Annotated in this window: 53 protein-coding genes (2 of these 53 cut by a window edge); 31 read left to right on the top strand and 22 right to left on the bottom strand. The window is 64.2% G+C overall.

The window, feature by feature from the left end:
• A protein-coding gene (locus AC2A1N_RS10040) for an efflux RND transporter permease subunit (protein WP_484372183.1) crosses the window boundary here: on the top strand, nt 1-2,857 show its 3' portion. 230 nt of this gene lie to the left of the window's left edge; 2,857 of the gene's 3,087 nt are visible here — the last part of the coding sequence; its start codon lies beyond the left edge, outside the window; its stop codon occupies nt 2,855-2,857.
• 254 nt (nt 2,858-3,111) lie between these two features.
• Here AC2A1N_RS10040 and AC2A1N_RS10035 read toward each other — a convergent pair whose 3' ends face one another.
• The 6 genes from AC2A1N_RS10035 to ykgO form a co-directional block, all read right to left on the bottom strand.
• A complete protein-coding gene (locus tag AC2A1N_RS10035) occupies nt 3,112-4,332 on the bottom strand; it encodes a TraB/GumN family protein (RefSeq protein WP_088496762.1) in 1,221 nt (406 codons plus the stop codon).
• A 4-nt stretch (nt 4,333-4,336) separates the two neighbouring features.
• Nucleotides 4,337-4,867, bottom strand: coding sequence for a GNAT family N-acetyltransferase (locus AC2A1N_RS10030; protein ID WP_242893777.1), 531 nt, complete (start codon nt 4,865-4,867; stop codon nt 4,337-4,339).
• 13 nt (nt 4,868-4,880) lie between these two features.
• On the bottom strand, nt 4,881-5,768 hold the full coding sequence (locus AC2A1N_RS10025; RefSeq protein ID WP_053499677.1) for a carbon-nitrogen hydrolase: 888 nt from the start codon (nt 5,766-5,768) through the stop codon (nt 4,881-4,883).
• A gap of 164 nt (nt 5,769-5,932) precedes the next feature.
• A complete protein-coding gene (locus tag AC2A1N_RS10020) occupies nt 5,933-6,970 on the bottom strand; it encodes an agmatine deiminase family protein (protein ID WP_019661297.1) in 1,038 nt (345 codons plus the stop codon).
• Between the two features lie 39 nt (nt 6,971-7,009).
• Complete coding sequence (locus tag AC2A1N_RS10015; protein ID WP_227837998.1) at nt 7,010-7,309, bottom strand: hypothetical protein; 300 nt, start codon at nt 7,307-7,309, stop codon at nt 7,010-7,012.
• Nucleotides 7,310-7,484: 175 nt separating this feature from the next.
• Nucleotides 7,485-7,610, bottom strand: a complete 126-nt coding sequence (gene ykgO / locus AC2A1N_RS10010) for a type B 50S ribosomal protein L36 (RefSeq protein ID WP_005409283.1) — start codon at nt 7,608-7,610, stop codon at nt 7,485-7,487.
• Between the two features lie 197 nt (nt 7,611-7,807).
• Between ykgO and cmk the strand changes: the two genes are divergently transcribed.
• The 8 genes from cmk (at nt 7,808) to galU (ending at nt 16,094) form a co-directional block, all read left to right on the top strand.
• On the top strand, nt 7,808-8,485 hold the full coding sequence (gene cmk / locus AC2A1N_RS10005; RefSeq protein WP_242893773.1) for a (d)CMP kinase: 678 nt from the start codon (nt 7,808-7,810) through the stop codon (nt 8,483-8,485).
• A gap of 198 nt (nt 8,486-8,683) precedes the next feature.
• Entirely contained in the window at nt 8,684-10,369 is a 1,686-nt protein-coding gene (gene rpsA, locus AC2A1N_RS10000; protein WP_005416230.1) for a 30S ribosomal protein S1, read from the top strand.
• A gap of 87 nt (nt 10,370-10,456) precedes the next feature.
• Entirely contained in the window at nt 10,457-10,762 is a 306-nt protein-coding gene (locus AC2A1N_RS09995; RefSeq protein WP_005409286.1) for an integration host factor subunit beta, read from the top strand.
• A 77-nt stretch (nt 10,763-10,839) separates the two neighbouring features.
• The gene (locus tag AC2A1N_RS09990) at nt 10,840-11,124 is read left to right on the top strand and encodes a LapA family protein (RefSeq protein WP_061477908.1); all 285 of its coding nucleotides are present in this window, start codon (nt 10,840-10,842) and stop codon (nt 11,122-11,124) included.
• A 6-nt stretch (nt 11,125-11,130) separates the two neighbouring features.
• Complete coding sequence (lapB, locus tag AC2A1N_RS09985; RefSeq protein WP_005416232.1) at nt 11,131-12,309, top strand: lipopolysaccharide assembly protein LapB; 1,179 nt, start codon at nt 11,131-11,133, stop codon at nt 12,307-12,309.
• Between the two features lie 3 nt (nt 12,310-12,312).
• Entirely contained in the window at nt 12,313-13,302 is a 990-nt protein-coding gene (locus AC2A1N_RS09980) for an MraY family glycosyltransferase (protein ID WP_154350580.1), read from the top strand.
• A gap of 3 nt (nt 13,303-13,305) precedes the next feature.
• Nucleotides 13,306-15,219: a polysaccharide biosynthesis protein gene (locus AC2A1N_RS09975; protein ID WP_242893770.1), complete on the top strand. Its 1,914-nt coding sequence runs from the start codon at nt 13,306-13,308 to the stop codon at nt 15,217-15,219.
• Entirely contained in the window at nt 15,216-16,094 is an 879-nt protein-coding gene (galU, locus tag AC2A1N_RS09970) for a UTP--glucose-1-phosphate uridylyltransferase GalU (protein WP_032954121.1), read from the top strand. The genes AC2A1N_RS09975 and galU overlap by 4 nt, the downstream gene beginning before the upstream one ends.
• A gap of 553 nt (nt 16,095-16,647) precedes the next feature.
• Here the strand turns inward: galU and AC2A1N_RS09965 are convergent.
• The 3 genes from AC2A1N_RS09965 to AC2A1N_RS09955 form a co-directional block, all read right to left on the bottom strand.
• Nucleotides 16,648-17,856 carry an acetyl-CoA C-acyltransferase gene (locus AC2A1N_RS09965; RefSeq protein WP_005409292.1) on the bottom strand — a complete coding sequence of 403 codons (1,209 nt, stop codon included), beginning with the start codon at nt 17,854-17,856 and terminating at the stop codon, nt 16,648-16,650.
• Nucleotides 17,857-17,955: 99 nt separating this feature from the next.
• Nucleotides 17,956-20,328: a 3-hydroxyacyl-CoA dehydrogenase/enoyl-CoA hydratase family protein gene (locus AC2A1N_RS09960; protein ID WP_061477904.1), complete on the bottom strand. Its 2,373-nt coding sequence runs from the start codon at nt 20,326-20,328 to the stop codon at nt 17,956-17,958.
• A gap of 39 nt (nt 20,329-20,367) precedes the next feature.
• Entirely contained in the window at nt 20,368-21,021 is a 654-nt protein-coding gene (locus tag AC2A1N_RS09955; RefSeq protein WP_061477903.1) for a TetR/AcrR family transcriptional regulator, read from the bottom strand.
• Nucleotides 21,022-21,366: 345 nt separating this feature from the next.
• Here AC2A1N_RS09955 and ndk point away from each other — a divergent pair, with 345 nt between their 5' ends.
• The 7 genes from ndk to der all read left to right on the top strand — a co-directional run bounded on the left by ndk (nt 21,367) and on the right by der (nt 27,996).
• Complete coding sequence (ndk, locus tag AC2A1N_RS09950) at nt 21,367-21,792, top strand: nucleoside-diphosphate kinase (RefSeq protein ID WP_005409295.1); 426 nt, start codon at nt 21,367-21,369, stop codon at nt 21,790-21,792.
• Nucleotides 21,793-21,802: 10 nt separating this feature from the next.
• Entirely contained in the window at nt 21,803-23,008 is a 1,206-nt protein-coding gene (gene rlmN / locus AC2A1N_RS09945) for a dual-specificity RNA methyltransferase RlmN (protein ID WP_005409296.1), read from the top strand.
• The gene (pilW, locus tag AC2A1N_RS09940; protein WP_242891387.1) at nt 22,995-23,780 is read left to right on the top strand and encodes a type IV pilus biogenesis/stability protein PilW; all 786 of its coding nucleotides are present in this window, start codon (nt 22,995-22,997) and stop codon (nt 23,778-23,780) included. Before rlmN ends, pilW begins: the two co-directional genes overlap by 14 nt.
• 18 nt (nt 23,781-23,798) lie before the next feature.
• Nucleotides 23,799-24,668, top strand: a complete 870-nt coding sequence (locus AC2A1N_RS09935) for a RodZ domain-containing protein (RefSeq protein ID WP_061477901.1) — start codon at nt 23,799-23,801, stop codon at nt 24,666-24,668.
• A gap of 65 nt (nt 24,669-24,733) precedes the next feature.
• Nucleotides 24,734-25,372, top strand: a complete 639-nt coding sequence (locus AC2A1N_RS09930) for a YfgM family protein (protein ID WP_061477900.1) — start codon at nt 24,734-24,736, stop codon at nt 25,370-25,372.
• A complete protein-coding gene (gene bamB / locus AC2A1N_RS09925) occupies nt 25,372-26,580 on the top strand; it encodes an outer membrane protein assembly factor BamB (RefSeq protein WP_242891389.1) in 1,209 nt (402 codons plus the stop codon). The genes AC2A1N_RS09930 and bamB overlap by 1 nt, the downstream gene beginning before the upstream one ends.
• Nucleotides 26,581-26,598: 18 nt before the next feature.
• Entirely contained in the window at nt 26,599-27,996 is a 1,398-nt protein-coding gene (der, locus tag AC2A1N_RS09920) for a ribosome biogenesis GTPase Der (RefSeq protein ID WP_242891391.1), read from the top strand.
• A gap of 132 nt (nt 27,997-28,128) precedes the next feature.
• On the opposite strand, the gene AC2A1N_RS09915 is transcribed toward der, so the two are convergent.
• From AC2A1N_RS09915 to AC2A1N_RS09905, 3 genes are all read right to left on the bottom strand, one after another.
• Nucleotides 28,129-28,890, bottom strand: a complete 762-nt coding sequence (locus AC2A1N_RS09915; RefSeq protein WP_134958375.1) for a lysine transporter LysE — start codon at nt 28,888-28,890, stop codon at nt 28,129-28,131.
• A 94-nt stretch (nt 28,891-28,984) separates the two neighbouring features.
• Nucleotides 28,985-29,620: a LysE family translocator gene (locus AC2A1N_RS09910; RefSeq protein WP_242891394.1), complete on the bottom strand. Its 636-nt coding sequence runs from the start codon at nt 29,618-29,620 to the stop codon at nt 28,985-28,987.
• A 74-nt stretch (nt 29,621-29,694) separates the two neighbouring features.
• Entirely contained in the window at nt 29,695-30,510 is an 816-nt protein-coding gene (locus AC2A1N_RS09905) for a helix-turn-helix domain-containing protein (protein ID WP_484372175.1), read from the bottom strand.
• 88 nt (nt 30,511-30,598) lie between these two features.
• Here AC2A1N_RS09905 and moeB point away from each other — a divergent pair, with 88 nt between their 5' ends.
• From moeB to AC2A1N_RS09860, 9 genes are all read left to right on the top strand, one after another.
• Nucleotides 30,599-31,735, top strand: a complete 1,137-nt coding sequence (gene moeB, locus AC2A1N_RS09900; protein WP_484372173.1) for a molybdopterin-synthase adenylyltransferase MoeB — start codon at nt 30,599-30,601, stop codon at nt 31,733-31,735.
• A 278-nt stretch (nt 31,736-32,013) separates the two neighbouring features.
• On the top strand, nt 32,014-33,846 hold the full coding sequence (locus AC2A1N_RS09895) for a monovalent cation:proton antiporter-2 (CPA2) family protein (protein ID WP_484372171.1): 1,833 nt from the start codon (nt 32,014-32,016) through the stop codon (nt 33,844-33,846).
• A 390-nt stretch (nt 33,847-34,236) separates the two neighbouring features.
• Nucleotides 34,237-35,115, top strand: coding sequence for a bifunctional methylenetetrahydrofolate dehydrogenase/methenyltetrahydrofolate cyclohydrolase FolD (gene folD / locus AC2A1N_RS09890; protein WP_061477893.1), 879 nt, complete (start codon nt 34,237-34,239; stop codon nt 35,113-35,115).
• Nucleotides 35,116-35,348: 233 nt separating this feature from the next.
• A complete protein-coding gene (gene guaB / locus AC2A1N_RS09885; protein WP_005416248.1) occupies nt 35,349-36,806 on the top strand; it encodes an IMP dehydrogenase in 1,458 nt (485 codons plus the stop codon).
• Between the two features lie 107 nt (nt 36,807-36,913).
• Nucleotides 36,914-37,390: a hypothetical protein gene (locus AC2A1N_RS09880; RefSeq protein ID WP_484372548.1), complete on the top strand. Its 477-nt coding sequence runs from the start codon at nt 36,914-36,916 to the stop codon at nt 37,388-37,390.
• Nucleotides 37,387-38,952 carry a glutamine-hydrolyzing GMP synthase gene (gene guaA / locus AC2A1N_RS09875; protein ID WP_099474709.1) on the top strand — a complete coding sequence of 522 codons (1,566 nt, stop codon included), beginning with the start codon at nt 37,387-37,389 and terminating at the stop codon, nt 38,950-38,952. The genes AC2A1N_RS09880 and guaA overlap by 4 nt, the downstream gene beginning before the upstream one ends.
• Nucleotides 38,953-39,144: 192 nt before the next feature.
• Nucleotides 39,145-40,863: an Eco57I restriction-modification methylase domain-containing protein gene (locus AC2A1N_RS09870; protein WP_484372168.1), complete on the top strand. Its 1,719-nt coding sequence runs from the start codon at nt 39,145-39,147 to the stop codon at nt 40,861-40,863.
• Entirely contained in the window at nt 40,864-41,604 is a 741-nt protein-coding gene (locus tag AC2A1N_RS09865) for a PaeR7I family type II restriction endonuclease (RefSeq protein ID WP_262087364.1), read from the top strand.
• Nucleotides 41,605-41,824: 220 nt separating this feature from the next.
• A complete protein-coding gene (locus tag AC2A1N_RS09860; RefSeq protein WP_484372166.1) occupies nt 41,825-42,832 on the top strand; it encodes a DUF4917 family protein in 1,008 nt (335 codons plus the stop codon).
• 74 nt (nt 42,833-42,906) lie between these two features.
• Here AC2A1N_RS09860 and AC2A1N_RS09855 read toward each other — a convergent pair whose 3' ends face one another.
• From AC2A1N_RS09855 to AC2A1N_RS09840, 4 genes are all read right to left on the bottom strand, one after another.
• Complete coding sequence (locus AC2A1N_RS09855) at nt 42,907-43,596, bottom strand: ATP-binding protein (protein ID WP_262087368.1); 690 nt, start codon at nt 43,594-43,596, stop codon at nt 42,907-42,909.
• Between the two features lie 323 nt (nt 43,597-43,919).
• Nucleotides 43,920-44,552: a hypothetical protein gene (locus AC2A1N_RS09850; protein ID WP_262087370.1), complete on the bottom strand. Its 633-nt coding sequence runs from the start codon at nt 44,550-44,552 to the stop codon at nt 43,920-43,922.
• Between the two features lie 310 nt (nt 44,553-44,862).
• On the bottom strand, nt 44,863-45,219 hold the full coding sequence (locus AC2A1N_RS09845; RefSeq protein ID WP_484372163.1) for a hypothetical protein: 357 nt from the start codon (nt 45,217-45,219) through the stop codon (nt 44,863-44,865).
• A 551-nt stretch (nt 45,220-45,770) separates the two neighbouring features.
• Nucleotides 45,771-46,688, bottom strand: a complete 918-nt coding sequence (locus AC2A1N_RS09840; protein WP_484372161.1) for a LysR family transcriptional regulator — start codon at nt 46,686-46,688, stop codon at nt 45,771-45,773.
• A 96-nt stretch (nt 46,689-46,784) separates the two neighbouring features.
• On the opposite strand from AC2A1N_RS09840, the gene AC2A1N_RS09835 reads away from it, so the two are divergent.
• The 3 genes from AC2A1N_RS09835 to AC2A1N_RS09825 all read left to right on the top strand — a co-directional run bounded on the left by AC2A1N_RS09835 (nt 46,785) and on the right by AC2A1N_RS09825 (nt 49,338).
• Complete coding sequence (locus AC2A1N_RS09835; RefSeq protein WP_484372159.1) at nt 46,785-47,624, top strand: type 1 glutamine amidotransferase domain-containing protein; 840 nt, start codon at nt 46,785-46,787, stop codon at nt 47,622-47,624.
• A gap of 80 nt (nt 47,625-47,704) precedes the next feature.
• Nucleotides 47,705-48,499, top strand: coding sequence for an SDR family NAD(P)-dependent oxidoreductase (locus tag AC2A1N_RS09830; RefSeq protein WP_061477886.1), 795 nt, complete (start codon nt 47,705-47,707; stop codon nt 48,497-48,499).
• A 107-nt stretch (nt 48,500-48,606) separates the two neighbouring features.
• Nucleotides 48,607-49,338 (top strand): hypothetical protein, encoded by a 732-nt coding sequence (locus AC2A1N_RS09825; protein ID WP_484372157.1) that lies wholly within the window; start codon nt 48,607-48,609, stop codon nt 49,336-49,338.
• A gap of 89 nt (nt 49,339-49,427) precedes the next feature.
• Here the strand turns inward: AC2A1N_RS09825 and AC2A1N_RS09820 are convergent, their stop codons facing one another.
• The gene (locus tag AC2A1N_RS09820) at nt 49,428-51,230 is read right to left on the bottom strand and encodes a hypothetical protein (protein ID WP_484372155.1); all 1,803 of its coding nucleotides are present in this window, start codon (nt 51,228-51,230) and stop codon (nt 49,428-49,430) included.
• A gap of 566 nt (nt 51,231-51,796) precedes the next feature.
• On the opposite strand from AC2A1N_RS09820, the gene AC2A1N_RS09815 reads away from it, so the two are divergent.
• Nucleotides 51,797-52,579, top strand: coding sequence for a 3-hydroxybutyrate dehydrogenase (locus tag AC2A1N_RS09815; protein ID WP_484372153.1), 783 nt, complete (start codon nt 51,797-51,799; stop codon nt 52,577-52,579).
• A gap of 38 nt (nt 52,580-52,617) precedes the next feature.
• Here AC2A1N_RS09815 and AC2A1N_RS09810 read toward each other — a convergent pair whose 3' ends face one another.
• From AC2A1N_RS09810 to AC2A1N_RS09800, 3 genes are read right to left on the bottom strand one after another with little or no spacing between them, the layout of a single operon-like run.
• Complete coding sequence (locus tag AC2A1N_RS09810) at nt 52,618-53,076, bottom strand: SRPBCC family protein (RefSeq protein ID WP_484372151.1); 459 nt, start codon at nt 53,074-53,076, stop codon at nt 52,618-52,620.
• A gap of 2 nt (nt 53,077-53,078) precedes the next feature.
• A complete protein-coding gene (locus tag AC2A1N_RS09805; protein ID WP_005416268.1) occupies nt 53,079-53,393 on the bottom strand; it encodes an ArsR/SmtB family transcription factor in 315 nt (104 codons plus the stop codon).
• Between the two features lie 11 nt (nt 53,394-53,404).
• The gene (locus AC2A1N_RS09800) at nt 53,405-53,860 is read right to left on the bottom strand and encodes an SRPBCC family protein (protein WP_484372149.1); all 456 of its coding nucleotides are present in this window, start codon (nt 53,858-53,860) and stop codon (nt 53,405-53,407) included.
• Nucleotides 53,861-54,094: 234 nt separating this feature from the next.
• Here AC2A1N_RS09800 and AC2A1N_RS09795 point away from each other — a divergent pair, with 234 nt between their 5' ends.
• Both AC2A1N_RS09795 and AC2A1N_RS09790 read left to right on the top strand, forming a co-directional pair.
• Nucleotides 54,095-54,682, top strand: coding sequence for a TetR/AcrR family transcriptional regulator (locus tag AC2A1N_RS09795; RefSeq protein ID WP_484372147.1), 588 nt, complete (start codon nt 54,095-54,097; stop codon nt 54,680-54,682).
• A gap of 92 nt (nt 54,683-54,774) precedes the next feature.
• Nucleotides 54,775-55,275, top strand: coding sequence for a hypothetical protein (locus AC2A1N_RS09790; protein ID WP_484372145.1), 501 nt, complete (start codon nt 54,775-54,777; stop codon nt 55,273-55,275).
• Nucleotides 55,276-55,286: 11 nt separating this feature from the next.
• On the opposite strand, the gene AC2A1N_RS09785 is transcribed toward AC2A1N_RS09790, so the two are convergent.
• The gene (locus AC2A1N_RS09785) at nt 55,287-55,754 is read right to left on the bottom strand and encodes a chemotaxis protein CheW (protein ID WP_484372143.1); all 468 of its coding nucleotides are present in this window, start codon (nt 55,752-55,754) and stop codon (nt 55,287-55,289) included.
• A 97-nt stretch (nt 55,755-55,851) separates the two neighbouring features.
• Nucleotides 55,852-56,247, bottom strand: partial view of a BLUF domain-containing protein gene (locus AC2A1N_RS09780; protein ID WP_242891441.1) — the 3' portion only. It continues 48 nt past the right edge of the window; the window shows 396 of its 444 coding nt (coding positions 49-444); the start codon falls outside the window, past its right edge — the gene reads right to left on this strand; it ends in the stop codon at nt 55,852-55,854.

Below are 56,247 nucleotides of genomic sequence, written 5' to 3'. Positions count from 1 at the left end.
CAAGCGCATGCGCTCATCGGCCACCTCCGAGGCGGCACTGATCTACATCGAGTTCAGCGACTGGGACCGCGACATCGCCATTGCCGCGTCCGACGCGCGCGAGCGTATCGATGCGATCCGCAGCGACCTGCCCGACGACCTGCAGCGCTACAACGTGTTCAAGTGGTCCAGCAGTGACCAGCCGGTACTGAAGGTGCGGCTGGCCAGCACCACCGACCTGACCACTGCCTATGACATGCTCGACCGTGAGTTCAAGCGGCGCATCGAGCGTATTCCCGGTGTGGCCCGCGTCGATATCACCGGTGCACCGCCGAACGAGGTGGAGATCGCCATCGATCCGAACCGGCTCAACGCGCATGGGTTGAGCATCAACGAGCTGAGCGAGCGCCTGCGCACGCTGAACTTCTCGATCTCGGCCGGTCAGATCGACGACAACGGCCAGCGCGTGCGCGTGCAGCCGGTGGGCGAGATCACCGACCTGCAGGAAATGCGCGACCTGGTGATCAACGCCAAGGGTCTGCGCCTGGGCGATATCGCCGACGTGCGCCTGAAGCCGGCGCGGATGAACTACGGGCGCCGTCTGGACGGCAACCCGGCGGTGGGCCTGGATATCTTCAAGGAGCGCAGTGCCAACCTGGTGGACGTCTCGCGTGCGGCGCTGGCCGAAGTCGAGGCGATCCGCGCGCAGCCGTCGATGCGCGACGTGCAGATCAAGGTGATCGACAACCAGGGCAAGGCGGTGACCTCGTCGCTGCTGGAACTGGCCGAAGCCGGTGCGGTCGGCCTGATCCTGTCGGTGACGGTGCTGTTCTTCTTCCTGCGCCATTGGCCGTCGACGCTGATGGTGACCCTGGCCATTCCGATCTGCTTCACCATCACCCTGGGCTTCATGTACTTCGTCGGGGTGACGCTGAACATCCTGACCATGATGGGCCTGCTGCTCGCGGTGGGCATGCTGGTCGACAACGCCGTGGTGGTGGTGGAGAGCATCTACCAGGAGCGCGAGCGCATGCCGGGACAGCCACGGCTGGCCTCGATCATCGGCACCCGCAACGTGGCCATCGCGCTCAGGGCCGGTACGCTGTGCCACTGCATCGTGTTCGTGCCGAACCTGTTCGGCGAGACCAACAACATCAGCATCTTCATGGCGCAGATCGCGATCACCATCTCGGTCTCGCTGCTGGCCTCGTGGCTGGTCGCGGTCAGCCTGATTCCGATGCTGTCCGCACGCATGGCCACACCCAAGCTGGTGCACTCGCAGACCGGCCTGATCGCGCGCCTGCAACGGCGGTATGCACAGCTGCTGGACTGGTCACTGCATCACCGCGGCTGGAGCCTGCTCGGCATCCTGCTCGTGGTGCTGGTCAGCCTGGTGCCGATGAAACTGACCAAGGTCGACATGTTCGGTGGCGAGGGCGGCAAGGACATCTTCATCGGCTACATGTGGAAGGGCGCCTACACCTACCGGCAGATGTCCGAGGAAGTGGCGCGCGTGGAGAGCTGGATCGACCAGAACCGCGAGCGCCTGCACGTCAAGCAGGTGTACTCCTGGTACAGCGAGCAGGAAGGCAGCTCCACGGTGGTCACCCTGGACGAGAAGTACGCCAAGGACATCAAGGCGCTGCAGGAAGAGTTGCGCAAGGGCCTGCCGAAGTCCGCCCGCACCGACTATTTCGTCGGCAACCAGGGCGGCGATGGCGGGGGGGGCGGCAACCAGGGCGTGCAGGTGCAGCTGGTCGGCGATTCCAGCTCGATGCTGCAGGAGATCGGCCAGGAAGTGGTGCCGTTGCTGGCGCAGCGTGCCGAACTGCGGGACGTGCGCATCGACAATGGCGAGAAGGGCGGCGAGCTGAAGGTGCGCGTCGACCGTGAGCGTGCCGCAGCGTTCGGCTTCAACGCCGAACAGGTGGCCAGCTTCGTCGGCCTGGCGCTGCGCGGCGCACCGATGCGCGAGTTCCGCCGCGGTGACAATGAAGTGCCGGTGTGGGTGCGCTTTGCCGGCGCCGAGCAGAGCAGCCCGGAAGACCTGGCCGGTTTCAGCGTGCGTACCGGCGATGGCCGCAGCGTGCCGCTGCTGAGTCTGGTCACCGTGGACGTTGGTTCGTCGGCCACCCAGATCGGCCGTACCAACCGTCAGACGACATTGACCATCAAGGCCAACCTGGCCGGGAAGGTCACCGCACCGGACGGGCGCAAGGCGATAGAGGCCGTGCTCAAGCCGATGAACTTCCCGGCGGGCTACGGCTTCACCTTCGATGGCGGCGACTACGGCAACGATGACGAAGCGATGCAGCAGATGGTGTTCAACCTGCTGATCGCGCTGGTGATGATCTACGTGGTGATGGCGGCGGTGTTCGAGTCGCTGCTGTTCCCGGCGGCAATCATGAGTGGCGTGCTGTTCTCGATCTTCGGCGTGTTCTGGCTGTTCTGGATCACCGGCACCTCGTTCGGAATCATGTCCTTCATCGGCATCCTGGTGCTGATGGGCGTGGTGGTGAACAACGGCATCGTGATGATCGAGCACATCAACAACCTGCGGCGCAGCGGCATGGGCCGTACCCAGGCGCTGGTGGAAGGCTCACGCGAACGCCTGCGCCCGATCATGATGACCATGGGCACGGCGATCCTGGCGATGGTGCCGATCTCGCTGACCGACACGCAGATGTTCGGCAATGGCCCGGAGTACTCGCCGATGGCGCGCGCGATTGCCGGCGGCCTGGCGTTCTCGACCGTGGTCAGCCTGCTGTTCCTGCCGACGATCTACGCGGTGCTCGATGACCTGCGTAATGCCGTGACGCGCCTGATCCGCCGTGCGCGTGGAGTGGAAATGGTAGAGCCGGGCGCTGCCCGGCTGTAACGCACGCCAACGTGTTGTGGTGTGGGGGAGGCCGGTCGTAGTGGGGCGGCCTCCCCCTTTTTTTGCTCGCCGCGTCTGCTTGCCTCTATAGAGCCGAAGGCAGCGGCAGGAGCCGCTGCCAACGTCGCTTGCGACGGCCCGGAGGGTGTCGGCCAGGACGGCCGGCATAGCCATGCTCGGCTGCTGTTCGCCGCGTCGCGGCGTCGCCCGAGCATGGGCTCGGGCGCTACAGATTCCGTGGCCGGTTGAAAGGCTTACCCGGCGACCTTGCCCCACACCTTGAACGTGGTCAGCCACAGGCCGAGCATGCTGCCGATGTTGGTCAGCATGAAGGTCAGCACCACGCGGGTAACGCGATTGCGGTACCAGCCCTTCAGGCTCTGCGCATCGTCGCGCAGCTTCAGGAAGTCCTCGTAGGCTGGCTTGCGCACACGCGCTTCCACCAGTGCCGAGAAGGCGCCGGTCGGGATGCTCAGGCGGAACGGCTTGAACGGGGCCACCGCGATCGCGGTGAGGATGCTCAGCGGGTGACCGCCGGCCAGAAGGCAACCCAGGCCGGCCAGGCCGCCGGTATACATCGCCCAGGTTGCCAGCAGCTCGGTGCCGACGCCCAGGCCGCCGCGGTAGAAGCCTACGCCGATGCCGGTCGCCACGATCGCCAGGATGCCCAGCGTGAACCACGGGATGTTGCGCTTCTTCGGCACCGCCTCCAGCTCGGCGCGCAGCGGCGCCGGTGCCTCGGTGTCGGTTTCCAGGTGGCGTGCCAGACCCGCCAGGTGGCCGGCTCCGACCACTGCCAGCACTTCGCGCTGGTGCGGGTCGTGTTCTTCGCGCAGGCGGGTGGCCATGTAGCGGTCGCGCTCGCCTATGATGGTTTCGTACAGCGCCGGGCTCTCGCTGGCGAACTCACCAAAGCTCGACTCCAGCATGTCGCCCTGCTTGAGCTTCTCGATCTCGTTCTCGCCCACTTCTTCCGACGAGAACAGGCCCGCGCCAAGCCCGGCAACCAGCTTCAGCTTGCCGAAGAAGCCCAGCCGTTGCGACGCGCGGCGGAAGGTCAGGCCGACCTCGCGGTCGATCAGGTGCACCGGCAGGTTGCGTTCGCGGGCGAGTTCCACCGCACGTTTCAGCTCGGCACCGGGCTCGATGTCGAGCTGTTCGGCCAGGCGGCGCTGGTAGGCGGACAGGGCCAGGTTGGCGGCGAACAGGGCGACGCGGCCCTTGCGGATCACCTCGACCAGGTCGAGCTTGGCCAGCGTATCCGGGTCGCTCAGCGCCTGCAGGCGCTGCGGGTCCAGTTCAACGGCAACGGCATCGAAGCGGCCGCTGTCGATGGCTTTCTCCACTGCTTCGACGCTGGCGCGCGAAACGTGGGCGGTGCCCAGCAGGGTGTAGCGCACGCCGTCGCGTTCGACGACGCGCACCGGCTGGCCGGCGAACAGATCGTCGCCGGTCTCGGGAAGGGTTTCGGTCATGGGTTCATTCATTGGAGGGTGCGGTGTCGGCGCCATCGCCGAGCGCGCGCTGCATCTGCACGGTGTCCAGCCAGCGGCCATGCTTGCGGCCGAGGCCACGGAACACGCCCACCAGCTCGAAGCCGAAGCGTTCGTGCAGCTTGATCGAAGCGGTATTGGTCGGTTCGCCGATCACGGCCACCATCTGCCGGTAGCCACGCGCCACGCAGGCATCGATCAGGGCCTGCAGCAGGCTGGTGCCGACGCCCTTGCCCTGGAACGCGGCATCGACGTAGACCGAGTTCTCCACGGTCCACTGGTAGGCAATGCGGGTGCGGTAGGTGTTGGCGTAGGCGTAGCCGGCCACCTGGCCGTCGATTTCGGCGACCAGGTAGGGAAAGCCGCGATCAACAATGTCGCGCATGCGGCGCAGCATCTCGGTCGCGTCCGGAATGTCGTACTCGTAGGTGTTGACGAAGTCGGTCACTTCCACCGCATAGATCGCGGTGATCGCGTCGATGTCGGCCGGGCCGGCATCACGGATGAGGGCGGCCATGCGCGGCTCCGGCTCAGTCGATGTAGCGCTTGAGCAGGTCACCGTACGCGTCGATGCGACGGTCGCGCAGGAACGGCCAGATGCGGCGCACGTGCTCGCTGCGCTGCAGGTCGACATCGCACAGCAGCACGGTGGCCTCGGTGCCGGCCTCGGCCAGGAATTCGCCCTGCGGGCCCAGCACGTGGCTGTTGCCCCAGAACTGGATGCCCGACGCGCCCAGCGGCGACGCCTCGTGGCCGACGCGGTTGCAGCTCAGCACCGGCAGGCCGTTGGCCACGGCGTGGCCACGGTGGCTCAGCACCCAGGCGTCGCGCTGGCGGGTCTTCTCGTCCTGCACGTCGTCCGGGTCCCAGCCGATCGCGGTCGGGTACAGCAGCAGTTCTGCACCGGCCAGCGCCATCAGGCGCGCCGCTTCCGGGTACCACTGGTCCCAGCACACCAGCACACCCAGGCGGCCCACCGAGGTATCGATGGGCTTGAAGCCGATGTCGCCCGGGGTGAAGTAGAACTTCTCGTAGAAGCCCGGGTCGTCCGGGATATGCATCTTGCGGTACTTGCCGAGCAGCGTACCGTCCTTCTCGAACACCACGGCGGTGTTGTGGTACAGGCCGGCAGCGCGGCGCTCGAACAGCGAGCCGACCAGCACTACGCCATGCTTCTTCGCCAGTGCGCCCAGGCGCTCGGTGCTCGGGCCCGGAATGGATTCGGCCAGGTCGAATTCGTCCACCGATTCGTGCTGGCAGAAATACGGGCCGTTGTGCAGTTCCTGCAGCAGTACCAGCTTGGCACCCTGCGCAGCCGCCTCGGCCACGCGTGCTTCGATCACCGCCAGGTTGGCGGCGGCGTCACCGTGGTTGCGCTCCTGGATCAGGGCGACGGTAAGGGGGCTGCGCGAGTTCATGCGGGGCGTTCCTGCGGGAGAAAACCTGCATGTTAGCGCGGATGGGCGGCCGCAGCGTGTTGCGCGCTGAATGGCGTCCGCACACGGTAGCGCCGGGCCATGCCCGGCGGATTTTCAGGTCGTCGCTGTGCTCGCCGGGCTTGGCCCGGCGCTACCGGTCCGGCTTATGCCTTCAACAGCCCTTCCGGCAGCTGCATGGTGATGCAGTGCAGGCTGCCGTTCTGCCAGATCAGCGAGCGGCAGGGCACCTGCACGATCTCGCGGCCCGGATGGGCCTGGGCCAGCACGTCGCGGGCCAGGTCATCAGCCGGATCGCCGTAGGCCGGCATCAGCACCGCGCCGTTGATGATCAGGTAATTGGCGTACGACGCCGCCAGGCGGCGGCCTTCGTCGATCACCGGCTGTGCCCACGGCAGCGGGAACAGGCGGTACGGCTTCCCATCCTTGGTACGCAGCGCGGCCAGTTCGTTGCCCATCGCCTGCAGTTCGGCGTAGTGCGAGTCGCTCGCGTCGTCGCAGGCCTGGTAGACGATGCTGTCAGGCGAGGCGAAACGGGCCAGGGTGTCGATGTGGGCGTCGGTGTCGTCGCCTTCCAGGTAGCCGTGGTCCAGCCACAGCACGCGGTCCTGCTGCAGCCAGTTGGCCAGGTCGGCGCTCAGGCTTGCACGGTCGCGGTCCGGGTGGCGCTCGTGCAGGCACTTCCAGGTGGTCAGCAGGGTGCCTTCGCCATCGGTCTCGATGCCGCCGCCTTCCAGCGCGAACGGGATGCTGCGCACCGGGGCGTCGTTGAACACGCCAGCCTGGTCGAGCACGCCCACCAGCTGGTCATCCAGGGTGGCGTCGAACTTGCCGCCCCAGCCAGTGAAGCGGAAGTCCAGCAGCTGGAAACCGCCGTCGGCGCGGCGCAGGGTGATCGGGCCGGAGTCGCGCAGCCAGGTATCGTCGTAGGCGGCCGTGGTGAAGTGGACCTTGTCCATGTCGATGCGGTTGGAGCGCAACCGCATTTCGGCATAGGTCTCCACATCGTCGTCGGCCACGCAGATCAGCACCGGCTGGAAGCGGGTGATGGCCGCGACCAGGGCGATGTAGGTCTCTTCCACCTGGCCCAGGCGGTCGGCCCAGTCGGTGTCGGCGGTAGGCCAGGCAATCAGGACGCCGCTCTGGGCTTCCCACTCGGCAGGAAAACGAAGGGTCTGGTTCATGGTCTCGCTACACAGGCCCGCCCAGGGCGGGTAAAGGGATCAACGGATCGGTGGTTTCGGGCCGATTTCGTTCGGGTCCGCCTGGTTGGCCACCACGTCGATCACCTTCTGCTTCTCGAAGTAGACGGTGAACTGCGGGTACACCCAGCGGTTGATGGTCGGCCACTGCCGCTTCTGCCCGCCACGCGGCTGCAGTTGTTCGCTGGGCGCGCCGAACTGCGCCTGCACCTGCTGCATGCTCTGGCCGCGCACGGGCAGGGCACCGGCCGGCTTCTCGCGGGCACGGTCGACAAGCAGGGTATCGGCCAGTGCCGGTGTGGCGGCGGCCAGGGTGGCCATTACGGCCAGGGCGGACAGGTAACGCTTCATCTCGATCTACTCCCCAGTGGTCAAGAAAGGCGATTACAGCAAAAACGGCAGGAAAAAGCCGCATAAACAAAAAACCGCCCGAAGGCGGTTTCTTGCATCGGGTCGGCCCCGCGTAGGGCCAGCCGCAGCCGGAAGGCTGTGAGGCTTAGCGCTGACGCGCCTTGAAACGCGGGTTCGACTTGCAGATGACGAAGATCTTGCCACGACGACGCACGACCTTGCAGTCACGGTGACGGGCCTTCGCCGACTTCAGGGAGGACAGGACTTTCATGGCATACCTCGGCGTAAACAGTAGTTGTTCGGGTGGAGCGTGGCCGCGATATGCGAAAGACAATCGGCAGTTGACGCTCGTTCAAGCCCGCCATTCTACCGGGCTTTTCCTCATGGTTTCAAGTGGTTGCACAAAAGATCCCGCTGGGGGCGTCTGGCAGGGGCTAGAATGGCCTCTTCACACGCTCTGGGACCCCCATGAATCCACTCGCTCCCGTCCTGACCATCGACGGCCCATCCGGGGCTGGCAAGGGTACCATCAGCCGCATCATCGCGCGCAGGCTGGGCTGGCATTACCTGGATTCGGGCGCGCTGTACCGGTCGGTGGGCGTGGCCGCAAGCTGGGCCGACATCGACACCTCCGACGCCTCCGCGCTGGTCCGCTGCACCTTTGACACCCACGTTCAGTTTGTCGAGCAGGGCGATGCCATGCGGGTCATGGTCAACGGCACCGACGCCACCGACGAGCTGCGCCTGGAGACCACCGGGGCGCTGGCCTCGGCGATTGCCGCCATCCCGGAGGTCCGTGCCGCCCTGAAGGAGCGGCAGCGCGCATTCAGGGAACTGCCAGGCCTGGTCGCCGACGGCCGCGACATGGGCACGGTGATCTTTCCGGACGCCCCCTACAAGGTCTTCCTGACCGCCAGTGCCGAGGAGCGCGCCGAGCGCCGGCATAAGCAGTTGAAAGACAAGGGGGTTTCTGTTAGCTTTGATGACCTCCTGCGCGAGATCATGGCCCGCGACGCCCGTGATGCTCAGCGTACCGTGGCGCCCCTGAAGCCGGCAGACGATGCTGTCCTCATCGACACCACAGGCATCGGCATCGATGATGTCGTTGCCCGAGTGATGGATCTGCTTCCGGTTCCGGCTGCCTGATCCGTTCGCGCGGGAGCACTGCCAGCCGCATCGGCAGTGGTCGCGCATAGCAGTGCTGTACCAGCCCCGTCGCGCAATGATGCGTGGCGGTTTTCCTACTACACACGACCTGCGTTTCCGGGGTCGACCAACAGGCGGGCGGTCGCCATTCCCCTGAAGGGGACGCCACCGACCCATGTGTCCAACAGAGTAAATCTAATGACCGAATCATTTGCCGAACTGTTTGAAGCCAGCCAGGCCAACCTGGCCAAGCTGAAGCCGGGCGCCATCGTCAGCGGTACCGTTGTTGAAGTCCGCGGCGACGTCGTGGTGATCAACGCTGGCCTGAAGTCCGAAGGCATCGTGCCGATCGAACAGTTCCGTAACGACGCTGGCGAAATCGACGTCGCCGAAGGCGACATCGTCAAGGTCGCCCTCGACTCGATCGAGAACGGCTTCGGCGAAACCGTCCTGTCGCGCGAGAAGGCCAAGCGCGCGATGGTGTGGGACGAGCTGGAAGAAGCGTTGGAAAAGAACGAAACCATCACCGGCCGCATCAGCGGCAAGGTCAAGGGTGGTTTCACCGTGGACATCAAGGATGTCCGCGCCTTCCTGCCGGGTTCCCTGGTCGATGTGCGCCCGGTGCGCGATCCGGCCTACCTGGAAGGCAAGGAACTCGAGTTCAAGCTCATCAAGCTGGACCGCAAGCGTAACAACGTCGTGGTCTCGCGCCGCGCTGTCGTCGAAAGCGAGCACTCGGAAGAGCGCGAGCAGCTGATGGACAAGCTGCAGGAAGGCGCGATCCTGAAGGGTGTCGTCAAGAACCTGACCGATTACGGCGCGTTCGTGGATCTGGGCGGTATCGACGGCCTGCTGCACATCACCGACATGGCGTGGAAGCGCGTGCGTCACCCGTCGGAAGTCGTGAACGTCGGCGACGAGCTGGACGTCCGCGTGCTGAAGTTCGACCGCGAGCGCAACCGCGTTTCGCTGGGCCTGAAGCAGCTGGGCGAGGATCCGTGGGACAACATCGGCCGTCGTTACCCGGCCAACAGCCGCGTCTTCGGCAAGGTCTCCAACGTCACCGATTACGGTGCGTTCGTTGAGATCGAGCCGGGCGTCGAAGGCCTGGTGCACGTCTCCGAGATGGATTGGACCAACAAGAACGTCAACCCGTCCAAGGTTGTCCAGGTGGGTGATGAAGTCGAAGTGATGGTGCTGGACGTCGATGAAGAGCGTCGCCGCATCTCGCTGGGCATGAAGCAGGTTGCCGCCAATCCGTGGGAAACCTTCGCTGCCACCCACAAGAAGGGTGACAAGGTGTCGGGCCAGATCAAGTCGATCACCGACTTCGGCATCTTCATCGGCCTGGACGGCGGCATCGACGGCCTGGTCCACCTGTCCGACATCAGCTGGAACACCACCGGCGAAGACGTCGTTCGCAACTTCAAGAAGGGCGATACCCTGGACGCCGTCGTCCTGGCCGTCGATCCGGAGCGCGAGCGCATCTCCCTGGGCGTGAAGCAGCTGGAGCAGGATCCGTTCGGCCAGTACATGGCTGCCAATCCGAAGGGCTCCAAGGTCGAAGGCGTGGTGAAGGAAGTCGACGCCAAGGGCGCGATCATCGAGCTGGCTGACGGCATCGAAGGTTACGTCTCGGCCCGCGACATCGCCAACGAGCGCGTTGACGACGCCACCCAGCACCTGAAGGTCGGCGACAAGGTCGAAGCCAAGTTCGTGGGCATGGACCGCAAGGGCCGTACCCTGCAGCTGTCGATCAAGGCCAAGGACGACGCTGAAATGCGCGAAGTGCTGGAGGAATACCAGTCCTCTTCGGCTTCCAGCGGCACCACCCAGCTGGGCGCGCTGCTGCGTGCACAGCTGAACGGCAACAAGTCCGAGTAATCGGCCTTAGGCTGTTCGTTGTTTCCTGGACGGCCCGGGCATTGCCCGGGCCGTTTCAGGCTGAGATGCCCCTGATGTGAGCCGGTAATGACCAAATCCGAACTGATCGAAATCCTTGCGCGCCGCCAGGCGCACCTGAAGGCCGATGATGTCGATCTGGCGGTGAAGTCGTTGCTGGAAATGATGGGCGGATCGCTGTCCGCCGGGGATCGCATCGAAATCCGTGGATTTGGCAGCTTCTCGCTGCACTATCGTCCGCCGCGTCTGGGTCGCAACCCGAAGACCGGCGAATCGGTTGCCCTGCCGGGCAAGCATGTCCCCCATTTCAAGCCGGGCAAGGAATTGCGCGAGCGGGTCAGCAGTGTGCTGCCGCTGGACGCCGATCCGGCCTGAGCCTGCCGTCGCGCCACCGCGTGCGAATCCAGCCGCGAGTCGGATAAGCTACGGACTCCTGCCACTGGAGCTGTCGCATGAAGGTTTTTCGTCTGCTGGTCCTGCTGGCGGTACTCATTCTTGGGTTGATCATCGGTGCCATGAACATGGACGAGATGACCATCAACCTTGTTTTCACCCAACTGAAGACCTCGGTCGGCGTGGCAATCATTGCCGCATTGCTGATCGGCGTCATCGTCGGTGCTGGCCTGGTGCTGGTGAGCGTGGTCATTCCGCTCTACGGCCAACTGCGTCGCGCCAACAAGTCCGCTGCCGCTTCGCCGGCACCGGTTGCTTCCCCCCAATCTTTTGATGGACGTTGATCGAAGATGGATTTCGTCACCGAGTGGTTCTGGTTCTTCCTGTTCGTACCGCTGGCCGCACTGGCCGGGTGGGTGATCGGGCGGCGTGGTGGCCAACGCCACGGTGACAGCCAGGTCAGCCGCCTGTCGAGCACCTATTTCCGTGGCCTGAACTACCTGCTCAACGAGCAGCCGGACAAGGCCATCGAGCTGTTCCTGCACATCGCCGAGCTGGACAAGGAAACCTTCGAGACCCAGGTCGCGCTGGGCCATCTGTTCCGCCGTCGTGGCGAGGTCGACCGCGCCATCCGCCTGCACCAGGGCCTGGTCAATCGCCATGACCTGAGTGACGCACAACGCGTGCAGGCCCTGCTGGCCCTGGGTGAGGACTACATGAAGTCCGGCCTGCTGGATCGTGCCGAGACCGTGTTCACCGAGCTTGCCCAGCTCGATCAGCGCGCACCGCAGGCGCTCAAGCACCTGATCGGCATCTACCAGGCCGAGCGCGATTGGGAAAAGGCCATCGACAACGCCACCCGGTTCGAGGATGTCACCGGCGAGCCGATGGGCAAGCTGATCGGGCAGTTCGAGTGCGAACTGGCCGAGCGATTCCGTGGCGCCGGCAAGCTGGAAGAGGCGAGGGCAGCGATCGCCCGCGCCTACCAGGCCGATGCGATGTCGGTGCGCGCCGGCATCATCGAGGGCCGGTTGGAAACCGACGCAGGCAATCCTGAGGCCGCCGTGCGCGCCTTCGAGCGCGCCGCGCGCAACGATCCCGAATACCTGCCGGAACTGCTGCCGGCGTTGATGCAGAACTACCGCAAGGTGGGCGATCTGGCCGGCGCGCGCGCCTTCCTGTCGGAGATGACCGAGCATTACCGTGGCATTGCCCCGGTGCTGGCGCTGACCCGTCTGATGGAAGAGCAGGAGGGCGTGGCCCCGGCGCGTGCCTACCTCGGCCGCCAGCTGAAGGATCGTCCGTCGGTGCGTGGCGAGTCCGCGCTGATCGACCTCACCCTCGCCGAGGGCGCCGATTCCACCGCCACCCTGCATGACCTCAAGCACATCACTGACCAGCTGCTGGTGCGCAACCCGGCCTATCGCTGCACCCGCTGCGGCTTCGGGGCACGTACCCACCACTGGCAGTGCCCGAGCTGCAAGGAGTGGGGAACGGTCAAGCCGCTGCTGAACTACGCGGTGCTCTGATCCATGCCCTGGCTTGTGATGGGCGCGCTGCTGGCGCTCGCCCTGCTGAGTGCGGTGCTGACCTGGGCTGCACGCGGCTATGCGCTGCGCCAGCAGTTGATGGACCAGCCCGGCGAACGCCGCAGCCATAGTGTCGCTACCCCGCGCGGTGGCGGCATCGCCATCGTCATCAGCCTGCTGGTGACTGCAGCCGTGGCCATCTGGGCCTGGCCCGAAAGCACGCCGACAGTGCTGGTGGCCAGCCTTGGGCTGGTGCTGGTGGCCGGCATCGGCTGGTGGGACGACCACAGGCCCCTGCCGGCGATGCGTCGCCTGCTGGTGCATTTCATCGCCGCGGCGCTGCTGGCCGGCCTGGTCAAGGTGAATGGCGGCAGCTGGCTGTTGGCGGCGCTGGTGCTGCTGTTCACCGCCTCACTGATCAACATCTGGAATTTCATGGACGGCATCAACGGCATTGCCGCCAGCCAGGCCGTCGTGGCGATGCTGGGGCTGGCGCCGGTGCTGCCGTGGCCGTACTCGCTGGCTGCCGTGGCCCTGGGCCTGGCCTGCCTTGGATTCCTGCCGTTCAACTTCCCTCGGGCCCGGATCTTCATGGGCGATGTCGGAAGCGGCGCGTTGGGGTACGCGGTCGCAGCGGTGCTGGCGCTCGCCAGCGTGCGTACCGATATCAACTGGATCCTGCTGCTGGTCCCGGTTTCGCCGTTCCTCGTGGACGCGGGCTTCACACTGCTGGCGCGCATCATTTCGGGACAACGCTGGATGGAACCCCATACCCAGCACGTCTACCAGCGCGCGGTGCAGGCAGGAGCCAGTCACCCCCAGGTGACAGGGATGTACTTTGCTTTGGGCCTGTTCAGTATTACAGTGTTCAATGTCTGCTCCAATTTGCAGCCGAGGTGGGAGGCTGCCGTGGCGATCGCGTGGTTCACCGCGCTGAGCGTCCTCTGGCTCCTCCTGCGCAATGGAATGCGCTACCGACAAGGAAATACCTGACTTATGGCTTCACCCTGGCGGGACAGAATCCTCGGCCTGATGCCGCGTTCGGCCATCGTCTGCCACGACCTCTTCATGGTCTGGGCATGCTGGCAGTTGCTCCATGCAGGGCGTTACTCGATCCTGCCCAACGCTCCGGCGCTGCCCCTGTGGAACGTCGATACCACCCTGGTCCTGCTGCTGCAGGGCCTGGTGTTCTGGCGCGTGGGCCTGTATCGCGGGCTGTGGCGGTTCGCCAGCGTCAGCGACCTGCTGAACATCTTCAAGGCCAGCTTCATCGGCATGGTCGCCATTGTTCTGGTGCTGATGTGGAAGCGCTTCGACGGCGTGCCGATGTCGGTGCTGGTGATCTACCCGTTCGCGCTGTCGGCCCTGCTGGGCGCACCGCGCCTGCTGTACCGGGCCTGGAAGGATTACCAGGCACTGCAGTCCGATTCCAGCGCCCGCCGCGTGCTGATCCTCGGTGCCGGCCAGGCGGCGGAAACACTGGTGCGCGACCTGCGTCGTTCCGGCAACTTCGAGCCGGTCGGCCTGCTCGACGATGCACCGCACCTGCGGGGTGCCAAGCTGCAGGGCCTGCCGATCCTCGGCACCCTGGATGACGCCCCGACGGTGGTCCGCGAGACCGCTGCCAGGCTGCTGGTCATTGCCATGCCGTCACTGGACGCCGCAGGCATGCAGCGCGTTGTCGCGATCTGCGAAAGCACCGGCGTTCCGTTCCGTACCGTGCCCAAGCTCAGCGACATCCTGCAGGGCCAGTCGCTGCCAGGCCAGCTGAAGGAAGTGGCGATCGAAGACCTGCTGGGCCGCAAGCCGATCATGCCGGACTGGAACCTGATCCGCGGCTGGTTGGGTGGGCGCACTGTGATGGTCACCGGCGCCGGTGGTTCGATCGGCTCGGAGCTTTGTCGCCAGTGCGCGCGGCACGGTGCAGGTCGCATCATCCTGCTGGAGATCAGCGAGCTGCTGCTGCTGACCATCGAAGGCGAGCTGCGGCGCAGCTTCCCCGATGTCGAGATCGAGGCGGTGCTGGGCGACTGCGGTGACCCGGCGGTGATCCGCCACGCGCTGTCGCTGCACCCGGTCGATACCGCCTTCCATGCCGCCGCCTACAAGCACGTGCCCGTGCTGGAGCGGCAGCTGCGCGAAGCGGTGCGCAACAACATCCTGGCGACCGAGAACGTCGCCCGCGCGTGCCTGGAAGCCCGCGTGGAGCATTTCGTGTTCATTTCCACGGACAAGGCGGTCGATCCGGTCAATGCGCTGGGTGCGAGCAAGCGCTACGCGGAAATGATCTGCCAGAGCCTGGACCAGAAGTCCACGCACACCCGTTTCGTCACGGTGCGCTTCGGCAACGTGCTGGCGTCGGCCGGCAGCGTGGTGCCGCTGTTCCGCGAGCAGATCCTGCGCGGTGGTCCGGTCACGGTCACCGACCCGGAAGTCAGCCGTTACTTCATGACCATCCCCGAGGCCTGCCAGCTGATCCTGCAGGCGGCCGCGTCGGCGTCGCATGGTGCGATCTACACTCTGGACATGGGCGAGCCGGTGCCGATCCGCGTGCTGGCCGAACAGATGATCCGCCTGACCGGCAAGCAGCCGTACAAGGACATCCAGATCATCTATACCGGTCTGCGCCCGGGCGAGAAGCTGCACGAGACCCTGTTCTATTCGGACGAAGACTACCGTTCGACCGCGCACCCGAAGATTCTCGAGGCCGGCGTGCGTACGTTCTCGCGCGACCTGGTGCTGGGCAATGTTCCGCGCCTGCGTGAGGCGATTGCCAGCTACGACACTGCCAGCATCCAGGAAATCCTGTTTGCGACGATGCCGGAATTCTCGCCAATCGAACAGGATGCTTACATTTCATCCGCTAAAGTCGTGCCCTTTCCGGCACGTGAGGCGAACAGGCACCAATGAGCAAGCGAATTCGCAAGGCAGTTTTCCCGGTGGCAGGGCTGGGAACGCGTTTTTTGCCAGCAACCAAGACTGTGCCGAAGGAGATGCTGCCGATCATTGATCGGCCGCTGATCCAGTACGCCGTTGATGAAGCCATCGAAGCCGGCTGCGACACGCTGGTGTTCATCACCAACCGCTACAAGCACGCGGTCGCCGATTATTTCGACAAGGCCTACGAACTGGAGCAGAAGCTCGAGCGCGCCGGCAAGCAGGAGCAGCTGGAGCTGATCCGGCATGTGCTGCCCAATGGCGTGCGCGCGATCTTCGTGACCCAGGCCGAGGCGCTGGGCCTCGGGCACGCAGTACTGTGTGCCAAGGCTGTGATCGGTGACGAGCCGTTCGCGGTGCTGCTGCCCGACGATCTGATCTGGAACCGCGGTGCCGGTGCGCTGAAGCAGATGGCCGACCTCAATGAAGCCAGCGGTGCCAGCGTGATCGCGGTCGAAGACGTCCCGCACGAAAAGACCGCCAGCTACGGCATCGTCGCCACTGAGGCGTTCGATGGCCGCAAGGGCCGCATTTCGCAGATCGTCGAGAAGCCGAAGCCGGAGGACGCGCCGAGTGACCTGGCGGTGGTCGGCCGCTACGTGCTGAGCCCGAAGATCTTCGAACTACTGGAACAGACCCAGACTGGTGCCGGTGGCGAGATCCAGCTGACCGATGCGATTGCCGAGCTGCTGAAGACCGAAGAAGTCGATGCCTATCGTTTCGAGGGCACCCGCTTCGACTGCGGCACGCACTTGGGGCTGGTGGAGGCGACGATCCGCTTCGCGCTGGACAACCCGAAGCTGGCCGGCCCCGCGCGGGAGAAGCTGGCGGCGATGCTGGCGGAATAAGGTGTTTTCAGGCGCTCCGTGCAGCGCCTTGATTGATACGTAGGGGAGGGGGCGGATGGCCCTCTCCAAAACACGCCAAAGCCCTTCCATGGTGCTCGGTGGCGCCTTGCTCGTGTGCGCTGTCCTGCGCACACGGCAAGACCGGGGTTGGGCGTCCTGCCCAACCCGCCCGAGGCATGCCTCGGGCCCATGGCGCCAACGGTTTTGGAGAGGGCCATCCGCCCCCTCTCGACAGTTTCCGTGCGGCGCGGACGGGAAGGGCGGAATCAAAGGCAAAGGCAAAAGCAAAAAAGGCAGCCACTGGCTGCCTTTTTTGCTTGTTGGGGTCAGATCCCTTTGCGCAGCAAAGGGATCTGACCCCGGCCTTTGACCCTGCCTTTGCTCATCCCTCCGCCGCGGGGAGGCTGGAAGGGCCGGGTTGGCAGGGCTGCCCGGGACCGTTGGCGCCATGGATGGCGCCATCGAGCCCCCATGGAAGGGTTCACGGCGTGTCCCGGGCAGCCCTGCCAACCCGACCCACGCCATGAAGCCCAACGAGGCAACGCTTTGAACCTTACAGCGCCTCGAAAATACCCGCCGCGCCCATGCCGGTGCCGATGCACATCGTCACCATGCCGTACTTCTGCTGGCGACGACGCAGGCCGTGCAGCAGGGTGGCGGTACGGATCGCGCCGGTCGCGCCCAGCGGATGGCCCAAGGCGATCGCGCCGCCCAGCGGGTTGACCTTGCTCGGGTCCAGGCCGCAATCGCGGATCACTGCCAGCGACTGCGCGGCGAAGGCTTCGTTCAGTTCAATCCAGTCCAGCTGGTCCTGGGTCAGGCCGGCCTGCTTCAGGGCCTTCGGGATCGCGGCGATCGGGCCGATGCCCATCACTTCCGGGCGCACGCCGGCCACCGAGAAGCTGACGAAACGGGCCAGCGGGGTCAGGCCGTAGTCCTTGATCGCCTGCTCCGAGGCCAGCAGCACGGCACCGGCGCCATCGCTCATCTGCGACGAATTGCCGGCGGTGACGGTGCCGCCGAACTGGCCGTTGCGGAACACCGGGCGCAGCTTGGCCAGGCCTTCAGCGGAGGAATCCGGGCGCGGGCCTTCGTCGGTGTCGGCGATCTTGTTGCGGGTGATGATGCGCTGGCCATCGGCCAGGTCCGGCAGGTGCGAGACGATCTCGTACGGGCTGATTTCGTCCTTGAACTCGCCGTTCTGGATCGCGGCCATGGCCTTCTGGTGCGAGGCCAGGGCGAACGCGTCCTGGTCTTCGCGCGAGACCTTCCACTCTTCGGCCACCTTCTCGGCGGTGATGCCCATGCCGTAGGCGATGGCGACGTGGTCGTTGTCGAACACGCTCGGTGCCATGGCGATCTTGTTGCCCATCATCGGCACCATCGACATCGACTCGGTGCCGCCGGCCAGCATCAGGTCGGCGTTGCCCAGGCGGATCGCGTCGGCGGCCTGCGCCACGGCCTGCAGGCCAGAGGAGCAGAAGCGGTTCACGGTCTGTGCGGCGATGGTGTTCGGCAGTCCGGCCAGCAGCACGCCAATGCGTGCCACGTTCATGCCCTGCTCGGCTTCCGGCATGGCGCAGCCGATGATGGCGTCATCGATGCGGTTGACGTCCACGCCCGGGGCCTGGGCGACGACGCTGCGCAGCACGTGCGCAAGCATGTCGTCGGGGCGGGTGTTGCGGAACATGCCCTTGGGCGCCTTGCCAACCGGGGTACGGGTGGCGGCGACGATGTAGGCGTCCTGGATTTGCTTGGTCATTGCAGTGATCTCTTGAATTTTTTAGCCGGAGTACCGACCAACGGTCGGCACCCACCAGAGGCAGAGGGATGCCGACCCGTGGCCGGCACCCGCCATCAATCAGTTCCGCAGCGGCTTGCCGGTCTTGAGCATGTGCGCGATGCGGGCCTGGGTCTTTTCCTGCTGGGCCAGTTCGACGAAGTGCTTGCGCTCCAGGGTCAGCAGCCACTCTTCGTCGACCAGGGTGCCGCGGTCGACCTTGCCGCCGCACAGCACGGTGGCGATGCGCTCGGCGATCTCGTAGTCGTACGGGCTGATGAAACGGCCTTCCAGCATGTTGACCAGCATCATCTTGAAGGTGGCGATACCCACGTCACCGGCCACCTGGATGCGGCGTGCCGGCAGCGGCGGACGGTAGCCGGCTTCGGCCAGGGCGCGTGCTTCGGCCTTGGCGATGTGCAGGGCCTCGTAGCTGTTGAACACCACCTTGTCGGTGCTGCGCAGCAGGCCCAGTTCCTTGGCGTTGACCGCCGAGTTGGACACCTTGGCCATCGCCACGGTCTCGAAGGTCTTCTTCAGTTCGGCGAACACGTCACCGCCCGGGCCTGCGGCCTGCGAGGCGCGCACGGCCAGTTCCTTCAGGCCACCACCCGCCGGCAGCAGGCCGACGCCGGCCTCGACCAGGCCGATGTAGCTTTCCAGGAAGGCCACGGTCTTGGCGCTGTGCATCTGGAACTCGCAGCCGCCACCCAGGGCCAGGCCACGCACCGCTGCCACCACCGGCACCAGCGAGTACTTGATGCGCTGGCTGGTGCGCTGGAAGTTGGCGACCATCTCTTCGAACTGGTCGACCTTGCCGGCCTGCAGCAGGCCCAGTGCACCGGCCAGGTCGGCACCGGCGGAGAAGGGTTCCTTCTGCTGCCAGATCACCAGGCCCTGGAAGTCCTTCTCGGCGCGGCTGACGCATTCCTGCAGGCCATCCAGCACCTGGTCGGACACGGTGTTCATCTTGGTCTTGAAGCTGACCACGGCGATGCCGTCACCGTCGTGCCACATGCGCAGGCCGTCGTTCTCGAACACGGTTTCGCCCGGCGCGAACTTCTCGCCCAGCAGCGGATCCGGGAAGCGCTGGCGCTGGTACACCGGCAGCGACGAACGCGGCAGCTTGGCGTTGCGCGACGGGCTGTAGCTGCCCTCGGCAGCGTGCACGCCGTCGCGGCCATCGAACACCCAGTCCGGCAGCGGTGCGTTGCTCATGCTCTTGCCGGCCACGATGTCATCGGCGATCCACTGCGCGACCTGCTTCCAGCCGGCGGCCTGCCAGGTCTCGAACGGGCCCAGCGACCAGCCGTAGCCCCAGCGGATGGCCAGGTCGACGTCGCGCGCGGTCTCGGCGATGTCGGCCAGGTGGTAGGCGCTGTAGTGGAACAGGTCGCGGAAGGTCGCCCACAGGAACTGCGCCTGTGGGTGCTGGCTCTCGCGCAGCTTGGCGAACTTCTCGGCCGGGTTCTTGATCTTCAGGATCTCGACCACTTCCGGAGCGGCGGTACGGTCGGCCGGGCGGTAGTCCTGCTTCTCCAGGTCCAGCACGACGATGTCCTTGCCGACCTTGCGGAAGATGCCGGCGCCGGTCTTCTGGCCCAGCGCGCCCTTGGCAATCAGCGCGTCCAGCCACTTCGGCGACTTGAAGAATTCATGCCACGGGTCATTCGGCAGGGTGTCGCCCATGGTCTTGATGACGTGCGCCATGGTGTCCAGGCCGACCACGTCGGAGGTGCGGTAGGTGGCCGACTTCGGGCGGCCGACCAGCGGGCCGGTCAGGCCGTCCACTTCGTCGAAGCCCAGGCCGAACTGCTGGGTATGGTGGATGGTCGACAGGATCGAGAACACGCCGATGCGGTTGCCGATGAAGTTCGGGGTGTCCTTGGCATACACCACGCCCTTGCCCAGGGTGGTGACCAGAAATTCTTCCAGGCCTTCCAGCACGGCGGCATCGGTGGTGGTGGCCGGAATCAGCTCGGCCAGGTGCATGTAGCGCGGCGGGTTGAAGAAGTGCACGCCGCAGAAGCGGTGACGCAGCTGCTCGGGCAGCACGTCGGCGAGCTTGTTGATGCCCAGGCCTGAGGTGTTGGAGGCCAGCACCGCGTGGTCGGCCACGAACGGGGCGATCTTCTTGTACAGGTCCTGCTTCCAGTCCATGCGCTCGGCGATGGCCTCGATGATCAGGTCGCAGTCCTTCAGCTGCTCCAGGCCGGACTCGTAGTTGGCCGGAGTGATGGCTTCGGCCAGCGACTTGCTGGCCAGCGGCGCGGGACTCAGCTTGCCCAGGTTGGCGATCGCCTTCAGCACGATGCCATCGGCCGGACCTTCCTTGGCGGGCAGGTCGAACAGCACGGTGTCGACGCCAGCGTTGGTGAGGTGGGCGGCGATCTGGGCACCCATGACGCCGGCACCCAGCACGGCGGCGCGGCGGACTAGCAGGGAATTGGACATGGTGTAGGGCCTTTGTTGGTCAGCAGTTACTGGGTGGAATCAAACGGAAGCGGGCAGGGCGCTGGCGCGTGCGGCGGCGCGGAACCCGGCTTCGGCGAAATGGATCAGTTCATGGGCGGCATGGGCACGATGCGCCGCTTCGGTGACACCGGCGGGACGCTTGATCAGCCCGAAGTCGGCCATGGCATAGGTGAGCGAGCCGGCCAGGAAGTCGAGGCGCCAGTACAGCTCCTCCTTGCTCAGGCCGGGCACGCATTCGCCGATGGCCTTGCCGAATGCACGCAGCACGTGGCCGTAGTGGTCGGACAGGAACTTGCGCAGGTTGTCGTTCTTCTCAGCGTAGGCGCGGGCAATCACGCGCACGAAGGCGCCGCCGTTCTGGCGGTCCTGGGCCAGCGCCAGGGCCGGCTCGACGAAGGCGGCCAGCACCGGGCGCAGTTCGCCAGGGTGCTCAGCGCGGGCGCGTTCGAGCTGCGACAGGCGGGCGCCGGTCATCTCGTCCATGCGGCGGCGGAACACCTCGTTGACCAGGTTTTCCTTGGAACCGAAGTGGTAGTTGACCGCCGCGATGTTGACGTCGGCCTGGCTGGTCACCTGGCGCAGCGAGGTGCCGGCGAAGCCGTGCTGTGCGAACAGCTCCTCCGCCGCGCCGAGGATCCGGTCCTTGGTCGAGAAGTGTGCGGGCTTGGCCATCGGTGGGCGGACCTTAATCAAACGATTGTTTGATACTAGAACCAGACGGCAGCGTATGGCATTTTGCAGTGCAGCAAAAATGGCTCGGACGGTCAGAGTCCGCTCAGCTGGGTGAATGGGTGGATCTGAACCTGTAGAGCCGAGCCCATGCTCGGCTGCTCTTCGGCCCAAAGGTCAGCCGAGCATGGGCTCGGCTCTACAGGAGGGCCGCAGGCCCTCTACCACCCAGCCGCTTTATCTTTTACAATTCGCCTACGTTTATCAGGCTAAGCCCGCGTTCCGACGCGGGTTTTTTTCATGTTACCCTTCGGGCCATCAGCGGCCCGATTCCATTGGAGACATCCCATGGCGCTGGAGCGCACCCTTTCGATCATCAAGCCGGACGCCGTTGCCAAGAACGTCATCGGCGAAATCTACGCCCGCTTCGAGAAGGCCGGCCTGAAGGTCGTGGCCGCCAAGTACAAGCAGCTGTCCCGCCGTGAAGCCGAAGGCTTCTACGCCGTGCACCGCGAGCGTCCGTTCTTCAACGCGCTGGTCGAATTCATGATCTCCGGCCCGGTGATGATCCAGGCCCTGGAAGGCGAGAACGCCGTCCTGGCCCACCGCGATCTGCTGGGCGCCACCAACCCGAAGGAAGCCGCGCCGGGCACCATCCGCGCCGACTTCGCCGAATCCATCGATGCCAATGCCGCCCACGGCTCGGACTCGGTCGAGAATGCCGCGATTGAAATCGCCTACTTCTTCGCCGCCACCGAAGTCGTCTCGCGCTGAGAGTAATGCCGTGAACGAGGTCGTACAGTCCCCCGCCATCCAGCCGCTGCCGAAGTCGGCGCCCACGGCTGGCAAGCAGAACCTGCTCGACCTCGATCGCGCGGGCCTGGAGAAGTTCTTCGTCGAGGTTCTCGGCGAGAAGAAGTTCCGCGCCCACCAGGTGATGAAGTGGATCCACCATCGCTACGTCACCGATTTCGATGAAATGACCGACCTCGGCAAGGTCCTGCGCGCCAAGCTGCAGGCCCATGCCGAGGTGCTGGTTCCCAACATCGTGTTCGACAAGCCCTCCGCCGACGGCACCCACAAGTGGCTGCTGGCGATGGGCGTGGATGGCAAGAACGCCATCGAGACCGTGTACATCCCGGACAAGACCCGCGGCACGCTGTGCGTGTCCTCGCAGGTCGGTTGCGGCCTGAACTGCACGTTCTGCTCCACCGCCACCCAGGGCTTCAACCGCAACCTGACCACCGCCGAGATCATCGGCCAGGTGTGGGTTGCCGCACGCCACCTGGGCAACGTGCCGCACCAGATGCGCCGCCTCACCAACGTGGTGATGATGGGCATGGGCGAGCCGCTGATGAATTTCGACAACGTCGTGCGCGCCATGAGCGTGATGCGCGACGACCTGGGCTACGGCCTGGCCAACAAGCGCGTGACCCTGTCGACCTCTGGCCTGGTGCCGCAGATCGACCGCCTGTCTGCCGAAAGCGACGTGTCGCTGGCGGTGTCGCTGCATGCGCCGAACGACGCGCTGCGCGAGACACTGGTGCCGCTCAACAAGAAGTACCCGATCGCCGAGCTGATGGCCTCGTGCGCACGCTACCTGCGCGCCAACAAGCGCCGCGAGTCGGTCACCTTCGAATACACCCTGATGAAGGGCATCAACGACAAGCCCGAGCATGCCCGCGAGCTGGCCCGCCTGATGCGCCAGTTCGACAACGCGGTGCAGGCCAAGGATTCGGGCAAGGTCAACCTGATTCCGTTCAACCCGTTCCCGGGTACCCGCTACGAGCGTTCGGAAGAAGCGCACATTCGCGCCTTCCAGAAGATCCTGCTCGACAGCAACGTGCTGACCATGGTCCGCCGCACCCGTGGCGACGACATCGACGCCGCCTGTGGCCAGCTCAAGGGCCAGGTGATGGACCGCACCCGCCGCCAGGCGGAATTCAACAAGACGCTGCAGGCGGGGAAGGGGAGCGATGCCGCGGCCTGACCGCCTCTGGCTGGTTCTGTTCGCAGGCGTGCTGGCCGTTGCGGTCGGCGGCTGTAAATCCCATCCCAAGGCCAAGCTCGGGCCGAGCCAGGCGCCGGTCTATTCGGTGGCTGACCCGGAAAGCGTGCGGCGCGAAGTGCGCTGGCGCGACCTGTTGACCCTGGCGACCCGTGACATGCAGGTCGGCAATCTCGACGCCGCCGAGCGCAAGGTGCGCGAAGCGCTGAAGCTGGCGCCCGAGGCGCCCGACGCGCTGGTGCTGCAGGCCGGCATCGATGACCGTCGTGGCCGCACCCGCCAGGCGGGCGAGAATTTCCGCAAGGCCGCCGAGCTGGCGCCGCAGCGCGGAGACGTGCTCAACAACTACGGTGCCTGGTTGTGCCAGCAGGGCCAGCCGGCCGAATCGCTGGTCTGGTTCGACCGCGCGCTGCAGGCGCCGGGCTATGCCACCCCGGGCGAAGCGCAGGCCAATGCCGGCAGCTGCGCACTGGACGCTGGGCAGCTCGAACGTGCCGAGCGCGACCTGCGCGCGGCACTCGTCGCGGCGCCGGCCAACCCGGTTGCGCTGGAGTCGATGGCCCAGCTGAGCTTCCGCCAGGGCCGCTACATGGAGGCCCGGGCCTTCGCCGAACGTAGGATTGCGGCTGCACCCGCAACGCGTTCCGTGTTACAACTTGCGTCTCAAATCGAAGCGAGGCTGGGCGATCGGGCGGCATCTGATCGCTATCTGCAGCGGATTCGACAGGAATTTCCGCAGGAAGCGGGCTCCTAACTCCAGGGTTGATGCATTGTGATTGATGACCAGACTGTGAGCGCTCTCGAGACTGCGGCCGGCTGCGGCACCCGCCTGCGCCAGGCCCGTGAAGCGGCCGGACTGACCCTCGAAGATGTCGGCTCGCGCCTGCGCATGCCGGTCCAGGTGGTCAAGTCCCTGGAAGAGGAACAATGGCAGAAGCTGGGGGCGCCGGTGTTCGTGCGCGGCCAGCTGCGCAGCTATGCGCGCCTGCTCGACGTGGACGTGGGCGAGCTGCTGGAGCAGGCCCAGGTCGGCCCGGTGGTTCCGCCCACCCTGGTCAGCCATACCCATACCCCGCGTGCGCGCCGCATTGCCGAGAACCTCGGCCGGCGCGTGCTGTATGTCGGCATCACCGCCGTGCTGGCGGTGCCGGTGTGGTTCGCCACCCGTGGCCACTTCGACGGCAGCGCGACCCCGTCGCCGAGCACCGCCTCGCTGGACGTGATCCCGGCCGCCGTGCCGGTCACGCCGTCCGCAGCCGGTAGCGAGACGGCCGCCCCGGCCGAAGCGACCCCGGCCCCGGCCAGCAAGCCGGCGGCCACCCCTTACGTCGCCTCGCTGGCCCCGGTGCCGCGCCCGGCGCCGGCACCGGCTGCCGGCAATGCGCTGGAAATGCAGTTCAGCGGCGACAGCTGGGTCGACATCGGCGGCCCGGACGGCAGCACCGTCGAGAAGGCACTGATCAAGTCCGGCGAGACCCGCAGCTTCACGCCGGGCCAGGTGACCCGGGTGACCCTGGGCAACGCCTCGGCGGTCCAGGTTCAGCAGAACGGCGCTATCGTCGATCTGACCCCCTACCAGCGAGCCAACGTGGCACGCTTTCAGGTATCCTCTGAAGGCTCCGTAGTCCCGGTTTCGCACTGAGGCGCGGTTTCACCACCTTCGATTAAACCCAATGGTCCCTCCCGACGGGCGGGGCGAGAGTACGCATGGCGATCGACGATCTGCTCGACGAGCACGAACAAAGTGAACGCGTCCGCAGCTGGCTGCGGAAGAATGGCGCCAGCATCCTCGGTGGCGTAGTCATCGCCATCGGTGCCATTGCCGGCTGGCAGTGGTACCAGAAGGATCAGGGCAGCAAGCTGGCCTCGGCCAATGTCGAGTACCAGAAGGCCCTGCAGGGCCTGCAGCAGAACAAGCTTGACGATGCCGCCAAGGCGGTCAAGGCGCTCGAAGCCGGCCCGTCCAGCATCTACGGCGACCTCGCGGCGCTGCAGCTGGCCAAGGCCCAGGTCGACGCCGGCAAGAACGAAGAGGCACTGGCCACCCTGCGCAATGTGAAGGTCGAAGGTGACCTGCAGCGCGTGGTCGACCAGCGTGTGGCCCGCCTGCTGGTGGCCACTGGCAAGAGCGACGAGGCCATCAAGCTGCTGGGCAGCGCCACCGACAGCAGCAGCCTGGAAATCCATGGCGATGCGCTGATGGCGCAGGGCAAGCGCGATGAGGCCCGCGTACAGTACGAGAAGGCGCTGAAGACGCTGGACGTGGCAGCGCCGCAGCGGCGCCTGCTGGAAACCAAGGTTATGGACGCCGGCGGCACCGTTGCCGCCCCTGCGGAGTCGGTTTGATGAGTCAGAAGGTCATGATCACCCGCGTCGCCACCGTGCTCCTGATGGGCATGGCCCTGACCGGCTGCGGCACCATGAAGGGCTGGTTCGCCGGCAAGGACGCGGCGGCGAAGAAGGCACAGGAACCGGCTGAGCTGGTCAAGTTCGAGCCGACCGTGAAGGTCAGCAAGATCTGGTCGGTCAACCTCGGCAAGGGCGAGCGTCGCATCGGTGTGCGCCAGGGCCCGGCGGTGGCCAACGGCCACGTGTTCGCTGCGGCGATCACCGGTGGCGTGCACGCCATCGACCTGCAGACCGGCAAGAAGGTCTGGACCTGGGAGCCGAAGAAGGAAAAGAAGAAGGCCGAGCTGCGCCTGTCCGGCGGCCCGGGTGTCGGTGAGAACCTGGTCGTGATCGGCACGCTGGATGGTCAGGTCATCGCGCTGGACATCAACGACGGCAGCGAGAAGTGGCGTGCCCGTGTTCCGGGTGAAGTGATCGCCGCGCCGGCCGTTGCCCAGGGCATGGTCTACGTGCGCAGCAACGACGGTCGTGTGACCGCCTTCGATGTCGGCAACGGCACCCAGAAGTGGTTCAACCCGAGCGAGCTGCCGGCGCTGACCGTGCGCGGCAACGCGCCGGTGGTGACCGGCCCGGGCGTGTTGTTCATCGGCAAGGACGAGGGCGCGGTCGCGGCCCTGGCCCAGCAGGATGGCCGCACGCTGTGGGAACAGAACCTCGGCAACGGCGAAGGCCGCACCGAGCTGGAGCGCATGGCGGACGTCGACGGCGCACCGGTGCTCGACGGCAACACCCTGTACGTGAGCAGCTTCAAGAACCAGACCATGGCCATCGAAGGCCCGACCGGTCGCCCGCTGTGGGCGCGCGACCATGGCGGCGCAGGTGGCGTGGCGGTATCGTCCGGCAATGTGTTCGTGACCGACAACAAGGGCGGCGTGTTCGGTCTGGACAAGGCCAGCGGCGCAGCCATGTGGTCGCAGACGGCACTGGCCCGTCGCTCCCTGACCGGCCCGGCACTGCACGGCGACTACGTCGTGGTCGGTGACTACAAGGGATACGTGCACTGGTTGCAGACCTCCGATGGTGCGATGGCGGCACGGGCAAAAAGTGGCGGCGACGCCCTGCTGGCCCAGCCGGTCGTCGTAGACGGGGTGCTGCTGGTGCAGAACGTGGATGGCAAGCTGACCGCCTTCCGGTTGGCAAACTAAAAAATTGGAGTAATCGCGATGCTGCCTCTGGTCGCCCTGGTTGGACGGCCGAATGTCGGCAAGTCGACTATTTTCAATGCGCTTACGCGCACCCGTGACGCGCTGGTTCATGACCAGCCTGGCGTCACCCGCGACCGCAACTACGGTGTCTGCCGCCTCGACGAGGACAACCATTTCCTCGTCGTGGATACCGGCGGTATCGCCGGGGAAGACGAAGGCCTGGCCGGCGCCACCACGCGCCAGGCCCGTGCGGCCGCGGCCGAAGCCGACCTGATCCTGTTCGTCGTCGACGCGCGCGAGGGCAGCTCGGCGCTCGACGACGAGATCCTGGCCTGGCTGCGCAAGCTGTCGCGCCCGACGCTGCTGCTGATCAACAAGATCGACGGCACCGACGAGGACAGCGTGCGTTCCGAGTTCGCCCGTTACGGCTTCGGCGAGATGCTGACCGTCTCGGCCGCGCATCGCCAGGGCCTGGACGACCTGCTGGACGAAGTGATTCAGCGCCTGCCGGAAGAAGGCAGCGGCGAAGAGCTGGACAACGACCCGAACCGCATCCGCATCGCCTTCGTCGGCCGCCCGAACGTGGGCAAGTCGACCCTGGTCAATCGCATCCTCGGCGAGGAGCGCATGATCGCCTCCGACGTGCCGGGTACCACCCGCGACTCGATCGCGGTGGACCTGGAGCGCGACGGCCGTGAGTACCGCCTGATCGACACCGCCGGCCTGCGCCGTCGTTCGCGCGTGGACGAGGTCGTCGAGAAGTTCTCGGTGGTCAAGACCATGCAGTCGATCGAGCAGTGCCAGGTGGCCGTGCTGATGCTCGACGCCACCGAAGGCGTGACCGACCAGGACGCCACCGTGCTCGGTGCCGTGCTCGATGCCGGCCGCGCGCTGGTGATCGCCATCAACAAGTGGGATGGCCTGACCGAGTACCAGCGCGAGCAGGCCGAAACCATGCTGTCGCTGAAGCTGGGCTTCGTGCCGTGGGCCGAATCGGTGCGCATCTCGGCCAAGCACGGCTCGGGCCTGCGCGAGCTGTTCCGCGCGGTGCATCGTGCGCACGAATCGGCGAACAAGACCTTCACCACCAGCGAAGTGAACAAGGCGCTGGAAGTGGCCTACGAGACCAACCCGCCGCCGACCATCCGCGGCCATGTCTCCAAGCTGCGCTACGTGCACCCGGCCGGTTCCAACCCGCCGACCTTCATCGTGCACGGCACCCGCCTGAAGGAGCTGCAGGAGTCGTACAAGCGCTACCTGGAGAACTTCTTCCGCAAGCGCTTCAAGCTGATCGGCACGCCGGTGAGCTTCATCTTCCGCGAGGGGACCAACCCGTACGAGGGCAAGAAGAACGTCCTCACCGAACGGCAGGTCAAGGCCAAGCGGCGCTTGATGAAGCACGTCAAGGGCAAGTGATTCACGGGAAGGCGGCCGCAGGGCCGCCTTTTTCGTTGCGGCGAACCGGTCTGTAGAGCCGAGCCCATGCTCGGCTGCTTTTCGCGGATTGACGAAGCGCGCTGCGTGCGTCAGCCGAGCATGGGCTCGGCTCTACAGATCTCGATCTGGGCGACCGCCGCGACGTGCGCGGCAATGTGGCAAGGCGCATGGGATGCTGCGGGGTGCGGCCATCATCGATTCCGGCAGCCGCGCCTGCCCCGTGATGCTTGCCCAGACCAGGGTGGTACCCAATGCTCCTGCCAGGTACGCCACCGACACCGCCCCGGTCACCAGGCCTGCGGCATGCTCCAGCCACGGAAGGAGTCGGCAATACCTCCGTGCCCAGCGCAGATGGCTGCCGAGCCATGCCATCAGCAGGCCGAGCGACAGCGCGACGCCGCTCAGGCCGGCCACGTAAGCGGCCTTGGTGCCAGTGTCGGCAACGAGGCCGGTAAGCAGGGCAGCCACCGCGAACTGCAGCATCCAGTTGCTGGTGCTGGCGAGCGCCAACAGGCATCCAGCCTCGGCGTGCGGCCAACGGGAGCGGGCCCTCAGGCCCCAGGGCATCTGCAGGGAAAGCGGAGAGAGGGTGGTCAGCCCGGCATCGCGCAGGCACATGCCCGCCAGGCGCAACAGCAGGAGGCAGCCCGTGCACTGCATCGCCAGCGTCCACAGGCCGCGGTTTCCCAGCATGGCCGCTGCAACGAAAGCCATGGCGCAGATGACGCCCGTACCGATGGCGATACCGAATGACGCGGCCATGGCGGCGTGCCCGCCTGCGCCCATCGCGGTGCGCAGGATCTTCGCGTGATTGGAAGCAGGCAGGAGCATGGCGAAGCCGTACAGCACCGCGACGATGAAGAACTGCTGCACGTAAACCTGCCACCGACCTACAGAAAGTGCCGAGTGTGGGCTGGTGCGGACGCGCCGTATTGAACGCTATTGCGACAGGCGCGAATCGCCGGCATCAGCCCACCCACAGCGACACGACGATCCATAGCGCCAGCGCAATCATCAGGAGCCCTGCGGCGCGCTCCAGCCAGGGCAGGGCGCGTGCGAATCGGCCCAGCACCCACGGGTGGCCGACCAGCGCGGCTACCAGCAGATCCCAGAGCAGGACGATGCCGAACATCCACGCGCCATAGAAGAACTTCATTGCGGCGCTGGCCTGCGGGCCGTTGAGCATTGCCGCCAACGTTGCGTAGAACAGCGCATTCTTCGGGTTCAGCAGCGCAGACAGGGCGCCCAGCCCTGCCGCCTTCCACCATCCGTGGGCACCGTCCGCTCGCGATCCGGCGGCAGCGTCAGATGCCTGCAGCGTCGTCGAACCCGCATGGCGCAGGAACAGCGTGCCGAGGTACAGCAGGAACCCGCAGCCCGCCAACTGCACCGCAATGAACCCTGCGCTGCCTGGGCGCAGCATGGCCATTCCGGTGAAAGCGGCCACGATGAAGACGCCATTGCCGACGGCGATGCCTGCGCAGGCGCCACTGGCGGTGCGCCAGCCAGAGGTGATCGCAGTGCGCGCAACAAGGAAGAAGTCGGGGCCGGGTGAGAGCAGGGCGAGAAAATGTACGGTGGCGATGACCAGGAACTGTTCCATCGGGTCCGGCGGCGGCTGGCGGGGGCGCCAGTGTGGGGATGCGCCGCGCGATGGTATTGAACGTTATTGCAGGCTCAGCGCCGGTACTGGCCCGGGGTCGCACCGGCGTGGGCCTTGAAGACCCGCTGGAAATGGCTCTGGTCGGCGAACCCCAATGCATGGGCGACCACGGCCAGGGCCTGCCCTTCGCACAGCCGCCGCCGGGCCTCCTGGATGCGCTGGTCGATCTGCCAGGCGTGCGGGGTCAGGCCCGTGGCACGCCGGAAGGCGCGGATCAGCTGGTAGCGGCTCATGCCTGCCAGCGATGCCAGCTCCTGCAGGGCCGGAGTGTGTTCGAGCCGCTGGCGCAGAATGTCCATCACCGGCTGCAGCCGCTGCTGTAATGCGGCATCTTCGGGCGGGCCGGTGACGGCTACACCATCATGTTCATCCAGATCGCCGACGAACGCGATCAGGGCAGCTTCCTTGACGCTGACCGGATCGTCGGAGAACAGCGTCTGGTTGAGCTGGCAGTACTGCTGGTAGCGCGGGCGATGGTTGGAAATCCGGATCGGTTCCTGCTGCCAGTCGGGTTCGGGCAGGTCGTCATACTCGGCGCGCACCTCGGCCATCCAGCGCGCGTCCAGATGCAGCATCTGGTAGCTCCAGACCTGGCCGGGCAGGGGGTTGCAGGCGTGCACGCGGCCTGCGGGCACGCCGACCAGACTGCCGGGCTGCAGCAGGCGCGGTCCTTCCGCAGCACCGGTGAACAGGCTGCTGCCGGCGTCCACGGCGCCGATCGAGAAGGTGTCATGGCTGTGCGGGCGGTGGCAGGCGCGGCTGTCGCACGCCCGTCGGCTTTCGACGAAGGGCATGCGCGGGTCACGCCAGAATTCGGTGGCAGAGCGCATGCAGCGGTTCCGGGATGCAGGGGCAACGCCCGCATGGTGCCATGTTCGGGGCAGGGCGCGTCGAGGGTGTCTGCGCGATAATGCCGCCATGAGCATCCAAGAGCTTTCCCCCGCGCAGGCACGCGAGCGCCTGGCCCACGGCGCCGTGCTGATCGATGTGCGCGAGGCGCATGAACGGGCCGGCGGCATGGCCGAAGGCGCGCGCGGCGTGGCCAAGGGCGAGCTGCAGGCCGACCCGGCCGCGCATCTGCCGCGGCGCGACCAGGAGATCCTGCTGATCTGCCAGAGCGGCAAGCGCTCGGCCGATGCCGTGCAGTTCCTGCTGGAGGCCGGCTACACAAACGTCGCTTCCGTGACGGGCGGTACCGTGGCCTGGCGCGAGCAGTCGCTGCCCTTGGTGCAGCCGCTGGCCAGCGCCGCCGACCGCGATTTCTTTGATCGCTATTCGCGGCATCTGCTGCTGCCACAGGTGGGCGAGGCCGGCCAGCGCCGGCTGCAGCAATCACGCGTGCTGGTGCTGGGCGCGGGCGGCCTGGGTGCGCCAGCCGGCTTCTATCTGGCCGCCGCCGGGGTAGGGCACCTGCGCTTTGCCGACCACGACCGCGTGGAGCGCAGCAACCTGCACCGGCAGATCGTGCATACCGAAGCCAGCGTCGGCCAGCTCAAGGTCGATTCCGCTCGCGAGCGCCTGCTGGCGCTGAATCCCTCCATCGAGGTCGAGGCGGTGCCGGAGCGGGTGACCTCTGAGAACGTGGATGCGCTGCTCGAGGGCGTGGACGTGGTGCTGGATGGCTCGGACAACTTCCCGCTGCGCTACCTGCTCAACGACGCCTGCATCAAGCACGCCAAACCGCTGGTGTATGCCGCCATCGAGCGCTTTGACGGCCAGGTAAGCGTGTTTGACGCCGGCCGCCAGCGTGGCGTGGCGCCGTGCTACCGCTGCCTGTTCCCGGAGCCACCGCCGCCGGAGTTCGCGCCGAACTGTTCCGAGGCCGGTGTGCTGGGTGTGCTGCCCGGCCTGGCCGGGGTGCTGCAGGCCACCGAGGTGCTGAAGCTGCTGCTGGGCATCGGCGAGCCGCTGGTGGGGCGCCTGCTGCGCTTCGATGCGCTGGGCATGCGCTTCCGCGAGACCGGCATCGGGCCGGACCCGCAGTGCCCGGTGTGCGCGCCGGGCGTGCCATTCCCGGGGTATATCGATTACGCCGCGTTCTGCCGGGGGGGGTGAGGCTGGCCGGGGCATCATCCACGCATGGCGTGGATCTACTGTAGAGCCGAGCCCATGCTCGGCTGCTTCTGGCCTCGGCACGAAGAGCAGCCGAGCGTGGGCTCGGCTCTACAGGTCATGGCGCCCACCCAAGCATGTGCATGGTTTCGGGATGATGTTGGGGGTCACTCCCTGCATCGTTCCACCGCCAAGACAATCCGGCGCAACATGCGTGCTATTGCCGTCATCGGCATTGCTCTATTGTTGAACCCGATTCTGGATCTTGGGGAAAACACCGCATGGCGGTAGAAGCAGCGACCAGCGAGCTGGTCAAGGTCGTCGCCCTGTTGGGCGCGGCGGTGGTGATGGTGCCTTTGTTCCGCCGGGCCGGCCTGGGCTCGGTGCTGGGCTACTTCGCCGCTGGCCTGGCGATCGGACCGTTCGGGCTGGGCTGGTTCTCCGACCCGCAGGCGATCCTGCATACCGCCGAGCTCGGCGTGGTGATGTTCCTGTTCGTGATCGGCCTGGAAATGCGGCCCTCGCACCTGTGGAGCCTGCGCAAGGAAATCTTCGGGCTGGGCACGCTGCAGATCGTCACCTGTGCGCTGGTACTGACCAGCATCGCCAAGCTGTTCGGCCTGCCGTGGCAGGTGGCCTTCATCGGCGCCACCGGTTTCGTGCTCACCTCCACTGCAGTGGTGATGCAGTTGCTGGCCGAGCGCGGTGACATCGCGCTGCCGTCGGGGCAGAAGATCGTTTCGATCCTGCTGTTCGAAGACCTGCTGATCGTGCCGTTGCTGGCGCTGGTGGCCTGGATGGGCCCGAGCGCGGGCAGCGCCGATGGCGAGGGTTCGCGCTGGTTGTCGGTGGCCATCGGCGTGGGCGCCATCGTCGGCCTGGTGCTGGTCGGCCGCTTCCTGCTCAATCCGTTGTTCCGCGTGCTGGCCGAATCGAAGGCGCGCGAGGTGATGACCGCCGCCGCGCTGCTCGTGGTGCTGGGTGCGGCGCTGCTGATGCAGCTGTCCGGCCTGTCGATGGCGATGGGCGCGTTCCTGGCCGGCGTGCTGCTGAGCGAATCGACCTTCCGCCACCAGATCGAAGCGGACATCGAACCGTTCCGCGGCATCCTGCTGGGCCTGTTCTTCCTCAGCGTGGGCATGGCACTGGACCTGGGCGTGGTGGCTGGCAACTGGCAGCTGATCCTCGGCCTGGTGCTGGCGTTGATGGTGGCCAAGGCGCTGTGCATCTACGTGGTCGCGCGCATCATGAGCAGCGACCACGCGCAGGCGCTGGATCGCGGCGTGCTGATGGCGCAGGGCGGCGAGTTCGCCTTCGTGCTGTTTTCCGCCGCCGCCTCGGCCGGCGTGATCAACCTGGAGATCAATGCCAACTTCACCGCCGTGGTGGTGCTGTCGATGGCGCTGACCCCACTGGTGGTGCTGGTCTACAAGCGCATCGCGCCGAAGCCGACGGTGAACATGGACGGCGTGGACGAGGCCGATGGCCTGTCCGGCAGCGTGCTGCTGATCGGCTTCGGCCGCTTCGGCCAGGTGGCCAGCCAGTCGCTGCTGGCGCGCGACGTGGACGTGACCATCATCGACAACGATGTGGAGATGATCCAGAGCGCGGCGCGCTTCGGTTTCAAGATCTACTATGGCGACGGTACGCGACTGGACGTGCTGCATGCTTCGGGCGCGGCGACCGCGCGTGCGATTGCGGTGTGCGTGGACAAGGCCGAGGCGGCTGATCGCATTGTTGAGCTGGTGTCGCACGAGTTCCCGCAGGCCAAGCTGATGGTGCGCTCGTTCGACCGCGAGCATTCGCTGCGGTTGATCCATGCCGGTGTCGATTTCCAGATCCGCGAGACGTTTGAGTCGGCGGTGTTGTTCGGCCAGGCCGCGCTGGTGGAGCTGGGTGCGGATGAGGATGACGCGGTGGAGATTGCCGAGCAGATCCGCCGCCGCGATGCCGAGCGTTTCGAGTTGGAAATTGCTGGTGGTGGTCTGAATGCCGGCGCCAAGATGGTGTTTGGCAACGCCGGCCAGGGCGTGCCGACGCCGACGCCGTTCACCGCGCCGAAGCGGGCAAGCAAGACGTTGAACCCGCAGGATGTGCCGGAAGAGGAAGAGTAGAGCCGAGCCCATGCTCGGCTGCTCTTCGGCCAAATTGCGATGTACCCCCCGCTACGCGCGTGAGCCGAGCGTAGGCTCGGCTCTACAAGGGCGGGTCGGACGGTTGTAGAGCCGAGCCCATGCTCGGCTGCTCTTCGGTCAGGTTGCGAAAAAGCCGCGCTGCGCGCGTGAGCCGAGCGTAGGCTTGGCTCTACAAGGGCGGGCCGGACGGTTGTAGAGCCGAGCCCATGCTCGGCTGCTCTTCGGTCAGGTTGCGAAAAAGCCGCGCTGCGCGCGTGAGCCGAGCGTAGGCTCGGCTCTACAAGGGCGGGTGGGATTGGTGCCGTGGCGGTGGGCGAGGGGGCCTGAATCAGGGACAATAGCGTCCCCGCCGCCCCACGCCCGCTCCCGATGACCGATTCCGCCTCCCCGCATCCTGCCCGCATCCTTGATGGCCGCCGCATCGCCGAGGACCTGCTCGACAGCCTGAAGGTGCGCGTCGATGCCCGCGTGGCCGCCGGTGGCAGCCGCCCGGGCCTGGCCGTGGTGCTGGTCGGTGGCGACCCGGCCTCGACGGTGTACGTGCGCAACAAGCGCCGTGCCGCCGAGAAGGTCGGCATCGAGGCGCATGACTACGATCTGCCGGCCGGTACCACCGAAGCCGAGCTGCTTGACCTGATCGACCAGCTCAACGCCGACCCGAAGATCCACGGCATCCTGATCCAGCTGCCGCTGCCGGGGATCCCCGACGCGCGCCGGCTGATCCAGCGCATCGACCCGCGCAAGGACGTGGACGGTTTCCACCCGGAAAACGTCGGCCACCTGGCCCTGCGCGAGTTCGGCCTGCGCCCGTGCACCCCGCGCGGCATCACCACGCTGCTGGGCCACACCGACCAGCCGGTGCGCGGCCGCAACGCCACCATCGTGGGCGTCAGCAACCACGTCGGCCGTCCGATGGGCCTGGAGCTGCTGATCGCCGGCTGCACCGTGACCAGCTGCCACAAGTTCACCCCCAAGGACGTGCTGGAACAGGCCGTGCGCAACGCCGACATCCTGGTGGTGGCGGTCGGCCGCCCGGGCATCGTGCCGGGTGAGTGGGTGAAGCCGGGCGCGGTGGTGATCGACGTCGGCATCAACCGGTTGGACGACGGCCGCCTGGTGGGCGACGTCGGGTTTGAAGCGGCCGCCCAGCGGGCGAGCTGGATCACCCCGGTGCCGGGTGGTGTGGGCCCGATGACCGTGGCTACGCTGATGCAGAACACCCTGGAAGCGGCGGAAGCGCTGAGCTGACCTGCTGTTGGCACCTACCAAAGGCGGCACCGGGCCTTGGGCCTGCTGTAGAGCCGAGCCTATGCTCGGCTCATCGCGGTCTGGCGGAAAGCAGCCGAGCGTGGGCTCGGCTCTACAGGGGAGCGGGTGCGACACTGTGTCGCGCGAAGTTCCAATTCGGGCTACCAAAAATGCTGTTCTTGGCCCCTGAAAAGGGGTAAAATGTCGCGCTTCCCCACATCTCGGGTATGCCGATGCTGCGCATCCAGGCTGAAGCACTCACTTACGACGACGTCTCGCTCGTCCCCGCCCACTCGACCATCCTGCCCAAGGACGTCAACCTCGAAACGCGGTTGACCCGAGACCTGAAGCTGAAGCTTCCGATCCTGTCCGCCGCGATGGACACCGTCACCGAAGCCCGCCTGGCCATCGCCATGGCCCAGCTCGGCGGCATGGGCATCATCCACAAGAATCTCAGCCTGGAACAGCAGGCCGCGGAAGTGGCCAAGGTCAAGAAGTTCGAGGCCGGTGTCATCCGCGACCCGATCACCGTCGGCCCGGAAACCACCATCCGCGACGTGCTGGCCCTGACCCAGGCGCACAACATCTCCGGCGTGCCGGTGGTGGGCAGCGACGGCCAGCTGGCCGGCATCGTGACCCACCGCGACATGCGCTTCGAGACCGAGCTGGACGATCCGGTCCGCCACATCATGACCAAGAAGGATCGCCTGATCACGGTCAAGGAAGGCGCCGCCTCTGACGAAGTGCTGCAGCTGCTGCACCGCAACCGCATCGAAAAGGTGCTGGTGGTCAATGATTCGTTCGAACTTCGTGGCCTGATCACCGTCAAGGACATCCAGAAGAACACCGACTTCCCCAACGCCGCCAAGGATCTGTCGACCCGCCTGCTGGTCGGCGCTGCCGTAGGCGTGGGTGGCGATACCGACCGCCGCGTGGAAGCGCTGGTCGCCGCCGGCGTGGACGTGATCGTGGTCGATACCGCGCACGGCCACTCGCAGGGCGTGCTGGACCGCGTCAGCTGGGTCAAGAAGAACTTCCCGAACGTGCAGGTCATCGGTGGCAACATCTGCACCGGCGAAGCCGCACTGGCGCTGCTGGACAGCGGCGCGGACGCGGTCAAGGTCGGCATCGGCCCGGGCTCGATCTGCACCACCCGCGTCGTCGCCGGCGTCGGCGTGCCGCAGGTCACCGCCATTGATCTGGTGGCCGAAGCGCTGCAGGACCGCATCCCGCTGATCGCCGACGGTGGCATCCGCTACTCGGGCGACATCGGCAAGGCGCTGGCCGCCGGCGCCTCGACCATTATGGTCGGCGGCCTGCTGGCCGGTACCGAGGAATCGCCGGGCGAGACCGAGCTGTACCAGGGCCGTTCGTACAAGAGCTACCGCGGCATGGGTTCGCTGGCTGCCATGGAAAAGGGGTCGAAGGACCGCTACTTCCAGGACGCCGCCACCGCCGACAAGCTGGTGCCGGAAGGCATTGAAGGCCGCGTGCCGTACCGCGGCCCGGTGGGCGGCATCATCCACCAGCTGATGGGCGGCCTGCGCGCCACCATGGGCTACGTGGGCTGCGCCACCATCGAAGACATGCGCAGCAAGCCCAAGTTCGTGAAGATCAGCGGCGCCGGCCAGCGTGAGAGCCACGTCCACGACGTGACCATCACCAAAGAGCCGCCGAACTACCGCGCCTGATGCGCTTGCGAACTGCTCTTGCGATCACGGGCAGCCTGCTGATGGCAGGCTGTTCGTTGTCCGAACCGCCGCCGCGCTCCGGGTCTCCGGGCGCGGCGGTTTCGCAATTGCAGGACGTGCAGGCCTGCAAGAACGCATTCTCGCTGCCGAAGGGCTGGCAGGTGCAGGCCGCTGGCGAACAGCGCTGGCTGCTGAAGGGCACCGGCGAGCGTCCGCTGCAGGTCACGCTGCAGTGCGTTACCGAGCTGCTGCATGGCCCGGATGATCCGGTGCTGACGCCGGTACTGGGCGCGCTGGAGCCCGCACGGATGAGCGTGCAGTGGGCGTCCTGGGGCGCTGCGGAGTCGGGCTTCTCGATGGCGGCGCTGCAACGGCGCATCGTGCCCGGCACCGAAGTGCGGGAAATCGCCGAGCTGCCGCGCGCCGACCGCGCCAACCCCACCGCACCGCACGGCCTGCTGATGCTGCGCTGGGACGAGGAAGACCCCTCACATATTCAACAACGCGAGGCGTTCATCGCCACGCTGACGCAGAGCCTTGAAGCGCCGGGCGCTGCGAAAAACACCACTGGAACGGCACCATGACCAATATCCATAACGACAAGATCCTCATCCTCGATTTCGGCGCGCAGTACACGCAGCTGATCGCCCGCCGCATCCGCGAGCTGGGCGTCTACTGCGAAATCTGGGCGTGGGACCACAACCCGGCCGAGATCGCGGCGTTCGGCGCCAAGGGCATCATCCTGTCCGGTGGCCCGGAATCGACCACGCTGCCGGGTGCGCCGGCCGCGCCGCAGGAGGTGTTCGACAGCGGCCTGCCGATCTTTGGCATCTGCTACGGCATGCAGACCCTGGCCGCGCAGCTGGGCGGTGCCACCGAAGCGGCTGACCAGCGCGAATTCGGCCACGCTGAAGTGAACGTGATCAACCCGGATGCACTGTTCAAGGGCCTGAGCGACCACGGCGGCGAGCCGAAGCTGAATGTCTGGATGAGCCACGGCGACCACGTCTCCGTTGCGCCGCCGGGCTTCACCATCACCGCCACCACCGACCGCATTCCGGTGGCCGCCATGGCCAACGAAGAAAAGCGCTGGTACGGCGTGCAGTTCCACCCGGAAGTGACCCACACCCTGCAGGGCCAGGCGCTGCTGCGCCGCTTCGTGGTGGACGTGTGCGGCTGCCAGACCCTGTGGACCGCCGCCAACATCATCGACGACCAGATCGCCCGTGTGCGCGAACAGGTGGGCGATGACGAGGTGATCCTGGGCCTGTCCGGCGGCGTCGATTCGTCCGTGGTGGCCGCGCTGCTGCACAAGGCCATCGGCGAGAAGCTGACCTGCGTGTTCGTGGATACCGGCCTGCTGCGCTGGCAGGAAGGCGACCAGGTGATGGCGATGTTTGCCGAGCACATGGGCGTGAAGGTGGTGCGCGTGAACGCCGCCGACCGTTACTTTGCCGCGCTGGAAGGCGTGAGCGACCCGGAAGCCAAGCGCAAGATCATCGGCAACCTGTTCGTTGAGATCTTCGATGAAGAATCGAACAAGCTGAAGAACGCCAAGTGGCTGGCGCAGGGCACCATCTACCCGGACGTGATCGAGTCGGCCGGCAGCAAGACCGGCAAGGCGCATGTGATCAAGAGCCACCACAACGTGGGCGGCCTGCCGGAGCACATGAAGCTGGGCCTGGTGGAGCCGCTGCGCGAGCTGTTCAAGGACGAAGTGCGCCGCCTGGGCGTTGAGCTGGGCCTGCCGCGCACCATGGTCTACCGCCATCCGTTCCCGGGCCCGGGCCTGGGCGTGCGTATCCTGGGCGAGGTGAAGCCGGAATACGCGGAGCTGCTGGCCAAGGCCGATGCCATCTTCATTGATGAGCTGCGCAAGGCGGACCTGTACGACAAGACCAGCCAGGCGTTTGCCGTGTTCCTGCCGGTGAAGTCGGTGGGCGTGGTGGGCGATGCGCGGGCTTATGAGTGGGTGATTGCGCTGCGTGCGGTTGAGACCATCGACTTCATGACGGCGCATTGGGCGCATCTGCCGTATGAGTTCCTGGGTACGGTGAGCAACCGGATCATCAATGAGTTGCGGGGGGTGTCGCGGGTCGTTTATGACATCTCGGGGAAGCCGCCGGCTACAATTGAGTGGGAATGAGGCTGGGCGGACATTGACCCGCAAAAACGGGTATGAGCAGACCGAAAAGCCCGCGCAATTGCGGGCTTTTCTCATCCTGAGGCCGTTGCACCGGGTACGCTTCGCGTCATCAGGCGCTCTGCATCTATGGCAAGGTAGTCGGTACGTTTTGAGCTCGATTCCATGGTCCGACAAGTAGACGTCGTAAAAGGCATGCACCTCAAGGTCGCTTCTAAAGCCACTGTGCGCCGCAAGTCCTTGGTCAATGCCGCAACTGAGGCAATGGCGGCGGGGGCGGATAGCAAGGCACGAGGCGCTGTTTTCACGCGCCCTGAGGTTGTTGATTTTATTCTTGATCTTTCTGGTTATAGGGAGGATCAACCCCTTTACGAGAAACGGATTCTTGAGCCGTCTTTCGGTCGAGGGCAATTCTTGTTTCCGATCATTAATCGATTGCTGGACTCATGGATGTCTGCTCGTCCGGAAGGTTCCCCATTGAACGAACTGGGCGATGCGATTCGGGCGATAGAGCTTCATCATGACACCTTTCGAAATACTAGAATTGGTGTAATCGCGCTGCTCGTGCATCGAGGAATCTCCGTCGAAGAGGCGGAAGTTCTGGCTGGGCGCTGGCTGTCCCAAGGGGACTTCCTGCTGGTTTCGATTGAGGGAGAGTTCGATTTTATAGTAGGCAATCCTCCCTATGTTCGTCAGGAGATGATTCCGGGGCCGTTACTTGCTGAGTACCGTGATCGCTACGTTACGCTCTATGACCGGGCCGATCTCTACGTCCCCTTCATCGAGCGATCCCTTTCGATGCTGGCGAATGCCGGAAGCTTGGGCTTCATCTGTTCGGATCGTTGGACGAAAAACCGCTATGGCGCACCATTGCGGAGCCTCGTAGCCGAGCAATTTCACCTCAAAGTCTATGTTGATATGGTCGATACTTCGGCCTTTCATTCTGATGTGGTCGCCTATCCGGCAATTACTATCGTCAGTCGTGCAAAGCCAGGTCCGACGAGGATCTCTCATCGGCCGGAAATCGACCGAGTAGCTTTGACTTCACTTGCGAGTTTGCTCTTGGCCCCCTTGCTGCCGAAAGGCAGTAGTGAGGTGCGCGAGCTGACGGGCGTCACTAACGGTACCGAGCCGTGGCTGCTGGGGTCATCCGATCAAATGGCGCTTATCCGGCGTCTGGAGGAGTCTTTCCCGTCGCTGGAGGAGGCAGGGTGCAGGGTTGGAATCGGGGTGGCCACTGGTGCAGACAAGGCCTTCATTGGCGATTTCGCCGCTCTTGATGTCGAGCCAAGTCGAAAACTGCCGCTTGTAACGACTAAAGATATATTGAGTGGCGAGGTGGTTTGGCGGGGTCAAGCTGTTGTAAATCCCTTTGCTGAATCGGGTGAGTTGGTAAGTCTTGAAAAATTCCCGCGATTGCGTCGGTACTTGGAGGCGCGTCGAGGTGTGATTGTTGCTCGCCACTGTGCACAAAAAAACCCAGAAAAATGGTATCGAACGATTGATCGCATCACGCCTTCGCTTGCGGCAAGGCCGAAGCTGTTGATTCCAGATATTAAGGGTGAAGCACATGTGGTGTTCGAAGATGGGAAGTTGTATCCACATCATAATCTCTATCATGTGACCTCGGATGACTGGGAACTTCGGGCATTGCAAGCTGTGTTGCTATCTGCCGTTTCCCGAATATTTGTGGCAACTTATTCGACAAAGATGCGGGGCGGATTTCTTCGCTTTCAGGCCCAGTATCTTCGCCGAATCCGCATCCCGCGTTGGGTGGATGTGCCAATGTCCTTGCGCCTCGCGTTGGCTGATGCGGCGATCAAGCGCGATGTGCAAGCGTGCAATCGCGCAACGTTCGAGCTCTATGGGCTGAGTTGTGAAGAAAAATCTGCCCTCGGTGAAAATGGAGAATAAATGGCACTCGATCTAGTCAATTACGAAGATAAAGCCCGTGAGGCTGTAAAAGCCTTTTGGGGTAGTCGTGAAGTAGCAAGGCAGAAGCAACTTGAAGCGGGTAAAGCTGATCAGGGTGAGCGTGCAGGAGTTACTGCTGGAAAGAATATGGATGGATTTCTATCCCTGCTGATAGAAATTGTTAAAGCTAATGGACTGGGTCACGCTGAAGTTCACTTGGGGCGGGCGATGTTGGCTCTGCCTGGATATTTTAGGCCGACCAAGCTGTGGGATATTCTCGTTACATACAAAGGGCAGTTGATCGCTGCTGTCGAGCTAAAAAGTCAGGTGGGTCCTTCGTTCGGAAATAACTTCAACAATCGAACGGAGGAGGCTATTGGGACGGCCCATGATCTATGGACAGCTTATCGAGAGGAGGCTTTTGGTAAACAGCCGCGTCCCTTCGTCGGTTGGATGATGATGGTTGAAGATGCAGTGCAGTCCCGTAATCCTGTGCGTGATTCGTCACCCCACTTCCCAGTGTTTGAGGAGTTTAAGGGTGCGTCCTATCTTCAGCGTTACGACTTGCTCTGTCAGCGGCTTGTTCAAGAGCAGCTTTACACCACTGCTGCGGTCATTGCGTCAGAGCGTTGTGCTGTTAACACGGGTGATTTCAGGGAGCTTTCCTCAATGACTAGCTTGAGGGCATTTGTATCTGCTTTTGCAGGTCACATCGCTGCAGAGGCCGCTAGATTGGGTTGACGGCAATGGGCTGCTGACGTTCTATGTATCAGTTCGCCGATTCGTGTAGCTCCATTGCCCTCTCGCTCGAATTGGTCAGACGGGAAGGCCTATTCGCCTGGAGCTTTGTTGCAGGATTGTCGTTGTACGGATCGTCTTTTGAATGTTCGGGGGGGTAATGGTCGGCAAGATTGATGCGTTTGGAATTCATCCTTGAGATAGAGGGGTTGAGTGATTCGGCATGAAACATAGCATCGCAAACTGGAGTGACATTGCTGCGCTCTATCGGGGAGGGACAGTCCTGATGGGGAATGGGGCGAGCATTGCAGTGTCGAATCATTTTTCATATGGTTCATTGCTTGATCATGCAAAGAACAATGGTCTTCTAACTGAGGACGTGCGCGGAATTTTTGAGTTCTTCTGCACAGAAGACTTTGAGTTGGTTTTGCGACTTGTTTGGCAAGCCACCAATGTCAACAAATCACTGAAAATCCCTGATGATCGGACACTAAGTGCGTATCGCCATGTCCGAGATTGCCTGATCGAAGCTGTTCGGGCAATTCATCCCGAGTACGGAGAGGTTCAGTCTCGACTTCCTCTCATGTATCAATTTCTCAAGTCATTTGGAACGGTTCTGTCGCTCAATTATGATCTGCTGGTCTATTGGACGGTGACGTATGGGCTCAATGTTGAAGATCGCCATCGCTTCAAGGATTGCTTCCTTCGGGATCGCAGATTTGATGATAACTGGGAGCGATACCGGGAGCTATATAATGAAGCGGCCAATACCTTGGTGTTCTATCCCCACGGAAGTCTAGCTCTATGTAGAGATGCGTTAGAGGAGGAGCTTAAGATTCATGCCGGCGGCGATGGGCTTCTTGAGGCTATCCTGGCCGAATGGCGAAGTGAGCGTGTTGTGCCACTTTTCGTCAGCGAAGGAACGAAGGCGCAGAAGATTTCCTCAATCCAGAATAGCTACTATCTATCGACGGTGTACAGGGAAGTGCTGGCCTCGACAAAAGGGCCTTTGACGATTTTCGGTTGGGGAATCGGAGAGCATGATCGCCATTTGCTCCAGCGCATGCGCAGTGGTGCTATTCAGCGGGTTGCCGTGTCTGTGTTTCGAAATGACCAGGCCTACTGCAACTATGCCTATCAGGTTATACGAGAGGATATAGGGGAGGTTCAAATAGAGTTTTTTGACTGCGAAAGTCCTGGTTGTTGGGTTCAACCTGAGTCGGGGAATTAGCTAATTGTTCGAATGCCCTACGATCACTCTGGAAGGGCATTTTTGGCAATCGTGGACGTAAATTGCACGGTGGTTCAAGGGGCAATCCCCACCATTGGCAAATCCACGATCATGCGAACTAGATCACCATCTACCTGGCAACTTATTGTTCCATCGTGAGCTTCGACCACTTCTCTAGCGAGATGTAGCCCGAAGCCCCCTCCCTCGATGCCGTTCGCAAAGCGGACTCCTTTGTCGAAGCATGTTCGTGGATCCAATGCGTGGATGCTCCTGTTCTCAACTATTAGCTGCGCTCTGCTGCCCTTTTCAACGATCGTCATGGTTACGCCGCCGCGAGCCTCGCTGTACTTCAGCGCATTCTCAAGAAGCACTGCTGGAACCAATGGGAACGATTTCTGACTGCCTTTGATAATTGCGCGAGAGCCAAGGACGCTTATGGACAAGTTTCGAGACGCTGCCTTCTCCTGGTAAACACGCTTCATCTTAAATGCAAGGTCGAAAAGACTAACTGTGCCGTCCAGAGGCAGCGTTCTCATTCCCTCGATGTTAGAGAGTGCCTCTAGAATGTCAAAGTTGTTCCTCATTAGTTCGGCTGCACTCTTGATACTTAGCAATCGGCGCTCATCCAAGCCGTCTTCGATTGCGCGTTCTGAATGCTGAATAATACTGCCGTTGAGTTTTCTTAGTTCATGGAACGCTTGAGGTAATACTTTGGCAGCTTCGACGATGGCGGCGGCTCTCGCTGCATCGATTTCAACGGCCACAAGGACTGTTGCATCAATGCTACTTCTGGAAATTCGGTTGCGCGGGAACTGCTTAGCGATTGCAGTTTCTTTGGTGGTCTGAAATCGCGGGTGAGCGATTACGCCTGATACAAACCACGTCTTACCTGAGTAAGGGAAACTGCGTGTAGTGAAGCCAAACGGGCATTGGCTATAGCCATGAGGAGCGTGCGATTTGTAGTGCCTCTCGCATCTCGAATCTGAGCGAATTGACCTTCTGCATAGATTCGGACTGCTAATCTCCGTGCCGTCATGAATCTCCAGACTATCGCCATCTGTCAACGGGAGTAGCGAGGGCGGTCGGGTCATAAGAAGAGCCTCGTAATCATTGCTTCGACAGTCTTTTCCGCGGCAACCCCGGCGGCTCGAACGACGTATTCCTTGAACTTTCCCTTATTCTTGGAATCCAGCGCTTTGGTCAACGCAGATTGCATCTGGGCTCGGGCCTCCGGATCAGACACAGAGAGCTTGGTCAAGAGAGCTTCAAATATGTGCTCCTTGCCAAATGATTTTCGAATTTGGTCTTCAATTAGCGCCATGGAATCGCCTAGGCCCATGTCCTTGGGTAGCACGATATGGCTCAGTCGAAAGAACTCGGACTCGACTGCGTTTAGGCTTCTGGATGTATAGGCGATCAGTCGCGTACCTGGTGAGACCCTTCTTATGTGCTTCAGTAGGTCCAAGCCTTGCGCAGGCCCCAGAGTTTGCCCGACCCCGTAATAGTCCACAATTGCGACGTCGTAGAGCTGTGCTTCGTACTTACGTAGGTCATCCCCTCTCGAATCGTGGTCTACGAAGAACTGCGAATTACGCAGATGCTCCAGCAAAATAGGTGTCTCGTCGTCAATGAGGGCGATCCTACCGCGCCGAATAAGCTCCTCGCGAGATAACGGGCCATCGAAATCGCTCAGAGTCTTTCTTTTGCCCCATCCAAACATCCTCGTTCTTCCTTGTTGATGTAAAGATTTTGTGAGCACACATCATCACATTTTAAAGCTGTTGGCAAGGGATGTGTGTAGTGTCTCTCTGTCCGTCGCATTGCTGGGCACAGGTTGGGGGCTTGGAAGCACTCGCAGAGCGTGGTCGATAGAATCTTATCCAGAGGCAGTCTTGAAGAGTTCGGGTTCTGCGGATTGAATTATGGGAAGCCGCATGCTTGCTCTACTCTCTACTGCAGTTCAGAGAGTTCGCTTGAATCTCTTCTCTCGCCGGGACTGAACTTTGGGTTGAGGTGGGACTAAGTGAATGTCAGTCAGGCCTAACCTCCCGGCAAGCCCACTCAGCCAACCCCCGGCAGGCCAGAAACAACCCATCAACGGTCCCCTCATCTAGGTGCCTCTCCGGCTCCGCTGCCACTCGGCAGCGGTCGGCCGAATGAAGAACCTCCAGCACCGTCAGCAGCCCCACCAAAGCCCGCTCAGTCCTCGCCAGGCTCACGCGACGACCAGGTGACACATCGGTTTCTGGCCAGGGGTGCCCATCTGCTCCCTCGCAGCCGCGCATGCGCTTGAGAATGCCGAGCAGGGAGTTCAGGTCGGGCAGGGGAGTGTCGTCGTTGATGGGCTCAACAACGGTGTACGAAGAGAAGGTGTCGGATTCGTTCATGGCGTCGGCTTCCGTGGCTGTGCTTAACAGCGCCACCGTGAAGGGGTGGCGGACGATGCATGGCTGCAAACCGGGATGATGTAGCGTCATAGAACCGGTGGATCCGAAGACCCCCACGCACCGCCCGCCAGAAAGGCCGACGGATTGCCCGCCGGCACCGGTTAAGGACGGTGCCGGCGGGCAAGCGCAAACTACAGACGCGTACATCAATGCGGGTTTGCAGACCCGGCCACCCGTTGTCGGTGGCGCGTCATGTTGTTTACGCCGTCGCTTCGAATGCCAATAGAAATTCGCGAAGGAATCGCCGAATCCGAGAGCGAAGAACTATTGTTGCACGCACCATTCATGCAGCACGCGACGCCAGCAGACGCATTCGCGCAGCTGCTCTGCTGATGGCGAATAAAAGTGGCGCAATCGCCCATGCTACAAGCGAATAGCGCGACAGCCTTCTTTGCAACAGTTCTTAATCCGCACCGAGTGGCAACGGCGCTCGATCAGCCGCACACCCCGAAAATCGGTTCAAACCCGACACTGTTAACAAGCTCGCAGCTTCAAACAACGCCCGCCTCAGCCGCATTCCCCACCAACAGCTCAATCATCGCCCGCGCCGCCGCCGACTGCCGCCGGTGCGGCGCATAGATCACCGAGAACGGCCGCGACCGTCCCCGCAGCTGCGGCAGCACTTCCACCAGCTGCCCACGCTGCAGCCGCTCGCGCACAATGAACTCATAGCTCTGGCAGATGCCGATGCCCTGTTCGGCCAGCGACACCACGCCCAGCACATCGTCGGAGGTCTCGATGGACGAGCGTGGCAGCCAGTCCACGTCGCGCCCATCGTCGCGGAAGATCCATGGCGCCAACCGCCCGGTGCGCGGCATCACGAAGGGCAGGCACAGGTGTTGCTGCAGGTCGTCCAGCGTCTGTGGCGTGCCGCGGCGCTGCAGGTAGTCCGGCGCGGCCACCAGCAACAGCGGCGCGTCTTCCAGTTTGCGCCCCACCAGCCCGCTGTCCGGCAGCTGGCCCAGGCGGATGGCCAGGTCGAAGCCTTCGGCCACCAGGTCCACGTTGCGGTTGGTGATGTTCAGTTCCACCTGCACCTGCGGGTACTGCTGCGCAAAGCGCGCCAGCACGGGCGGCAGCCGGTAGTGGCCATAGGTGGTGGGCACGCTCAGGCGCACGCGGCCGGCCAGCGCACCGTCCTGGGCCAGTACGTCGCGCTCGGCGTCGTCCAGCAGGCCGAAGGCGGTGCGCACCTGTTCCAGATAGAGCCGCCCAGCATCGGTCAGGCCCACGCGGCGGGTGGTCCGCTGCAGCAGCTGCCGGCCCAGCCGCGCTTCCAGGCGGGTGACCGCGCGGCTCAGCACCGAGGGCGTGGTGGACAGCGCCACCGCGCCGGCCGTGAACGAGCCGTGCTCGACCACCGCCAGGAACACCTCCACATCGCCCAGGTAGTCGAACTTGCGGCTCATTTGGCTCTCCGGGGAACAGATGTTTTGCGATGGGGTCAATTTATCGCCGCTGGGGCGATGAATAAAGTGGCGGCCATTCCCCGATAGGAGCTCCACATGAACCTGATGACCCGGCTGGCCGCAGCGCTGGCCCTGACCTTGGCCGCCAGCGGCGCGCAGGCCGCCAATGTGCTGGTGGTGCTGTCCGACGAAAGCCACCTGGACCTGAAGGACGGCAAGGTGCTGTCCACCGGCTTCTATCTCAATGAGCTGATGCAGCCGGTCAAGCTGCTGCTGGATGCGGGCCATGAGGTGACCTTCGCCACGCCGCAGGGGCAGGCGCCGACGGTGGATGCGTCCTCGGTGACGCCGGCGTACTTCGGCAACGATGCCGCGCAGCTGCAGCTGCACAAGGAGCTGCTTGAGAAACTGGCGCTGACCTCGCCGACGGCCTCGCCGGTGGTCAGCCTGGCGCGCGTGGAGCAGCAGGGCTATGCGCGTTTCGATGCGGTCTACATTCCCGGTGGCCACGCGCCGATGCAGGATCTGCTGAAGAGCCCGGCGCTGGGCCGCTTGCTGGCCGACTTCCACCAGCGCAACAAGACCACCGCGCTGGTCTGCCACGGGCCGATCGCGCTGCTGTCCACGTTGCCGGATGCGGCGGGTTTCGTGGCGACGCTGGAGGCGGGTGCGATGCCGGCCACGCCGAAGTGGATCTACAGCGGCTACCAGATGACGGTGATCAGCAACCAGGAAGAAGAGCAGGCCAAGCCGCTGCTGGGTGGTGGAGAGATGAAGTTCTACCCGCAGACCGCGTTGCAGCGGGCGGGTGCGACGTTCAGCAGTAACACCACACCGTGGACCGGGCATGTGGTGGTGGACCGCGAGCTGATTACCGGGCAGAACCCGGCGTCGGCGCTGGAGGTGGGGCAGCGGTTGGTGGAGCGGTTGAAGTAAGCCAGACAGCACATCTGTTTTCTCGGTGAGTCCTGCGCTCGGCGCGCGGGACGCCCCTTCCTACTCAGAGGATTAACCTCGTGGACCTTCAACTGGCGGGCAAGACCGCACTCGTGACCGGCGCGACCGCCGGTATTGGCCTGGCTATCGCGCGCACGTTGGCACGCGAAGGCGTAAGCGTGACCCTCACCGGGCGTGACCCGGGAAAGCTGCAGGCAGCCATGGCCGAGATCAGCGCTGGGGCGCCGGGCGCGCAACTGGCTACGGTGGTGGCTGATCTGGCCAGCGCCGACGGCGCGGCCGCCGTGATCGCGGCACAACCTGATACCGATATCCTGATCAACAACCTGGGCTACTACGAAGCGAAGGCCTTTGCCGACATCAGCGACGATGACTGGATGCGCATGCTGGAGGTCAACGTACTGTCCGGCGTGCGCCTGTCGCGGCACTACTTCCCGCGCATGCTGGAACGTAATTGGGGCAGGGTGATCTTCATGTCCAGCGAGGTAGGTGCGTTCACGCCGCCGGACATGGTGCATTACGGGGTGAGCAAGTCGGCGCAGCTGGCGGTGTCGCGTGGCCTGGCTGAGCTGACCCGGGGCACCGGGGTGACGGTCAACAGCGTGCTGCCATCGGCCACACGCTCGGAGGGCATTGTGGAATACCTGCGCCAGACCGCGCCGCGACCGGGCATGACCGATGCAGAGATTGAAGCGCACTTCTTCCAGACCTACCGGCCCAGTTCGCTGATCGCGCGGATGATCGAGGCCGACGAGATCGCGGCGATGGTGGCGCTGCTGGCCAGCCCGTTGGGCGCGGCCTCCAATGGTGCAGCAGTGCGCGTAGAGGGTGGGACCTACCGATCCATCCTGTGACGCTGCGGTTGGGCCGGTTTGGCGCGTGATGTAGCGCGTGGCACCATGGCGAACTGGCCTCGCTCATTGGGCGGGGCCGTTTTCCCAGGGAAGCCCTCGAACACGACATGCGAACGTCCTACTTCATTCTCTCCGCTCTGTGCCTTGGCCTGCTGGGTGGTTGCGCCAGCGGGCCGGAGGAGCACGTCTGGAACCGTGAGGTCACCAGCGCCTTTGTGGCCGACGACGGCCAGCTGTATCTGCTGCCGCGCTATGACGAGCCGATGCGCTTCAATGCCGCGCCGTTCCGCGAGTACCGTGCGCTGATGGACAGCCCGCTGCGCGAGGCGGTGGCCTGCGCGCAGATGTACTTCCATGAGGACTGGCGCGACCCGGCCAACAAGGCCAAGGTGCACGGCAGCTATGCGCTGCTGCTGCGGCCGGAGCAGGTGACGGCGGAGCAGGCCGCGCAGTTCAAGCTGGAGCGGATTGAGGTCACCCCGCGTGAGGCCAAGGCCGTGGAGGAGCGGGCGCGCTACTACCTGCCGATGGAGCGGACCCGCTACGCGCTGGCCTTTGACCGCGCCTGCAATCTTTCAAGGAAGGGCGGCAGCTATTACAGCGCGCTGTTCGAGGGCGACGGCGAGCGGGTGCAGCTGCCGGATGCTGCTGCGCTGGGCCAGAAGGGGAAGCTGGCGCAGCCGATCATGGCGCGGGCTGAGCGGATCCTGCCTGAGAGGGCGGACAAGCCGGGGGCGGGTGCAGCGGCCGGCAAGGTATTGGGAGCTGCGTTGGTGCCGGTGGCGGTTCCGGTGTTTGTGTTGAGCCTGCCATTCCTGGGGCCGGATCACTGGAAGTGATGGCGCGCTGGGCTACCGTGGCGCCCGAAGGCAAGCTGCGGGCGCCACGGATCGGGTACAAGCGAACTTTCTGATTGCGCGGGAAGAGATTACCTGCGCTGCTCAGAGTACTTTGAGAACTGTTCTCCCATTGCGTTCATCTTCTGAAGGATGTGCTCCTGTCCCGGGTTGACGGCGATGCGGTTATCGGGAAGCAGCTTATGGGGAGTGGGGTAGAAGGGGAGCTGATTCCCCGCGCCGATAACCGGTATCGGTTGCCGGGGGTTGAGCACAACGGGCAGTCCGTGCGCATAACCGGCTCCCTGGCGGAAGGTGGTTGTCGGGCAGGTCAGCGACGTTGCAATGACAAGCGATTTCGCCGCAGAGGAGTAGCGATACCAGTCGCAGTCATTCTTGCTCCACCTGTGGCTTCCGCCGTAGTAGATGCCGTCGGCGTCATGGTCCTTCATGAATTGAAGGGCATGCCGGTCATCGAACAGCAGCGTTGGCACGCGCCAGAGTTCCTTGCGCGGGAAGTAGCCGAACTCGCCGGGTTGGCTGACGCGCACAGCGGCTTCTCTATAGCGGTATGTGGCTCCGGAGTTCTCAAGGGCCTCGTTGGCCAGCCTGAGATTCTCGCGCATGATCATGTGCGCGTCCCAGCTGTTTTCAACCTCTTCAGCGCTAAGATCAATAAGGAACGCCAGGTCGATGGTGACCGTTTCGCGCTGCCACGTGGAGCCATTTTCGGAACGAAACACAATCTGTTCGCGCGGGCGAGCGTTGGCACGGAATGTACCGTAGGTTACCGGGATGGTATGGGACGACGTGTTGGTCAGGACAATGCGTGCACCCTGCCGGGGAGCAGGGAGCCTGAGCTGGCTGTTGGCCGCGGTGCCCTCGTCTGCTGAGACCTTGGTCAGCAGGTAGCCTTCGTCTGTCAGCCGCCCGTTCTTCAGCTCTCTGAGGATCTCTTGCTGGACGGGTTGGCGAAGAACATGCCAACGTCCCCATTCGGAGATATAGATGAATTCGTACTCATCTCCTTTGCGCAGTGCGTAGGTCGCATCGCGATTGGGGTCGATCAACGAATCCCAGTCTGCGTCGGAGAGGATGATGTGCCTATCACGATCATAACGCGTGAGCGGCAGAGGCACTCTTCCGATCCACTCGCCGTCGTACAGCTCCAGGATGGAACGGGAAGAAATGCGCTGGTACCTTTGCGCGAGCGTCCTCACGGAATAGGGTGCGTGGACCCAGTCCCACTGCTTTGCAACGGGATCGAACTCGGCGCGGGCGGTGCTGTTCGGTAGCACGGTCATGCGTTGACCAGGAAAGGCAGTGTGTGTCCCCAGTACGTTGGTTTCTGTCGAGGAGGCGTTGTGAATTGTGATGGTGTCGAACGCTGAGCCGGTTGCCGGGAGGATAAGTTGTCCAGCGTGTTTACCGTCACGCAGTGTGACATTGGAGATCAGTCCGCTGTTACGCGGGATCTGCCATTGTGGTTGATTGGGGGCGGTGTGCAACTCCGGATGTTGCAGCCACGCAGCGTGGCCTTTGCTTCTCCCCCTGAAATCGATTGACCTGCCTGCGGCGAGCTTCAGTGGATCTCCCGCCACGCCTTGAACTGCGCCGTAAATCTTGAGCGTCTTGCCGGAATCGAGGGAGCTGTTGATGATTCTCAGTAATGAGAATTCCGAGGGAAGCCGGACGCTGTTCATCCACTGATGATCATCAACCCTGAATTCCGTTATCTTGCAGTTGTTTTCATTGGGGCGATGAGTATTGGGCAGCTGTTCCTTGTGGCCGACGGACGATGGCGACCAGTACTGGGTCGGACAGTCCGGGAACGCGATTGCGGGTTCTGCGGCCAATAGGGTCAGGATGGCAGCTGCGATGCAGGAGTATTTCATTCGGGTCCAGGAAACGCGGCATCGGCGATGCCTTGCAGGGACGACAAGATTGATGCCCGGTGTGGCATTGCTCCATCAGATCTGTACGAAGTTGTGAGGATATGGATTCGGCAGCCCACGCCGATGGAACAGGGCACCGGCCAGGACCTTCTGGACGAGGTGCGTTTTTCCAGGCAAGCCCTCGTACATGACATGCAACGCGGTTCTTCATCTCTTCGCCCTGTACCGGGTTCTGCTGGCCGGCTGTGCCGGTAGCTCGGAGGAACACGCCTCAGGCTGCGAGAACATTGAGCGCTTGGAACCTGCGGCGGCTTGCTGTACCTGCCGGGTATGCATTCGAGCAGCAAGGCGTCAGGCAGAAGGTCGGTGACGTTCACCAACGACCTGTCGCCGTTCAACCGCGACTTCGTGCTCTTCCTGGAGGCGATACGGAAGGCCAATCCGCTGGCGAGCGTTGACTGGGCGGGCATCCGATTCTAGCGGTGGGCCGGTATGGGCCGATGCCATTCAACAAGGGCTGGCGCGTGGAGCTACACTGGCTTCCTACGCCTAATGGAAGCTCGCCCATGTTCTCCGGAAAGGTTGCGGTGGTCACCGGCTCCACCAGCGGTATCGGTCTTGGCATCGCCACGGCGCTGGCCCGGCAGGGTGCCGATATCGTATTGAATGGCTTTGGCGAGGCGGCGGAAATCGAACGCATCCGTTTCCGGTTGGAAGCTGAGTTCGGCGTGCGCGTGGCGCATGACGGTGCTGACCTGTCGCGGGGCGAGGCAGTGCGAGGCATGATCGACCGCGCAGTTGCGGAGATGGGGCGCATCGACATTCTGGTGAACAATGCCGGCATCCAGCACACGGCGTCGATCGAGGAATTTCCGATCGAGAAGTGGGATGCGATCCTGGCGCTGAATCTCTCGGCGGTGTTCCATGCAACGGCAGCGGCCTTGCCGCACATGAAGCAGCCGCGCGCAGGCCGCATCATCAACATCGCGTCGGTACACGGCCTGGTGGGCTCGGTGAACAAGTCGGCCTATGTGGCGGCCAAGCATGGCGTGGTCGGGTTCACCAGGGTGACCGCGTTGGAGAACGCGGGCACCGGCATCACCGCCAATGCGATCTGCCCGGGTTGGGTGCGGACCGCGCTGGTAGAGCAACAGATCACTGCGCTGGCCGAGCGCGAAGGCACCGATCAAGAGACCGCTGCCCGCGAGTTGCTGGCCGAGAAACAGCCCTCGCTGCAGTTCGTGACGCCCGAGCAACTGGGCGAAATGGTGGTGTTCCTGGCCTCGGATGCTGCAGCGCAGATCACCGGCACGGCGCTGCCGGTGGATGGGGGCTGGACGGCGCGCTAGCTGGCCGGCATCGGCCGCGTTGCCGCCGCCGCCGCCGTTTACTGCGGCTTCGCAAACACATCCAATCCCTTGCCCGTCTCCAACAGCGACTTCAGGCTCGACAGCACGATCGGCCAGCCCTGGCGGATGCCGGTATCCATGCCGCTGCCCGGTTCCAGCTCGTCGTGGGTAACGGTCAGCCGCACCATGTCCTGGTAGGGCACGATCTCGAAGGTGACGCGGCTGTAGGCAGCGGGATTGTCGGCCTGCGAGGCGGCGGCCCAGGTGATGACCAGCCGCGTGGGCGGGGTGCTTTCCACCACCTCGCCGACCAGCTCGACCGAGCGCGTTTCGTTGGCGCGCACGTGCTGCCAGCGCGAGCCGGGCTTCCAGTCCGAGACGTTCTCATGGCCCCAGTAGCGGCGGGCGATCTCGGGGCGGGTGATGGCCTCGAACACCTTCTGTGGCGTGGAGGCGATGTAGATCACGTGGATGAAGCGGGTGGTCTCTGCGGACATCGTCATTCTCCTTCCAGTTCTCGTTTCAGGTCATGCAGCAGGCTCAGGCGCTGCTGCTCGAACTTGCGTACCCAGCGCTCGTAGACTTCATGCAGCGGCACCGGGTTGATGAAGTGCAGCTTTTCGCGACCACGGCGCACGGTGCTGATCAGGTTGGCGTCTTCCAGCAGGCCCAGGTGCTGGGTGACCGATTGCCGGGCCATGTCCAGGTGTTCGCAGAGCTGGCCCAGGGTCTGGCCGTTGTCTTCGCAAAGCAGGTCCAGCAGCGTTCTGCGCGTGGGGTCTGCCAGTGCCTTGAACACCTTGTCTGCATTCATGCGGGGCGTCTTCAGTTCCAGTTGTCGATCCTGATGTCGTGTGGATTGGGCTGACCCTTGCCGGTTTCCAGCAGGGCCTTGAGGCTCAGCAGGAAGACCGCCCACTTGGTGCTGCAGTGGGAGGTGAACTCGACGCGTTCCTTCCAGCCTTCGTGGGTGAACAGGACGATGCAGTAGTCGCCTTCCTGCTTCAGCGCAAAGCGCGCATGCGTGCCGATCCATTCGGCGGGGCCGGCCAGGAACTGCCAGAGCACCAGTTCGCCAGGAACGAGCTGTTCCAGCTGCATTTCCATGGCGCCGATTTCCTGGCCGCTGTTGGTGAAACGGACCTTTACCGTGCCGCCGACGTTGCAGTCGCCATGGGTGTCTTCGGCCCACCAGGCGGCGACGCCTTCAGGGGTGGCCAGTGCTTGATACACCTGGCTTGCGGGGGCCTTGATGCCGACCCGGTGTGCGATATCCACCATTGCAGGTTCCTCGCCACGGGCCGGCAGGCGCCGCCCTTGGATGGACTATATGCAGGTAAATGCCTGCATGTCAAATCCCGCCACGAACGCCCGGGTTTGGTAGTGCCGGCCGCTGGCCGGCATCCCGGTGGAGTTGGGTGCGTGCAGTTGCCGGCCAGCGGCCGGCACTACCAGATGCTGCCCACCCGGCCGCGGATAGTTGACAGGGCGTCAACCTACTAGTAGGTTGACGGCATGAAAGAGTCGCTCTCACCCAAGGCCCAGGAGATCCTGGCCCACGCCCGTTCGCTGCTGGAGGCTGGTGGCTACAACGGCTTCAGCTACGCCGATGTGTCGGCGCGGGTGAACATCAGCAAGGCCAGCATCCATCACCATTTCCCCAGCAAGGCGGACCTGGTGCGCACGGTGGTTGAGCTGTACCGGGCCGAGGCGCGCGAAGGCCTGGCGCTGCTGGACCGGCAGTTGGACGACCCGCTGCAGGAGCTCAACGCCTATGTGGACTACTGGTCGAGCTGTATTGCCGGTGGCACGTCTTCGTTCTGCATCTGCGCGATGCTGGCGGCAGAGGCGTCGATGATCCCTGCGGAGATTGCCGAAGAAGTACGCGGGCATTTCGAGGATTTGAGTGGCTGGTTGGCGCTCACGTTGGAAAAGGGCGTGGCGCTGGGTCAACTGCGCCTGCAGGGTCCGGTGGCCGATGAGGCCAAGGCGTTCATGTCATCGGTGCATGGCGCGATGCTGGCCGCGCGCGGTTTCGGCGATGCGGCGACGTTTGCTGCGCTGGCACGGCTGGCCATCGCGCGGGTGAGCGCGGCTGCCTGATAGATGTGTGGTGGGCCTGCGGCAACGTAGGCCTTTTCTTTGGTTCAGAAGTCTACCTACTAGTAGGTTCAATCAACCCTTGGAGATGTTCCATGTCGCACTCGCTGTCCACCCTGGGCGTGATCCACACGGCCGTCAGCCTTGTACCGGTGTTCGCCGGCCTGTATGCCTTCATTCGCCATCGCGCGATCGACCCCGCGACACGCTCCGGCAAGCTGTACCTGCTCGGGCTGGTGCTGTCGGTGGCAACGTCGTTCACCGTCTCCAGTACGGGCGGGATCAACCCGGGCCACGCATTCGGAGTGATCGTGCTGCTGGTGGCGTTCGGCGGCGTGCTGGCGGCCCGGCTGCGCTGGCTGGGTGGCGCCGCACCTTACGTGTCGACATTTGCGCTGTCCTTCAGCTTCCTGCTGTCGCTGGTGCCAGGCGTGAATGAAACGCTGACACGGTTGCCGGCAGCGCATCCGATTGCTGCGGCGCCGATGGCGCCGGTGGTGCTGCACACGCTGCTGGGATTGACGGTGGTGTTTATGATCGGCTTTGCCGCGCAGTGCTGGCGCATGCGGTTTCAACCGGTTCGCAGGCGCCCTTGAGCAGAGGCGCCTTAGTCCCGCACCGCGAGCGCGGCCAGCAGCGACTGCGGTTCGATCAGCGCAGCCGAACGTGTGGCATCCACCCGAACGTGCCGGCTGCAGAAGTTGAACGGTCGACCCTGCGCCGGCGAGGCTGCGTCTGGAGATGCGTCCGGTGTTTCGATTTCCAGCACTTCATCTACCGCCAGCGCCAGGGTTGCGGTGCCGGCGCTGATCAACAGCATGGCTGGGCTGCCGCCATCGAATGCCGGTTGCCCGCTGAGCCTGCGCAGGTCGGCCACCGGCAACGGCTGCCCCCGTACCTCCAGGCTCTGCCTGCCATGCTGGTCCGCAGGGCCGAAGGTCTCGGGGCCGCGTATTTCCACGGCCACCTGTACGTCGATCGCGAACAGGGCGGTGCCTGCGCGCAGGACGACAACCTCGAACAACTCGGCGGGCGAGGCACGTGTTTCCGTTGAAGGTTGAGCAGGTACAGGCATGCTGTGGATCTGGCAGGAACGATGGGTAACGCGGCTTGAATGATGACGTGCGCAGGGAGCACGCGGCCGCGTGGGACTACGCGCGCAAGGCGGCGGTTCAGCTGGATCCGACGGGCGCATGGCGGGCACTGAGCGCGCCGATGCGCGGAAAGTGCGGACGCAGGAGGCCGACGAGCTGATCCATGCCCGGAACGGAATGGCCGAATTCGTCCCATCGCGCATTGACCAGGCCGGACACCACGACCTGCCCGGTCTCGATGCGGGTCATGGCCCAATAGGGAACAGCACGCGTGCTGATCGCCATGTCCAGTACCGGCACGACGGCAGCATGCGATCGGCTGTCCTGGATGCGGCGCTTGACCGCTTCCAGCCCGTCGGGCGGACCTTCGACGTACTGGAAAAACCGCTGCCCGTCGACGAGCAGCGCTCCGGTGACGTCCACGCGACGGTTGAACGTGGCAGAGCGGGAGACGATCTGCCGGAGCACTTCATC

Source organism: Stenotrophomonas maltophilia group sp. SKK55, assembly GCF_057179845.1.
Note: the sequence above shows the minus strand (reverse complement) of the source record. Positions and strands in the feature narration are given on the sequence as shown.

Bases quoted from the DNA above. Each gene is read 5' to 3' on its own strand.
- AC2A1N_RS10035 (WP_088496762.1), bottom strand. From the start codon at position 4,332: ATGACCGAAACCCTTCCCGAGACCGGCGACGATCTGTTCGCCGGCCAG.
- AC2A1N_RS10030 (WP_242893777.1), bottom strand. From the start codon at position 4,867: ATGGCCGCCCTCATCCGTGATGCCGGCCCGGCCGACATCGACGCGATC.
- AC2A1N_RS10025 (WP_053499677.1), bottom strand. From the start codon at position 5,768: ATGAACTCGCGCAGCCCCCTTACCGTCGCCCTGATCCAGGAGCGCAAC.
- AC2A1N_RS10020 (WP_019661297.1), bottom strand. From the start codon at position 6,970: ATGAACCAGACCCTTCGTTTTCCTGCCGAGTGGGAAGCCCAGAGCGGC.
- AC2A1N_RS10015 (WP_227837998.1), bottom strand. From the start codon at position 7,309: ATGGCCACCCTGGCCGCCGCCACACCGGCACTGGCCGATACCCTGCTT.
- ykgO (WP_005409283.1), bottom strand. From the start codon at position 7,610: ATGAAAGTCCTGTCCTCCCTGAAGTCGGCGAAGGCCCGTCACCGTGAC.
- cmk (WP_242893773.1), top strand. From the start codon at position 7,808: ATGAATCCACTCGCTCCCGTCCTGACCATCGACGGCCCATCCGGGGCT.
- rpsA (WP_005416230.1), top strand. From the start codon at position 8,684: ATGACCGAATCATTTGCCGAACTGTTTGAAGCCAGCCAGGCCAACCTG.
- AC2A1N_RS09995 (WP_005409286.1), top strand. From the start codon at position 10,457: ATGACCAAATCCGAACTGATCGAAATCCTTGCGCGCCGCCAGGCGCAC.
- AC2A1N_RS09990 (WP_061477908.1), top strand. From the start codon at position 10,840: ATGAAGGTTTTTCGTCTGCTGGTCCTGCTGGCGGTACTCATTCTTGGG.
- lapB (WP_005416232.1), top strand. From the start codon at position 11,131: ATGGATTTCGTCACCGAGTGGTTCTGGTTCTTCCTGTTCGTACCGCTG.
- AC2A1N_RS09980 (WP_154350580.1), top strand. From the start codon at position 12,313: ATGCCCTGGCTTGTGATGGGCGCGCTGCTGGCGCTCGCCCTGCTGAGT.
- AC2A1N_RS09975 (WP_242893770.1), top strand. From the start codon at position 13,306: ATGGCTTCACCCTGGCGGGACAGAATCCTCGGCCTGATGCCGCGTTCG.
- galU (WP_032954121.1), top strand. From the start codon at position 15,216: ATGAGCAAGCGAATTCGCAAGGCAGTTTTCCCGGTGGCAGGGCTGGGA.
- AC2A1N_RS09965 (WP_005409292.1), bottom strand. From the start codon at position 17,856: ATGACCAAGCAAATCCAGGACGCCTACATCGTCGCCGCCACCCGTACC.
- AC2A1N_RS09960 (WP_061477904.1), bottom strand. From the start codon at position 20,328: ATGTCCAATTCCCTGCTAGTCCGCCGCGCCGCCGTGCTGGGTGCCGGC.
- AC2A1N_RS09955 (WP_061477903.1), bottom strand. From the start codon at position 21,021: ATGGCCAAGCCCGCACACTTCTCGACCAAGGACCGGATCCTCGGCGCG.
- ndk (WP_005409295.1), top strand. From the start codon at position 21,367: ATGGCGCTGGAGCGCACCCTTTCGATCATCAAGCCGGACGCCGTTGCC.
- pilW (WP_242891387.1), top strand. From the start codon at position 22,995: ATGCCGCGGCCTGACCGCCTCTGGCTGGTTCTGTTCGCAGGCGTGCTG.
- AC2A1N_RS09930 (WP_061477900.1), top strand. From the start codon at position 24,734: ATGGCGATCGACGATCTGCTCGACGAGCACGAACAAAGTGAACGCGTC.
- bamB (WP_242891389.1), top strand. From the start codon at position 25,372: ATGAGTCAGAAGGTCATGATCACCCGCGTCGCCACCGTGCTCCTGATG.
- der (WP_242891391.1), top strand. From the start codon at position 26,599: ATGCTGCCTCTGGTCGCCCTGGTTGGACGGCCGAATGTCGGCAAGTCG.
- AC2A1N_RS09910 (WP_242891394.1), bottom strand. From the start codon at position 29,620: ATGGAACAGTTCCTGGTCATCGCCACCGTACATTTTCTCGCCCTGCTC.
- AC2A1N_RS09905 (WP_484372175.1), bottom strand. From the start codon at position 30,510: ATGCGCTCTGCCACCGAATTCTGGCGTGACCCGCGCATGCCCTTCGTC.
- moeB (WP_484372173.1), top strand. From the start codon at position 30,599: ATGAGCATCCAAGAGCTTTCCCCCGCGCAGGCACGCGAGCGCCTGGCC.
- AC2A1N_RS09895 (WP_484372171.1), top strand. From the start codon at position 32,014: ATGGCGGTAGAAGCAGCGACCAGCGAGCTGGTCAAGGTCGTCGCCCTG.
- folD (WP_061477893.1), top strand. From the start codon at position 34,237: ATGACCGATTCCGCCTCCCCGCATCCTGCCCGCATCCTTGATGGCCGC.
- guaB (WP_005416248.1), top strand. From the start codon at position 35,349: ATGCTGCGCATCCAGGCTGAAGCACTCACTTACGACGACGTCTCGCTC.
- guaA (WP_099474709.1), top strand. From the start codon at position 37,387: ATGACCAATATCCATAACGACAAGATCCTCATCCTCGATTTCGGCGCG.
- AC2A1N_RS09870 (WP_484372168.1), top strand. From the start codon at position 39,145: ATGCACCTCAAGGTCGCTTCTAAAGCCACTGTGCGCCGCAAGTCCTTG.
- AC2A1N_RS09865 (WP_262087364.1), top strand. From the start codon at position 40,864: ATGGCACTCGATCTAGTCAATTACGAAGATAAAGCCCGTGAGGCTGTA.
- AC2A1N_RS09860 (WP_484372166.1), top strand. From the start codon at position 41,825: ATGAAACATAGCATCGCAAACTGGAGTGACATTGCTGCGCTCTATCGG.
- AC2A1N_RS09850 (WP_262087370.1), bottom strand. From the start codon at position 44,552: ATGTTTGGATGGGGCAAAAGAAAGACTCTGAGCGATTTCGATGGCCCG.
- AC2A1N_RS09845 (WP_484372163.1), bottom strand. From the start codon at position 45,219: ATGAACGAATCCGACACCTTCTCTTCGTACACCGTTGTTGAGCCCATC.
- AC2A1N_RS09840 (WP_484372161.1), bottom strand. From the start codon at position 46,688: ATGAGCCGCAAGTTCGACTACCTGGGCGATGTGGAGGTGTTCCTGGCG.
- AC2A1N_RS09835 (WP_484372159.1), top strand. From the start codon at position 46,785: ATGAACCTGATGACCCGGCTGGCCGCAGCGCTGGCCCTGACCTTGGCC.
- AC2A1N_RS09825 (WP_484372157.1), top strand. From the start codon at position 48,607: ATGCGAACGTCCTACTTCATTCTCTCCGCTCTGTGCCTTGGCCTGCTG.
- AC2A1N_RS09820 (WP_484372155.1), bottom strand. From the start codon at position 51,230: ATGAAATACTCCTGCATCGCAGCTGCCATCCTGACCCTATTGGCCGCA.
- AC2A1N_RS09815 (WP_484372153.1), top strand. From the start codon at position 51,797: ATGTTCTCCGGAAAGGTTGCGGTGGTCACCGGCTCCACCAGCGGTATC.
- AC2A1N_RS09810 (WP_484372151.1), bottom strand. From the start codon at position 53,076: ATGTCCGCAGAGACCACCCGCTTCATCCACGTGATCTACATCGCCTCC.
- AC2A1N_RS09805 (WP_005416268.1), bottom strand. From the start codon at position 53,393: ATGAATGCAGACAAGGTGTTCAAGGCACTGGCAGACCCCACGCGCAGA.
- AC2A1N_RS09800 (WP_484372149.1), bottom strand. From the start codon at position 53,860: ATGGTGGATATCGCACACCGGGTCGGCATCAAGGCCCCCGCAAGCCAG.
- AC2A1N_RS09795 (WP_484372147.1), top strand. From the start codon at position 54,095: ATGAAAGAGTCGCTCTCACCCAAGGCCCAGGAGATCCTGGCCCACGCC.
- AC2A1N_RS09790 (WP_484372145.1), top strand. From the start codon at position 54,775: ATGTCGCACTCGCTGTCCACCCTGGGCGTGATCCACACGGCCGTCAGC.
- AC2A1N_RS09785 (WP_484372143.1), bottom strand. From the start codon at position 55,754: ATGCCTGTACCTGCTCAACCTTCAACGGAAACACGTGCCTCGCCCGCC.